General features: G+C 67.0%; 54 protein-coding genes and 1 pseudogene (2 of these 55 cut by a window edge). 31 read left to right on the top strand and 24 right to left on the bottom strand.

The window, feature by feature from the left end:
- Positions 1–1114: the 5' portion of an AraC family transcriptional regulator gene (locus AC10QF_RS05040; RefSeq protein ID WP_065196335.1), read on the bottom strand. It extends 380 nt beyond the left edge of the window; 1114 of the gene's 1494 nt are visible here — the first part of the coding sequence; the start codon lies at positions 1112–1114; its stop codon lies off the left edge, out of view.
- A 646-nt stretch (positions 1115–1760) separates the two neighbouring features.
- Here AC10QF_RS05040 and AC10QF_RS05035 point away from each other — a divergent pair.
- From AC10QF_RS05035 to AC10QF_RS04995, 9 genes are all read left to right on the top strand, one after another.
- Entirely contained in the window at positions 1761–2045 is a 285-nt protein-coding gene (locus tag AC10QF_RS05035; protein ID WP_081280865.1) for a CD225/dispanin family protein, read from the top strand.
- Positions 2046–2177: 132 nt separating this feature from the next.
- Entirely contained in the window at positions 2178–3317 is a 1140-nt protein-coding gene (locus tag AC10QF_RS05030) for an SPFH domain-containing protein (protein ID WP_065186440.1), read from the top strand.
- Between the two features lie 20 nt (positions 3318–3337).
- Positions 3338–4690 carry a TFIIB-type zinc ribbon-containing protein gene (locus AC10QF_RS05025; RefSeq protein WP_111176417.1) on the top strand — a complete coding sequence of 451 codons (1353 nt, stop codon included), beginning with the start codon at positions 3338–3340 and terminating at the stop codon, positions 4688–4690.
- The gene (locus AC10QF_RS05020) at positions 4687–4944 is read left to right on the top strand and encodes a hypothetical protein (RefSeq protein ID WP_111176418.1); all 258 of its coding nucleotides are present in this window, start codon (positions 4687–4689) and stop codon (positions 4942–4944) included. Before AC10QF_RS05025 ends, AC10QF_RS05020 begins: the two co-directional genes overlap by 4 nt.
- Before the next feature lie 189 nt (positions 4945–5133).
- Positions 5134–5718, top strand: a complete 585-nt coding sequence (locus AC10QF_RS05015) for an AprI/Inh family metalloprotease inhibitor (RefSeq protein ID WP_111176419.1) — start codon at positions 5134–5136, stop codon at positions 5716–5718.
- Between the two features lie 69 nt (positions 5719–5787).
- Entirely contained in the window at positions 5788–6747 is a 960-nt protein-coding gene (locus AC10QF_RS05010; RefSeq protein WP_111176420.1) for a cation diffusion facilitator family transporter, read from the top strand.
- Positions 6748–6819: 72 nt separating this feature from the next.
- Complete coding sequence (locus tag AC10QF_RS05005) at positions 6820–7455, top strand: DNA-3-methyladenine glycosylase (RefSeq protein ID WP_065177757.1); 636 nt, start codon at positions 6820–6822, stop codon at positions 7453–7455.
- Positions 7455–7649, top strand: coding sequence for a hypothetical protein (locus tag AC10QF_RS05000; protein ID WP_069138457.1), 195 nt, complete (start codon positions 7455–7457; stop codon positions 7647–7649). The genes AC10QF_RS05005 and AC10QF_RS05000 overlap by 1 nt, the downstream gene beginning before the upstream one ends.
- Before the next feature lie 120 nt (positions 7650–7769).
- Positions 7770–9488 carry a sensor domain-containing diguanylate cyclase gene (locus tag AC10QF_RS04995; RefSeq protein ID WP_111176421.1) on the top strand — a complete coding sequence of 573 codons (1719 nt, stop codon included), beginning with the start codon at positions 7770–7772 and terminating at the stop codon, positions 9486–9488.
- Here the strand turns inward: AC10QF_RS04995 and xth are convergent, their stop codons facing one another.
- Complete coding sequence (gene xth, locus AC10QF_RS04990) at positions 9489–10280, bottom strand: exodeoxyribonuclease III (RefSeq protein WP_111176422.1); 792 nt, start codon at positions 10278–10280, stop codon at positions 9489–9491.
- A 160-nt stretch (positions 10281–10440) separates the two neighbouring features.
- Here xth and AC10QF_RS04985 point away from each other — a divergent pair, with 160 nt between their 5' ends.
- Positions 10441–12027 (top strand): alpha-amylase family glycosyl hydrolase, encoded by a 1587-nt coding sequence (locus tag AC10QF_RS04985; protein ID WP_494541868.1) that lies wholly within the window; start codon positions 10441–10443, stop codon positions 12025–12027.
- On the opposite strand, the gene AC10QF_RS04980 is transcribed toward AC10QF_RS04985, so the two are convergent.
- Positions 11997–12983 (bottom strand): TIGR03885 family FMN-dependent LLM class oxidoreductase, encoded by a 987-nt coding sequence (locus tag AC10QF_RS04980; protein WP_494541867.1) that lies wholly within the window; start codon positions 12981–12983, stop codon positions 11997–11999. The two genes, AC10QF_RS04985 and AC10QF_RS04980, sit on opposite strands and share 31 nt — an antisense overlap.
- 59 nt (positions 12984–13042) lie before the next feature.
- Here AC10QF_RS04980 and AC10QF_RS04975 point away from each other — a divergent pair, with 59 nt between their 5' ends.
- The 3 genes from AC10QF_RS04975 (at position 13043) to AC10QF_RS04965 (ending at position 14993) form a co-directional block, all read left to right on the top strand.
- On the top strand, positions 13043–13426 hold the full coding sequence (locus AC10QF_RS04975; RefSeq protein WP_494541866.1) for a sensory rhodopsin transducer: 384 nt from the start codon (positions 13043–13045) through the stop codon (positions 13424–13426).
- 100 nt (positions 13427–13526) lie between these two features.
- Entirely contained in the window at positions 13527–14393 is an 867-nt protein-coding gene (locus tag AC10QF_RS04970; protein ID WP_494541865.1) for a glucose 1-dehydrogenase, read from the top strand.
- Positions 14394–14399: 6 nt separating this feature from the next.
- Positions 14400–14993 (top strand): mechanosensitive ion channel domain-containing protein, encoded by a 594-nt coding sequence (locus tag AC10QF_RS04965; protein WP_111176427.1) that lies wholly within the window; start codon positions 14400–14402, stop codon positions 14991–14993.
- A gap of 248 nt (positions 14994–15241) precedes the next feature.
- Here the strand turns inward: AC10QF_RS04965 and AC10QF_RS04960 are convergent, their stop codons facing one another.
- A complete protein-coding gene (locus AC10QF_RS04960) occupies positions 15242–16354 on the bottom strand; it encodes a DNA glycosylase AlkZ-like family protein (protein ID WP_494541864.1) in 1113 nt (370 codons plus the stop codon).
- Positions 16355–16366: 12 nt separating this feature from the next.
- Complete coding sequence (locus tag AC10QF_RS04955) at positions 16367–16969, bottom strand: TetR/AcrR family transcriptional regulator (protein WP_494541863.1); 603 nt, start codon at positions 16967–16969, stop codon at positions 16367–16369.
- Positions 16970–17210: 241 nt separating this feature from the next.
- Here AC10QF_RS04955 and AC10QF_RS04950 point away from each other — a divergent pair, with 241 nt between their 5' ends.
- A complete protein-coding gene (locus tag AC10QF_RS04950; protein ID WP_494541862.1) occupies positions 17211–19406 on the top strand; it encodes a TonB-dependent receptor in 2196 nt (731 codons plus the stop codon).
- Between the two features lie 256 nt (positions 19407–19662).
- Here AC10QF_RS04950 and AC10QF_RS04945 read toward each other — a convergent pair whose 3' ends face one another.
- Both AC10QF_RS04945 and AC10QF_RS04940 read right to left on the bottom strand, forming a co-directional pair.
- On the bottom strand, positions 19663–20019 hold the full coding sequence (locus tag AC10QF_RS04945) for a hypothetical protein (protein ID WP_197598973.1): 357 nt from the start codon (positions 20017–20019) through the stop codon (positions 19663–19665).
- A 458-nt stretch (positions 20020–20477) separates the two neighbouring features.
- The gene (locus AC10QF_RS04940; protein ID WP_447901605.1) at positions 20478–21143 is read right to left on the bottom strand and encodes a TraX family protein; all 666 of its coding nucleotides are present in this window, start codon (positions 21141–21143) and stop codon (positions 20478–20480) included.
- A 114-nt stretch (positions 21144–21257) separates the two neighbouring features.
- On the opposite strand from AC10QF_RS04940, the gene pip reads away from it, so the two are divergent.
- The 8 genes from pip (at position 21258) to AC10QF_RS04900 (ending at position 29373) form a co-directional block, all read left to right on the top strand.
- Positions 21258–22205 carry a prolyl aminopeptidase gene (gene pip, locus AC10QF_RS04935; protein WP_494541861.1) on the top strand — a complete coding sequence of 316 codons (948 nt, stop codon included), beginning with the start codon at positions 21258–21260 and terminating at the stop codon, positions 22203–22205.
- Positions 22206–22411: 206 nt separating this feature from the next.
- Positions 22412–22711, top strand: coding sequence for an EF-hand domain-containing protein (locus tag AC10QF_RS04930; protein ID WP_494541860.1), 300 nt, complete (start codon positions 22412–22414; stop codon positions 22709–22711).
- Positions 22712–23004: 293 nt separating this feature from the next.
- Positions 23005–23304 (top strand): hypothetical protein, encoded by a 300-nt coding sequence (locus AC10QF_RS04925; RefSeq protein ID WP_135967160.1) that lies wholly within the window; start codon positions 23005–23007, stop codon positions 23302–23304.
- A gap of 63 nt (positions 23305–23367) precedes the next feature.
- On the top strand, positions 23368–26127 hold the full coding sequence (mgtA, locus tag AC10QF_RS04920; protein ID WP_494541859.1) for a magnesium-translocating P-type ATPase: 2760 nt from the start codon (positions 23368–23370) through the stop codon (positions 26125–26127).
- Between the two features lie 31 nt (positions 26128–26158).
- Positions 26159–26896: an MgtC/SapB family protein gene (locus AC10QF_RS04915; RefSeq protein WP_065177730.1), complete on the top strand. Its 738-nt coding sequence runs from the start codon at positions 26159–26161 to the stop codon at positions 26894–26896.
- 239 nt (positions 26897–27135) lie between these two features.
- Positions 27136–28191 carry a sensor histidine kinase gene (locus AC10QF_RS04910; protein WP_164092826.1) on the top strand — a complete coding sequence of 352 codons (1056 nt, stop codon included), beginning with the start codon at positions 27136–27138 and terminating at the stop codon, positions 28189–28191.
- On the top strand, positions 28184–28825 hold the full coding sequence (locus AC10QF_RS04905) for a response regulator transcription factor (protein WP_070489584.1): 642 nt from the start codon (positions 28184–28186) through the stop codon (positions 28823–28825). Before AC10QF_RS04910 ends, AC10QF_RS04905 begins: the two co-directional genes overlap by 8 nt.
- Positions 28822–29373 (top strand): DUF1697 domain-containing protein, encoded by a 552-nt coding sequence (locus tag AC10QF_RS04900; protein ID WP_494541858.1) that lies wholly within the window; start codon positions 28822–28824, stop codon positions 29371–29373. Before AC10QF_RS04905 ends, AC10QF_RS04900 begins: the two co-directional genes overlap by 4 nt.
- A gap of 69 nt (positions 29374–29442) precedes the next feature.
- Here AC10QF_RS04900 and AC10QF_RS04895 read toward each other — a convergent pair whose 3' ends face one another.
- Positions 29443–30615: a low temperature requirement protein A gene (locus AC10QF_RS04895; protein ID WP_171956473.1), complete on the bottom strand. Its 1173-nt coding sequence runs from the start codon at positions 30613–30615 to the stop codon at positions 29443–29445.
- A 9-nt stretch (positions 30616–30624) separates the two neighbouring features.
- Positions 30625–30891 (bottom strand): hypothetical protein, encoded by a 267-nt coding sequence (locus AC10QF_RS04890; protein ID WP_005416705.1) that lies wholly within the window; start codon positions 30889–30891, stop codon positions 30625–30627.
- Positions 30892–31094: 203 nt separating this feature from the next.
- Between AC10QF_RS04890 and blaL1 the strand changes: the two genes are divergently transcribed.
- Entirely contained in the window at positions 31095–31964 is an 870-nt protein-coding gene (gene blaL1 / locus AC10QF_RS04885; protein ID WP_111129328.1) for a L1 family subclass B3 metallo-beta-lactamase, read from the top strand.
- 116 nt (positions 31965–32080) lie between these two features.
- Here blaL1 and AC10QF_RS04880 read toward each other — a convergent pair whose 3' ends face one another.
- Together AC10QF_RS04880 and AC10QF_RS04875 are read right to left on the bottom strand one after the other, a co-directional pair.
- Positions 32081–32620 (bottom strand): DUF411 domain-containing protein, encoded by a 540-nt coding sequence (locus AC10QF_RS04880; protein ID WP_081275831.1) that lies wholly within the window; start codon positions 32618–32620, stop codon positions 32081–32083.
- Between the two features lie 481 nt (positions 32621–33101).
- On the bottom strand, positions 33102–35387 hold the full coding sequence (locus AC10QF_RS04875) for an FdhF/YdeP family oxidoreductase (RefSeq protein WP_494541857.1): 2286 nt from the start codon (positions 35385–35387) through the stop codon (positions 33102–33104).
- Between the two features lie 244 nt (positions 35388–35631).
- On the opposite strand from AC10QF_RS04875, the gene fdhD reads away from it, so the two are divergent.
- Positions 35632–36480 carry a formate dehydrogenase accessory sulfurtransferase FdhD gene (fdhD, locus tag AC10QF_RS04870; RefSeq protein ID WP_069138435.1) on the top strand — a complete coding sequence of 283 codons (849 nt, stop codon included), beginning with the start codon at positions 35632–35634 and terminating at the stop codon, positions 36478–36480.
- A 38-nt stretch (positions 36481–36518) separates the two neighbouring features.
- Here the strand turns inward: fdhD and AC10QF_RS04865 are convergent, their stop codons facing one another.
- Positions 36519–37055: a carboxymuconolactone decarboxylase family protein gene (locus tag AC10QF_RS04865; RefSeq protein ID WP_494541856.1), complete on the bottom strand. Its 537-nt coding sequence runs from the start codon at positions 37053–37055 to the stop codon at positions 36519–36521.
- A 106-nt stretch (positions 37056–37161) separates the two neighbouring features.
- On the opposite strand from AC10QF_RS04865, the gene AC10QF_RS04860 reads away from it, so the two are divergent.
- Positions 37162–38040: an AraC family transcriptional regulator gene (locus AC10QF_RS04860; RefSeq protein ID WP_494541855.1), complete on the top strand. Its 879-nt coding sequence runs from the start codon at positions 37162–37164 to the stop codon at positions 38038–38040.
- Positions 38041–38224: 184 nt separating this feature from the next.
- Here AC10QF_RS04860 and AC10QF_RS04855 read toward each other — a convergent pair whose 3' ends face one another.
- The 8 genes from AC10QF_RS04855 to AC10QF_RS04820 all read right to left on the bottom strand — a co-directional run bounded on the left by AC10QF_RS04855 (position 38225) and on the right by AC10QF_RS04820 (position 44882).
- The gene (locus AC10QF_RS04855) at positions 38225–38782 is read right to left on the bottom strand and encodes a TetR/AcrR family transcriptional regulator (RefSeq protein WP_494541854.1); all 558 of its coding nucleotides are present in this window, start codon (positions 38780–38782) and stop codon (positions 38225–38227) included.
- A 4-nt stretch (positions 38783–38786) separates the two neighbouring features.
- Entirely contained in the window at positions 38787–40319 is a 1533-nt protein-coding gene (locus AC10QF_RS04850) for an MFS transporter (RefSeq protein WP_494541853.1), read from the bottom strand.
- A 181-nt stretch (positions 40320–40500) separates the two neighbouring features.
- The gene (locus tag AC10QF_RS04845; RefSeq protein WP_494541852.1) at positions 40501–41247 is read right to left on the bottom strand and encodes a hypothetical protein; all 747 of its coding nucleotides are present in this window, start codon (positions 41245–41247) and stop codon (positions 40501–40503) included.
- A complete protein-coding gene (locus AC10QF_RS04840) occupies positions 41247–41867 on the bottom strand; it encodes a DUF3299 domain-containing protein (RefSeq protein WP_032954192.1) in 621 nt (206 codons plus the stop codon). The genes AC10QF_RS04845 and AC10QF_RS04840 overlap by 1 nt, the downstream gene beginning before the upstream one ends.
- Positions 41857–42408, bottom strand: a complete 552-nt coding sequence (locus AC10QF_RS04835; protein WP_005416718.1) for a DUF3299 domain-containing protein — start codon at positions 42406–42408, stop codon at positions 41857–41859. The genes AC10QF_RS04840 and AC10QF_RS04835 overlap by 11 nt, the downstream gene beginning before the upstream one ends.
- Before the next feature lie 2 nt (positions 42409–42410).
- The gene (locus tag AC10QF_RS04830; protein ID WP_494541851.1) at positions 42411–43664 is read right to left on the bottom strand and encodes an ABC transporter permease; all 1254 of its coding nucleotides are present in this window, start codon (positions 43662–43664) and stop codon (positions 42411–42413) included.
- Entirely contained in the window at positions 43657–44352 is a 696-nt protein-coding gene (locus AC10QF_RS04825) for an ABC transporter ATP-binding protein (RefSeq protein ID WP_494541850.1), read from the bottom strand. Before AC10QF_RS04825 ends, AC10QF_RS04830 begins: the two co-directional genes overlap by 8 nt.
- Positions 44349–44882, bottom strand: coding sequence for a ZrgA family zinc uptake protein (locus AC10QF_RS04820; protein WP_095377519.1), 534 nt, complete (start codon positions 44880–44882; stop codon positions 44349–44351). Before AC10QF_RS04820 ends, AC10QF_RS04825 begins: the two co-directional genes overlap by 4 nt.
- 32 nt (positions 44883–44914) lie before the next feature.
- Here AC10QF_RS04820 and AC10QF_RS04815 point away from each other — a divergent pair, with 32 nt between their 5' ends.
- Positions 44915–45388, top strand: a complete 474-nt coding sequence (locus tag AC10QF_RS04815) for a MerC domain-containing protein (protein ID WP_494541849.1) — start codon at positions 44915–44917, stop codon at positions 45386–45388.
- 153 nt (positions 45389–45541) lie between these two features.
- Here the strand turns inward: AC10QF_RS04815 and AC10QF_RS04810 are convergent, their stop codons facing one another.
- Positions 45542–46444 (bottom strand): LysR substrate-binding domain-containing protein, encoded by a 903-nt coding sequence (locus tag AC10QF_RS04810; protein WP_494541848.1) that lies wholly within the window; start codon positions 46442–46444, stop codon positions 45542–45544.
- Positions 46445–46562: 118 nt separating this feature from the next.
- Here AC10QF_RS04810 and dkgB point away from each other — a divergent pair, with 118 nt between their 5' ends.
- The 4 genes from dkgB to AC10QF_RS04790 are packed head-to-tail and all read left to right on the top strand — an operon-like array spanning position 46563 to position 49630.
- Positions 46563–47366 (top strand): 2,5-didehydrogluconate reductase DkgB, encoded by an 804-nt coding sequence (gene dkgB / locus AC10QF_RS04805; RefSeq protein ID WP_095377517.1) that lies wholly within the window; start codon positions 46563–46565, stop codon positions 47364–47366.
- An 11-nt stretch (positions 47367–47377) separates the two neighbouring features.
- Entirely contained in the window at positions 47378–48352 is a 975-nt protein-coding gene (locus AC10QF_RS04800) for a TIGR03571 family LLM class oxidoreductase (RefSeq protein ID WP_494541847.1), read from the top strand.
- Positions 48353–48371: 19 nt separating this feature from the next.
- On the top strand, positions 48372–49310 hold the full coding sequence (locus AC10QF_RS04795; RefSeq protein ID WP_111176457.1) for a cyclase family protein: 939 nt from the start codon (positions 48372–48374) through the stop codon (positions 49308–49310).
- Positions 49307–49630 (top strand): MoaF-related domain-containing protein, encoded by a 324-nt coding sequence (locus AC10QF_RS04790; protein ID WP_069138424.1) that lies wholly within the window; start codon positions 49307–49309, stop codon positions 49628–49630. The genes AC10QF_RS04795 and AC10QF_RS04790 overlap by 4 nt, the downstream gene beginning before the upstream one ends.
- Before the next feature lie 19 nt (positions 49631–49649).
- Here AC10QF_RS04790 and AC10QF_RS04785 read toward each other — a convergent pair whose 3' ends face one another.
- Positions 49650–50603 carry a LysR family transcriptional regulator gene (locus AC10QF_RS04785; RefSeq protein ID WP_494541846.1) on the bottom strand — a complete coding sequence of 318 codons (954 nt, stop codon included), beginning with the start codon at positions 50601–50603 and terminating at the stop codon, positions 49650–49652.
- A gap of 106 nt (positions 50604–50709) precedes the next feature.
- Here AC10QF_RS04785 and AC10QF_RS04780 point away from each other — a divergent pair, with 106 nt between their 5' ends.
- Positions 50710–51453, top strand: a complete 744-nt coding sequence (locus AC10QF_RS04780; RefSeq protein WP_494541845.1) for an SDR family oxidoreductase — start codon at positions 50710–50712, stop codon at positions 51451–51453.
- A gap of 165 nt (positions 51454–51618) precedes the next feature.
- Here AC10QF_RS04780 and AC10QF_RS04775 read toward each other — a convergent pair.
- Together AC10QF_RS04775 and AC10QF_RS04770 are read right to left on the bottom strand one after the other, a co-directional pair.
- Positions 51619–54695, bottom strand: a pseudogene (locus AC10QF_RS04775) (efflux RND transporter permease subunit).
- Positions 54692–55118, bottom strand: the 3' portion of a protein-coding gene (locus AC10QF_RS04770; protein WP_494541844.1) for an efflux RND transporter periplasmic adaptor subunit. Its footprint extends 746 nt past the window's final position; the window shows 427 of its 1173 coding nt (coding positions 747–1173); the start codon falls outside the window, past its right edge; it ends in the stop codon at positions 54692–54694. Before AC10QF_RS04770 ends, AC10QF_RS04775 begins: the two are co-directional and overlap by 4 nt.

Here is a 55118-nt window from a genome sequence, read left to right as displayed (position 1 = left end):
TCTCCTCAAGCGTGGGCAGCCGTTGCGGCGCGCACCCGGCACCGCTGGCGACGTGGCCTGCTGCCAGATCCGGCGCGTGGCGTGCAAGATCCTCGCGGCGGATGCATCGGCCACCGGTCATCACCGCCAGCCGTACCACCACCCGCTCCATTTCCAATAGATTGCCGGGCCAGTCATGCGCGCACAGGGCTTCCAGCACATCGTCGCCCAGCACGTGGGGATTGAATCCATGCAGCTCAAGCGAACGCGCCGCCAGCGCACCGATGTCCTCCACCCGTTCGCGCAGCGGTGGAATATCCACTGTCAGGAACTCCAGCCCGGCCAGCAGGGCGCGCGAGAACTGCTTCTCTCTCACGCGTTGTTCCAGGTCCGCGCTGGTCGAAGCGATCACCCGTATCGGGCCGGCCGCCAGCGCTTCAGCATGGGCAGCAGGCAGCCCACGCATGCGATGTGACAGCTGGCCCTGCAGCGGCACCGGCAGTTCGTCGACTTCGTGGAAGTACAGCGTCCCGCCCTGTGCGCGCGCGAACCAGTCGCTGGCTTCGCCCTGCGGGTGGACACAGTTCACTTCGACGAACGGGCCCTGCCTGCAAGGGCCGCCACTGTGCAGGGCAGCGGCCAGCTCCATCTTCTCGGTACCGAACTCGCCGCGCAGCAGGACCGGCAGCGGGCTGGCCGCCGCGCGCTCGACGAATTCATCCATCTGTTTCAACGCCTCGCCAGCGCCGACCAGCAGCAGCGGCCGGCTAAGCGCCTGTTCGGCCCAGTCCTTTGCCTCGTAGCGCTTGATCAGGTGCGCGCAGCGCTGGGCAAACTGCTCCCCCAGCGCCAGGGCACTGCCATCCAGCCGCCCCCCCTCACTTTCCAGGTGCAGTTCACCCAACAGCTCGCCGCCATAGCGGATGGGAACCCGCTGCAAGCAAACCTCTTCCGCATTCCCGGACGCCGCCGGCAACCCCGCTGCCGCCCCTGCCACCGCACCACGCAACCGCACTTGACCACCACGCATCACCTTGTGCCGGGACAGCTCCTTCACGAACGCGCCCAGCAGGTCGGGCAATGACGGATAGGGCCGATAAGCGCGCTGCAGCATCTCACTGACTTGCCTGTGCATCGAAACTCCCCTTTGGAATGGCGACCCGATGCATCTGCAACGGGCGATCTCGCGATGCAGGCCCTCCGGCATCATCGCGGGATGCTGCGACGTCCACGCCGCATGCCGTGCCCGCTGGTCGAACCGCTGTTGCCGTGCACGCTTTCCGCTCCCGCGGTGCCGGGAACTGCCATCGCTGCTGGAGGTCGGCAACGCGGACGTCGTCCAGGCCTGGGTCGTGCGCCACAGGGCGGCACTGCCTGTGACGCGGCGCTCCCTGTGTTCCGGCCATCGCGTCCCTGGATTATGGAGAGCGAGTTTCCAGAAAATAAGCATGATAATGACGTGAATATCCGCGCCGGATATTTGTCGCCCACGTTTCCGTGCGCCGCTCGCCGCTCGCCGCAAAGCAGGTGAAGGCAAGCCGCCGAAATCCCATCCACGCTGATGATCAGCGCGTCTGCCCGAACCAGAGGCGGGCACGTGTTGCGCCGCCATGACGGCTACACCGCCTGCTCGCCCAGCCCCGCAGGCCACCGCGCATGCCTGCCGCGTCGCCGCCCCCGATCAATGACCATTCGACCAGCAGAAGATTGCGCACCACGCACGGGTGGCATGCCTTCCGCTGCGATTGGCCTGTCGGCATACTCGCGCTCCCGACCGCAGCATGATCAAGGAGATCGACCGCATGGACCGCACCCCGCCACCCGTGCCCCCCAGGAACTACCTGATGTGGGCCATCCTGAGCATCATCGCCGGCTTCTGGCCGTTCGGCATCGTCGCCACCGTCTACGCCAACCGCAGCACGTCACTGGTCGCCAGCGGCCAGATCGGCGCGGCCACCGAGGCTTCGCGCAAGGCCCTGCGCTGGATGATCGCCTCCTTCGTCACCTTGCCACTGTGCCTGGCACTGATGATCGGCTATGCCCTGATCGCGCGCGGCATGGCCTGATCGCCTGCTGCCGCCGTCGCGCCATGATGAATGGGAGGCGCGCGCGGCGGTGGCGGCGGCCCATGCCGCTCCTCTATAGTCAGTCCAGCTCGGCAGGCATGGTGCCTGCCCTCGAATCACAGGGAGTTGGACATGGGTCTGGTACAGGCGGTGAAGGGTGCAGTCGGTGGTGTGCTGGCCGACCAGTGGAAGGACTTCTACACCGTGCCCACAGGCCTGCCCTCGACGGCGGCCCTGTTCGCCGCGGTGCCGCGCGGCACCAACGCCGGCCGCGGCTCCAACACCAGTGGCTCGTCCAACATCATCACCAACGGCTCGAAGATCATCGTGCCGGAGGGCTACGGCCTGCTGCTGTTCCAGGACGGCGCGATCACCGCGTTCGTCGCCGAACCGGGCGGCTACGAGTGGCGTTCGGACGATCCCAACTCGCAGTCGATCTTCGCCGGCGACGGTCTGGTCAGCACCTTCATCAAGCAGAGCTGGGAACGCTTCAAGTTCGGCGGCCAGCCCGGTTCGCAGCAGGCGGCTTATTTCGTCTCGCTGAAGGAGCTGCCGGACAACCGCTTCGGTACCCAGTCGGAAATCTACTGGGACGATGGTTTCCTCAATACCCAGGTGGGCGCGGTCACGCGCGGCTCGTACACGCTGAAGATCGTCGACCCGATCCTGTTCGTGAAGAACTTCGTGCCGGCCAGCTACCTGCAGCCGGGCCAGGTGTTCGACTTCACCGACCTGGACAACGCCGCCGCCAGCCAGCTGTTCAATGAAGTGGTCGGTTCGCTGGCACCGGCCTTCAGCCTGTACACGAACGATCCGGGCAAGGGCAACCGCATCACCAAGCTGCAGCAGGACTCGCTGGGCTTTGCACAGAGCCTGTCGGCCGCCGTCGAGCAGGGCTACCAGTGGAAGTCCGATCGCGGCCTGGCCATCGTCAAGACCGCCATTGTCTCGATCGAGTACGACGCCAACACCCGCGAACTGCTGAAGACCGTCCAGCGCGCAGATGCGCTGTCCGGCTCGCGCGGTAATTCCAACCTGCAGGCGAGCGTCGCCCAGGGCATCCAGTCGGCCGGCGAGAACGGCGGTGCGGCTGGCCTGGTCGGTGTCGGCATGGCCTCGGGCATGTTCGGTGTCGGCGGCATGCAGCAGCCGGTCACGCCGGCTGCCGACGATCCGGTGGCCAAGCTGAAGAAGGCCAAGGAAATGCTGGACCTGGGCCTGATCACCCAGGGCGACTATGACGCCCTGAAAGCCAAGGCGCTGGGCCTGTAACAGCAGGACGCGCAACCCACATGTCCGATCCCAGAAACGGCCCACCGCCGCTGCCCGGATCCGCGCCCGCGACGCCGCCGCCCTTGCCGGCGGCCTCGTTGGATGGGCCCGGTTCGCCGCAGGACGTCCCTCCCCTGCCCGGCAGCTTCCCGCTGGACACCTCGAAACTGCCACAGGCCATCCGCGATGAAGTGGGAGCCCCCGATCCTGTGGCCATCGATACCTCGGCCAGCGAGCTGAAGGACGGCCTCAACCGCTGCCCGAAGTGCGGCGCCACCGACATCCGGCCCAAGGCCGGCACCGATATCCTGGTCTGCCTGTACTGCCGTCACGAATGGCATGGCGCGCGCGTCGAGGAGGAATTCGGGCTGGGCGAGGCCATCGACCAGCTGCGCGGTACGGTCGTCGCCTCCGGCGCGCGTGACATCGACGCCGACACCTCGGCGCTGATGACGTTCAAGTGCACGGGCTGCGGTGCCGAAGTCACGGTCAATACCGAAAGCACGATGACGGCGCGCTGCCACTGGTGCCGCCACGTCTTCGGCGTCAACGAACAGATCAGCAATGGTGCGGTGCCCGATGCGGTGCTGCCCTTCCACATCAAGAAGCATGATGCGGTCGCGCGCATCCGCCAGTTCGTCGACAAGCGCCGCATGTTCGCGCTGAAGGCGTTCAAGGAGCAGTTCACCCCGGAAAATGTGGTGGGCGTGTTCCTGCCCTACATGATCGTGGACAGCAATGCCAGCGCGGCCGTGGCCGGCAAGGGCGAGATCCAGACCCGGCAATACACGGTCGGCAGCGAGAAGAACAAACGCACCCTGTACGACGCAGATGTCTACCAGGTCGAACGCCAGGTGGATTTCACGGTTGATGACCTGCCCCTGGAATCCTCGGCCGAGCGCGGCAATCTGGATACCCGCGCCAACACCAACAACATCATCAACACCATCTTGCCGTTCGACACCAAGAACGCGGTGAAATGGAACGCCTCATACCTGGCCGGCTTCACCTCTGAGAAGCGCAACCTCGACGTGGAGAAGCTGCGGCCGCGGCTGGAAGACCAGCTGCTGTCGATCGCCCGCGCGCAGGTGGAAGGTTCGGTGAGGCGCTACAACCGTGGCGTGCGTTGGGAACAGGAGCAGCTGGAGGTGCATGGAACGCGCTGGGTGTCGATGTACCTGCCGGTGTGGCTGTACTCGTATCACCAGCCCGGAAAGAACGGCGGCATGCTGCACTACATCGCAGTGAACGGCCGTACCGGCGAAACCATGGGCAGCGTGCCCGTGCAGCAATGGAAGATGCTGCTGGCGGCCCTGGCCACCGGCACCGTCATTGAAGCCCTCGCAATTGCCTTCCTGGTGGCATCGACATGAGCGACGACAGTGGCCTCTGGCTGTTGGCGGCAGGTCCGGCCGGCGCAACCGCGCTGTACTGGGCGCTGTACCGCTATTACCGCAACACCGACAAATCGCACTCCTTCGAACACGAGACCGCCATCGAAGCCAAGCCGGTCACCGGCTCGGACCAGCAGGTCGGCCGGATCACCGGCACCGAGGACAAGCGTATCCGCGGTGACAACGTGTATGAGTACCGGAAACGGGTGGCAAGGGTGAAGCCGGATCAGTAGCGCCAGGCCCTGCCTGGCTGCGGGTAGTGCCGGCCGCTGGCCGGCATTCCTTCGGTTTCTGGGCGCCAAGTGGGAGCCGGCCAGCGGCCGGCACTACCCTTCGCTGGGCTGCGCCAGCGCACACCCTCACACCGTCTCCCGCCCCACCGGTTCGATACTCGCGCGATCCACCCTTCCGAGGATCCTGCGATGGCTGCCCTGCTTGCCCGTAGCTGCCTGTCGGCGCTGTACTTCCTGGCCCTGCCCGCCCTGGCTCAGGACGCCTCGTTCGGCTTCGGCGAACAGACCACCCACACCGACCAGACCACGCAATCCAGCAGCACCCAAACCCAGAGCAGTGGCGCGGTGACCACCCAGACCACCACCAGCGGCAGCTCGCAGTCCGGGTCACGCAGCGAAAGCAAAGAGATCGACGTGGGCTTCGGTTTCCACGACGACAACGACGACTGGGGCCACGACCGCCACCGTGGCGGCCGCGATGTGCGCGACAGCGATCTGTTCGGCAGCTGGACGCTGGGCCAGGAGAACGGCAACACCTGCTCCATCGAGCTGAAGAGTATCGAGTGGTTCGGCGGCTACAGTGCCTACGTGCCCGCCGGCTGCCCGGATGGCTTCTTCTCGGCCAACCGTTGGGTACTGTCGGGCAATCAGCTGCTGCTTACCGACACCAGCAACACCGTGTTCGGGCGCTTCCGCGCGTCAGGCGGTGGGCGCTGGACGGGCTACCGTGAATCGGATGGGGCGCGTTTGTACCTCAATCCCAAGGGGCATTGATCGCGCCGTGCACGCAATGGGCACGCGCTGATCGGGAAGATCAGGCGTCCGCCCCGCCCCGCCGCCGAAATGTCCGCTCCCACCGGTTCCCGTCTGGTCATCTATGCCGCCCTCGCGGGCAACCTGGCCATTGCCATCGCCAAGTTCATCGCAGCCGGCATCTCCGGCAGCTCGGCCATGCTCAGTGAGGGTGTGCATTCGCTGGTCGACACATTGAATGAACTCCTGCTGCTGTACGGGCTGCGCCGTGCCGGCAAGGCGCCGGACCCGGTGCATCCCTTCGGCTATGGCCGCGAGCTGTACTTCTGGAGCTTCATCGTCGCCCTGCTGGTGTTCGCTGCTGGCGCCGGCGTCTCGGCGTACGAGGGCATCCAGCACATCCGCCGGCCGGAGCCGGCCACCAACCATGCGTTGAGCTACAGCGTGCTGGGCATTTCCATCCTGTTCGAGGGTGCTTCCTGGTGGGTGGCGCTGCGCGAGTTCCGGCGTACCAAAGGCAAGCTTGGCTACTTCGAAGCCTTCCGCCGCAGCAAGGATCCTTCCACCTTCACCGTACTGCTGGAAGACAGCGCTGCATTGCTCGGGCTGGGCTTCGCGTTGATCGGGCTGGTGGCCGCGCAGGTGCTGGACATGCCGGTGCTTGATGGGGTCGCCTCCCTTTGCATCGCCGGCGTGCTGGCCGCAACCGCCTTCCTCCTGGCCCGTGAAACCAAGGGCCTGCTGGTCGGAGAGCCTGCACATCCGGCAGTAGCCGAGCGGATCATGGCGGTGGCCGAAACCGATCCGGATCTGCGTCGCGCGAACGGGGTGACCAGCATGCAGATGGGCCCGGAACAGGTGGTGGCCATGCTCAGCGCCGAGTTCGAGGACGATCGGCGGACCCCGCAGATCGAAGCCTGCATCACCCGCATCGAAATGGCGGTGAAGCGCGAGCATCCGGAACTGGTGGCACTGTTCATCAAGCCGCAGACGCCCGAGATCTATGCCTCCCGCCGCGCGGCACTGGCCGCTCCGCCTGCGCAGGAATGACACTGCGTCTGCGCCCGTTTCACCTGTTTGGTGCCACAGTGCCATCACCGTTTGCCCGAGCCTGCCTCTACCGTGCCGGATTGGTTGCCTGCCTCTCTTCAGATCCTCCCCCGCAGCTTCTACCGGCGCCCGCCCGTCGAGGTTGCGCCCGAGCTGCTCAACAAGCTCCTGGTCCGTGACGATGGCCGAGCCGGTCGCATTGTTGAAGTCGAAGCCTACGCGGGCAGTGTCGATCCGGCCGCACACTCCTATCGCGGTCAGACGCCGCGTACGGCCAGCATGTTCGGTGAGGCCGGCCACCTCTATGTCTACTTCACTTACGGCATGCACTGGGGCAGCAACGTGGTCTGCGGAGAGGTCGGTGAAGGCGTAGCGGTGCTGCTGCGGGCCATCGAGCCGCTGCTGGGCCTGGAGCGCATGCGCGAACTGCGCCCCGCTGCGCGCCGCGACCACGATCTGGCCAGCGGGCCCGGCAAGCTCTCGCAGGCCTTCGGGCTGGACCGCAGCTTCGACGGCGCCGACCTGGTGACCGGCAGCCACGGCGTCGTCATCGCCAGCGATGGGATGCCGCCGCCGGAGGATCCGGTGATCGGCCCCCGCATCGGCATCACGCGCGCTGTTGATTTCCCCTGGCGTTGGCACGTCCGTGATCATCGTCACGTATCGATACAGCCACGCCGTACTCTCTCCCCGGCGAGGAAACGATGATGACCCCGCTCGACAAACCGCTGCGACGCGAACTGGACATCGATGGCCAGCCCTACACTCTCATCGTGGACCCTGAAGGACTGAGGCTGGTTGAAAAGGGGCGCCGCAAGGGCATCACGCTGCGCTGGCAGGACCTGGTGTCCGGTGATGCCGCACTGGCCACCGCCTTGCAGGCATCGCTCCGGCAACGCTGAGCCGACGCGCGCGCCTCACGCCGGCATCACCCTGCCATGGCGATACATAACGCCGCATGCATTACCGTGGTCTCAGACAGCCGCCGCAACCGCCCTCGCCACCCAGCCCTGAAAAGCGCCATGGACGAAGCCGAACGACTGCTCGAAATCGAACGACTGCACCTGTTGGATACGCCCCCGGAGCCGGTGTTCGATGCCATCGTCGCCGCGGCCCGCGCCGCGACCGGCCTGACCATGGGCCTGATCAGCGTGGTGGCCGAAGACCGCCAGTGGTTCAAGGCCAACATCGGCCTTGAAGGCGTCAGCGAAACGGCCCGCGAAATTTCCTTCTGCACCCATGCCATACGCCAGGACGAGCTGTTCGAGATACCCGATGCGCGCCAGGACCCGCGTTTCTCCACCAATCCGCTGGTGACGGGTGGGCCTCGCATCCGGCACTACGCTGGCATCCCCCTGGGCTCGGCGCACGGGGCACGTATCGGCACGCTGTGCCTGCTCGATCCGATGCCCGGCGTGCTGTCTCCGTCCCAGCGCGAACTGATGGTGCACCTTGCCCGGGTCACCACCCAGGTGCTGGAGCAGCGCAGCACGCTGATGGCGCAGGTGGGCCAGGCCAAGGCGCTGCATCGCGAGCTCAAACGCAGCGAAGACTTCCTGGAGCGCACCAACCGGGCCGCCCGGGTGGGCGGCTGGGAGATGGACCTGGTCACCAACGAAGTGCGCTGGACCCGCGAGACCAAGCAGTTGCACGGCGTGCGCAGCAACTTTGAACCGACGCTCGACACCGCGCTGTCGTTCTATCGCGAAGACAGCCGCAACATCATCCGGGCAGCAGTGCAGCGTTGCATCGACGAAGGCACGTCCTGGGAAGTGCAGCTGCCGATGACCACGGCCGACGGGCGCGCGATCTGGACCCGCGTGGTCGGCAGCCGGCAACAGGTCGACGGCCACCCGCGCCTGGTCGGGGCGATCCAGGACATCACGGACGAACGAGCCGCGCTGGACGCGCTGGAAGCGAGCGAAACCCGTTACCGGCGACTGTTCCACTACAGCCTGGGCCTGATCTGCACGCACACGCTGGACGGCACATTGACCTCGGTGAATCCGGCGGCCGTGCAATCGCTGGGTTTCGAGGAAAGCCAGATGATCGGGCGCAGCCTGTGTGACCTGATGCCGCCGGAAAAACGCGCGGGCTTCAAGGCCTACCTCGCTCGGATCCAGGCAAACCACACCGATGCTGGCGTGATCGAGCTGATTGCCGCCGACGGTACGCGCCACTACTGGGCGTACCACAACGTGCTCGACAGCGAGGCCAGCCCGCCCTACGTGCTGGGACATGCACAGGACGTCACCGCGCTGCGGATGCAGGAGCAGCAGCTGCGCGAAATGTCCTTCAAGGATCCGCTCACCCAGTGCTACAACCGGCGCTACCTGCACCGGCTGGATGAACTGATTGACGAGCGCTGGGCCTGCGTGATGTTCGACCTGGACCACTTCAAGCACATCAACGACACCCAGGGCCACCGGCGTGGCGACGCCGTCCTGGTTGAGTTCGCCACGTTCCTGCGCTCACCGCTGGGCAAAGATGAGACGGTGGTGCGACTGGGCGGCGACGAATTCATGGTGGTACTGGTCGCGCCTGCGGACGGCCGGTTGAGCGAACTGGAGCATTGGTACCAGGACCACGCCGCGCTCGCGCCCAGCGCGTTCTCGATGGGTGCGGCCATCAACACGCCCGGCGAGCCGGTGGCCGACACCATCCAGAAAGCGGACAGCCGCCTGTACCGCACCCGTGCACGGGTACGCCGCGAGCGACGCGAGGACCCAGCCGCGCGTTGATCACGCGCTTACCGTCACCCAGGCCGGCGCGTGGTCGCTGGCCTTTTCCTGCAGGCGTACCCAGCGGTCGACGCCAGCGTCCTTCAGTCGCTCCGCCAGTACGGGGTTCAACAGCAGATGATCGATGCGTAACCCACGGTCGCGCTCGGCATGCTGGCGGAAATAATCCCAGAAGGTGTAGATCGTGGCGTCGCCGTGCACCTTCCGCAACGCATCGGTCCAGCCCTGCGCCAGCAGTCGTTCAAAGGCCTCGCGCACCTCTGGCTGGAACAGCGCATCGCGGCGCCAGGCCTTGGGGTCGTAGACGTCGGCTTCGGTGGGAATCACGTTGAAATCACCCAGCAGCAGCGCCGGGTGCGGCAGCTCGACAAGGCTGCGCGCATGCCGGATCAGGCGCGCCATCCAGCGCAGCTTGTAGTCGAACCTGGGCCCGGGCTGCGGGTTGCCGTTGGGCAGGTAGAGGGCACCCACGATGACCCCGTGCGCCGCCGCCTCCAGGTAGCGGCTCTGGGTATCCTTGGGCTCGCCCGGCAATCGGCGGCGGCTCTCAACCGGCGTGGTCCCTCGTGCCAGCAGCGCCACGCCGTTCCACCGCGCCTCGCCCTGCCAGAGCGCGCCGTAGCCCGCCTCTTCCAGCGCCGCAGCCGGAAACGCGGCGTCGGTCGCCTTCAGTTCCTGCAGGGCAACCACGTCCGGCGATTCCCTGTGCAGCCAGTCCAACAGCTGCGGCAGGCGTGTGCCGATGCCGTTGACGTTGAACGTGGCAATGCGAAGCGTCTTGCGACGGGCCATGCAGGAAGCCTCCTCGGCGCATCGAGTGGGTGTTCACTGTGCGCGCCCAGGCATGCAGGGACCGTGGATGCCGCGTCATGATGCGGTGCCATCCGTTTCACGGACTGCTGCCATTTCGCACAGCAGGCTGATTACCCGTAAACGGTACTGGAGAAGCCCAATGGCGGTGCGTCCGCTGCGCGCGATCTACCAGGTTGACCCCTACCTGTTCCGCGACAGCAATGGGCGCGGCTGGGGCACGCTGGATGGCATCACCGAAAAGCTGGACTACCTGCACTGGCTCGGCATCAGCCACCTGTGGCTGCTGCCGTTCTACTGCAACGCCGGCCGTGACGGTGGCTACGATGTCACCGATCACTACCGCATCGATCCACGCCTCGGTGACGAGGCGGCGTTCCAGCGCCTGGTCGACGCTGCCGAGGCACGCGGTATCGGTATCATCGTCGAACTGGTGATGCAGCACACGGCCAGCGCCCACCCGTGGTTCGTCGCCGCGCAGCGGGGCGACCCGGCATGGCGCCGCTGGTACCTGTGGAGCGACCACGTGCCCGACGACGGCCTGCAGCCGATGTTCCCGCCGATCGAGGCGTCTGCCTGGACATGGGACGCCGAGGCCGGCGCGTTCAACCGGCATATGTTCTACCGGCACGAGCCAGACCTGGAGCTGGCCCATGCGCCAGTACGCGACGAACTGCTGCGGGTGATGACGTTCTGGCTGCAGCGCGGCGTGGCCGGCTTCCGCGTGGACGCGGTGCCGTACATGGTCGAGCGCGCGCGACACGCCGACCCCCGCGACGACGGGCTGTGGCTGCTGGAAGCGATGCGCGCCACGGCAGACGCACAGCAGCCAGGGCTGCCGTTGATCGGCGAAGCGGATGTCCGCGCGTCCCGCTACGGTGACTTCCTGTGCCAGGGGCGGCGGCTTTCGCACCTGCTCGACTTCCATCTGAACAATCATTTCTTCCTGGCCCTGGCGCGCGGCGACGCCAGCGAAGTGGCCCGGGTCATGGCCGAATACGGACCGCAGGCGCCGCCGCACACCCGCATCGCCTGGCTGCGCAACAATGATGAGCTTGACCTGGAGCAGCTGCGGCCCGACGAACGCGAAGCGGTGATGGAGTGCTTCGCGCCCGAACCTGGCATGCGCATCTATGGCCGCGGCATCCGCCGCCGGCTGGCGCCCATGCTGGACGGCGACACCGCGTGGCAGGCCATGGCCTGGGCCGCACTGCTGTCGCTGGGTCAGGTGCCGGTGATCCGGTATGGCGAGGAAATCGGCCTCGGCGACTGCCTGGAACTGCCCGAGCGCAACGCCGTGCGCATGCCGATGCACTGGCACGACCGCCCAGGGGCGGGGTTTACCGATCAGCCACGGCATGCGTGGCGCGTGCCTCCGGCAGACGGCCCCTACGGTTACCGCACGGTGAACGTCGAGGCGCAACGCGCGACGCCGGGCTCACTGTTGCTGCGGGTGCGCGAGCTGCTGCAGCAACGCAATGCCCATCCCGTACTGCAGCAGGGGCCACACACGCTCGACCCACCCTCACCCGCGCTGCTGATGCTCCGCTACGGTGAGGCACCCCGCCAAGCGCTTGCACTGATCAACTTCGGCGACAACCCGGTTGGGGTGGACGTACCCCTGCACGGCCCGCTGAACACGCTGGTGTGCCACGGCGCCAGGCTGCAGGATCGCCGCTGCTACCTGCAGGGCCATGGCTATGCGTGGCTGGCTGCCGAGGGTGCCTGAGTGCTCAGCGCAGGCAGTACGTGTTCGGCGAAATCATCGATGAAGCGTTCCTGCTCGCGGTTCACGTTGTGCAGGTAGATGCGATCGAACCCCAGTCCCTGCAGCTCCTGCAGCCAGGCCCGGTGCTGGCCAAGATCCGCCGAGACATGCACGTGCTGGCGCACCACCTCGGCGCTGACCGATCGGGCGTGTGCTTCGAACTGTTCGGGCTGGTCCAGGCCTTCGGCCAGTTCCGGCGGCAGCACGTTGGCGCTCCATTGCTCCATCGCACCTTCCAGCGCCGCCTGTTCGGCGCGCGCGTAGGAGAGCTTGGCCTGCAGGTACATCGGCTTGCCCCCGCCACCGCCGTCCTCGAACGCCGCCACCACACGCCGCAACTGCGCAAGTGGCTGGCTGATGGTGATCAGGCCATCGGCCCAGCCCCCCATCCAGCGTGCGGTTTCCTCGGTGACGGCTGCACCCAGCAGCGGCAGGGGAAGGGCCGGTCGGCTGTACAGTCGCGCCTGGCGCACCTGAAAGCCACCGCTGTGGTCGACCCGCTCGCCTCCCCACAGTCGCCGCATCACTTCGGCCGCATCGCGCAGTGCCTTCTGGCGCTCCCGCTTGGCTGGCCACGGCTGGCCAGTAACGCGCTCATTCAGCGCCTCGCCGGTACCCAGCGCCAGCCAGATCCGGCCCGGCGCCAACTGCTCCAGCGTCGCCGCTGCCTGTGCCACCAAGGCCGGGTGCTGCCGCAGCATCGGGCAGGTCACCATGCCCAGGGTCAACGCGCTCTGCACCGCCAGCGCGCCGGCCCATACCCAACTGTGGCCGGACTGCCCTTGTGCAGCCGTCCACGGGTGGAAATGGTCCGAGCACATCAGGGCCTCGAATCCCGCCTGTTCGGCGCGCAGCGCCAGGCCCAGCAAGGTGGCGGGCGGGAACTGCTCATGCGATGCGTGGTAGCCGATAGTCATCACGGATTCCGTGCGGGGACTGGACACGATGGCAACACCCCTCCAGCTAAAACGGCGTCATGGAAACGAACACTTCCTGCATCGGGCATCGACGCTGGGCTATCGCCGAAGGCTACATTCCAGCCTGGAGCAACGGCCCGACACCGGAGATGGAGAGTCACGAAACCTGCTGTGTGCTCAATGCCGGCAGCGAGGAAGCGCATGTCACCCTGACCCTCTACTTCGAGGACCGCGATCCGGTGGGCCCCTACCGGATCACGGTGCCGGCGCGGCGCACCTGCCATCTGCGCTTCAACGATCTGCAGGATCCGGCACCTGTGCCGCGCGGCACGGGCTTCGCCACCCTCGTCGAATCCGACCAGCCGATCATCGTGCAGCACACGCGGCTGGATTCACGGCAACGGGCCAACAGCATCATGACCACCATCGCGCATCCATTGTGAAGCCGCGCGCGCAGGCGTCCACGCTGCAACGACACCGCGCCCTCCAGCCGTTTACCCGCCTGGAGGCAGACTGGCGCCGGTTTCCTTTCGGAGAGTGACGATGGCCCTGCCCGACTACCCACGCCCGCCCTTCCCGGCCCAGCAGCAACCCTTCCCCGGCAAGACTGCGCAGATGCAGCCCCGGCCGGACCATGGCGAGGACAGTTATCGCGGGCATGGCCTCCTGCAGGGCAAGAAGGCACTGATCACCGGCGGTGACAGCGGTATCGGCGCGGCGGTGGCGATCGCTTTCGCGCGCGAAGGCGCCGACGTTGCCATCGCATTCCTCGATGGCGAGCAGGACGACGCCCGCCATGTGCAGCAGCAGATCGAACAGGCCGGGCGCAAAGCCGTGCTGGTACCGTGTGACATCAGTGACCCGGCACAGGCGCGCTCGCTCGTAGATCGCGTAGCCAGCGAGCTGGACGGTCTCGACATTCTGGTGAACAACGCGGCCTACCAGCGCTACTACGAGCACTTCGACGACATCACCCTGGACGACTGGAAGCGGACGTTCGATACCAACGTGCATGCCGTGTTCAATCTGACCCGGCTGTGCGTACCGCACCTGCGCGGTGGCGGTGCGATCATCAACACCGCATCGGTCAACTCCAAGCGGCCGACGCCGAACATCCTTCCCTATTCTGCAACCAAAGGTGCCGTCGCCAATCTGACGCTGGGGCTGGCCGGCCTGCTGGCCGAGCATCAGATCCGCGTCAATGCCGTGCTGCCCGGCCCGATCTGGACGCCGTTCATTCCTGCAGGCATGGCCGCCGAAGAGGTCGAACAGTTCGGCGCACAGACGCCGTTCGGCCGCCCCGGACAGCCGGCCGAGCTGGCCTCGGCCTATGTGATGCTGGCTTCGGACAGCGCCAGCTACACCTCCGGTGCGCTGCTGACCATCTCCGGCGGCGCGGCAACACTGTGACCCCTCATGGCCGGACTGCCCGCCTGGATTGAGGACTGGCTGACCGTAGTTGTGCCGGTGGCCGAGGTGCTCGCCATCCTCGGCGTCGCATGGGTGATGGTGCGTGCCCTGGCGTGGCTGCTGGTGCAGGCGCGGCAGCGCGGCAGGCTGGCACCAGAGCTTCATGTGGGCCTGCGCCGCGGCGGTGCCCTGCTGCTGTATCTGGCGGCTGCGCTGCTGATACTGGAGCGACTGGGCGTGTCGCGCTCGGTGCTGTGGACCGCGCTGACCGGGTTCATGGCGGTCGGTGCGGTGGCGTTCTTTGCTGCATGGAGCGTGTTGTCCAACCTGTTCTGTTCATTCCTGATCGTCTCCACGCGCCCGTTCCGCATCAATGACACCATCGAGGTGCTGGAAAGCGTGGACAAGCCGGGCTTGTGCGGTCAGGTGGTTGACATCAACCTGATCTACACCACGCTGAGTGATCGTGGCGAAGGCGCGCGCGGTTGCCTGCTGCGCGTGCCCAACTCGCTGTTCTTCCAGCGCATCACCCGGCACTGGGGTGACGGCGGCTATTCCCAGCTACCGGGAAGCGTACCAATCAAAGGCAAGGTGCGCTGAGTAGCTGTAAAGCCGAGCGCATGCTCGGCTTGCTGCGCGCAGCGCTCGGTACGGCGCGACCTGAACGGAGTGCAGCCGAGCGTGGGCTCGGCTCTACAGGTGCACAGCGGGCGGCCCTATTCCGCCGTCAATGCCTGGATAGGGTCCAGCTGTGCAGCACTGTGTGCCGGGAAGCAGCCGAAGCCCAGCTCGATCACAGACCAACACACCAACGCGGCACCAGATAGATACCCATGCGCCGCTTGGCGCTACAGAAACTCCGCCATGCGCTGCAGTTCGTCTTCAAGCGCGCCACCAAACACCTTGTCGCGGGCCAGCGACTTGCCGGCATAACCCACGTTCGGCACCAACTCACCCTCGCGCACGCTGAGATTGGCCCAGCCCACCACCTGGTCGTGCCACAACACCGGCATTGCGTAGTACCCATACTGGCGCTTTGGCGCAGGCGTGTAGGCCTCGAACTTGTAGACCCAATTCCACAACAGCTCGAAACGGCGGCGGTCCCACACCACCGGGTCGAACGGCGCCAGCAGGCGCACCTGTTCGTCCGGTGCATAGCGGCGCGAACGCGGATTCTCGTCCGCCGGCCAGTACCAGGTGGTGCCCTCCAGCGTGCAGCTGGCCAGCTGCTGCTTGGCCAGCGCCAATGCCTTGCGGGTCTGCTCGGCCAGATGCGGTGCACCATAGCCCAGCAGGCGCACCAGATAGGTCAGGCTGGCCGATGGCAGCGGCGCGTACTTGCGCACCACCAGATCGATCAGGGCGGCCGCGCGTTCGACCTGCGACTGCTCGCTGGCATCCGCCTCGGCATGCTCGGCCACGGCGTAGATGCGCGTGCCGTTGTCACGCCGCGCCACGCGCAGCAGACCACGGTAGTGCATGCCATCCAGCAGATGCGTGCTGGCATTGCTGGTGCCACCCCAGTAATTGGTCACCCGCCCATGCGCGAACGCCTGGTCCACCTCGCGCGGGTGCACGCTGCCGCGCTCGCGCACGAACGCCAGCACGTCGGCGGCGCGGCGATGGGTCTCGGCGTCCCATTCGCGCTTGGACACGCGTGGGTGCATCAACGCCAGATGCTCGCGCGGCAGGAAGCCGTAGTTCACCAGGCAGTCCTCTTCCACCGGCAGGCGCGCATAACGACGTTCAAGATCACCTGCGCGGTAGTCCTTCACCCGGTGCCGCAGGGTCAGATCCTGCGCGCGTGCCGGTGCCCGGATCGGGTCGGCCTGCACGAAGCCCAGCTTCCGGATCGCGGTCAGCAGCGTGGTCGGCTTGAACAGGGTGCGCGCCACCGCATAGCGGCGCAGGTCTTCAAGGGTGGGCGTGGCTGGCATGGCCGCATTGTAGATCCACGCCATGCGTGGATGGCATTACGGTGATCCGTCCGCGTCCTCCGCATCCAACAACTGCAACGACCCGATCACCAGCGCCCGCATGCCCTGCTTGAACTCGGTGATCACCTGACCTTCTTCGTCGTCCGCAATCGCGTAGATGGTGTCGGCACCGGCGATGCAGTAGAACGCGATCGTGGCCAGCAGCCAGCGTGCCTTGTCCATCGGCAGGCCGAACACTTCGGCCACGTGCGCCTGGTGCGAGGCAATCTTTTCCAGCATCGGCGCGGTCGCCACCGTGCGCCGCAGCAGGTATGGCGGCAACCCGGGATGCCCCTTCACCACCTCGCACAACGATTCCACGAACACCATCAGATAGCCCTGCAGGCCGCCCGCCGCATCGGCCGACGCGCGCGGGATCTGCCAGCGCCGGAACACTGCCTCCGCCACCAGCCGCTTCAACGCCTCCAAATTGGCCACGCGCTTGTACAGCGCGGCCTGGGTCACCGCCAGTTCGGCGGCCACGTTGGCCATGGTCAGGTTGGGCAGACCCAGGCGGATGCCAATGTCGGCCAGGCGCTCGGGGGTGATGGTCGGTGGACGGCCGCGAGGCGGCACCTTGGTTTCGCGTCGCGTGTTCATACCCTGCCGAGGGTGCCAGCAAAGGGACCCTCTTGTCCGCTTCGGTCTATTTAGTTTAATTTACTCAACTAATTCGGAATGCGTCTGGTTCGCACTCATGGCGCCGCCCGGATCGAGCCCCGTGGCTCACTTTCCGCCAGGTCCCCACCCAGCCAACAACCCTGCGCTGCGCCCCTCTTCCCGTGCGTGCCGATGGCCGCGCGCGAGGCGCGCTCGCCCTCGCGATTCACAGGACCCTGGCATGACCGTGTACCCCTTCTCCTCTCCACAAACCCGAGCTGCCGCCGCGTCCTGCAGCCAGCCACTCCCACACGGCCTGGCGCGGCGCTACCGGGCCTCGGCGCTCGCGCTTGGCCTGATGGCATCGTGCGCCGCGCTGGCCGAAACCGCGCCGTCCACCCTGCCCTCGGTGCAGGTGCAGGAACAGCGCCGCGTGACCGGCGACTATGCCGGCGGTCAGGTGGCCGCCGGCGGCCGTATCGGCCTGCTCGGCGACAAGGATTTCATGGACACGCCTTTCAGTACGGTCAGCTATACCGAGTCCTTCATCCGCGACCGCCAGGCCAAGGACCTGACCGACGTCATTGCCGCCACCGACCCCACGGTGTTCAGCAACGGCGTCACCGGCGCATGGAGCGAGAACTACGCAATCCGCGGCTTCGCCTCCAGCACCAGCGACACCACCTTCAACGGCCTCAGCGGCATGGCGCCGTACTACCGCACCTCGCCGGAGATGTTCGAGCGCATCGAAGTGCTGAAGGGTCCGTCCGCCCTGCTCAATGGCATGCCGCCCGGCGGCTCGGTGGGCGGCGCGGTGAACCTGGTGCCCAAGCGCGCGGGGGAGCTGCCGTTGCTGCAGGTCAGCACCAACTTCGCCTCCGATGCGCAGTTCGGCACCCATGTGGATATGGGCCGTCGCCTCGGCGCCGACAAACAGTTCGGCATCCGCTTCAACGGCGCGTACCGTGATGGCGATGGCGCGGTCGGCAAGCAGCGCAAGAAGGTGCAGCTCGGTTCGCTGGCACTGGACTGGCGCGGCGAGCGTACGCGGCTGTCGGCCGATCTGTACAGCGCCGATGACGGTGTTGATGGCCCCGCACGTGGCGTCGGCCTGGCGCCCGGCGTCGCCATTCCGCGGCCGCCGCGTGGCGATACGCTGATCAACCCGGACTGGGCCTACGTGGACAGCCAGGACAAGGGCGCGATGCTGCGCGGCGAACTGGACATCAACGATAGCCTGATGGCCTACCTGGCCTACGGCACCAGCAGGACCGACTACCGCTACAACGGTTCGATCAGCGCGCAGATCCTCAACCCGGCCGGTGACTTCACCACGGTGATCGGCCAGCTCGCCTTCGATATCAGGAAGCAGTCCGGCGATGCCGGCCTGCGCGGTTCGTTCCATACCGGCAGCGTCGGTCACCAATGGGCCGCCAACGTGACCCACTATCGGCATACCCAGAACGACTACGGCCGCCGCAGCGTGCCGGGCTGGGACTGGACCACCAACCTGTACAACCCGGTGTGGGGCCCGGCCGCGCCGTTCGTAGCGCCACACATCTCGCATACCGAACTGCGGCTGGACAGCATCGGTGTTGCCGATACCCTGTCCTTCGCCGATGACCGCGTGCAGCTGACGCTGGGCGTGCGCCGCCAGCAGGTGGTCAGTGAGACCTTCAATGTCGCCAGCGGTGCGCGCACCTCGCGCTACGACGAGAGCGCCACCACCCCGGCAGCGGCGCTGCTGGTGAAGGCGACCAACAAGGTCTCCCTCTATACCAACTACATCGAAGGCCTCAGCCAGGGCGCCACCGCGCCGATGACCGCCGCCAATGCCGGTGATGTGTTCGCGCCGTTCCGCACCAAGCAGAAGGAGCTGGGCCTGAAGCTGGATCTGGGCCGCTTCGCGCACACCTTCAGCCTGTATGAAATCAGGCGACCCAGCAGCTACACCGACCCGGTCACGAATATCTTCTCGTTTGGCGGCGAACAGCGGAATCGTGGCGTGGAATGGGGCTTCTTCGGCGCGCCACTGGACGGCGTGCGCCTGCTCGGTGGCGTGGCCTATGTACAGCCGAAGCTGACCCGCACGGCCGGTGGCGTGAATGAAGGCCGCATGGCCACGGCAATTGCGCAGCGGCAGGCCAAGCTGGGCGTGGAGTGGGATGTGCCGGCCTTGCAGGGCCTGACCTTGACCGGCAATGCCACGGCGATGTCGAAGCAGTACATCAGTGCCGACAACAGCCTGTCGGTGCCGGGACGGACGTTGTTTGACGTGGGCGCGCGCTACAGCACCACACTGGCCGGCAGGCCGCTGGCGCTGCGCGCCACGGTGAACAACGTGACCAACAAGGCGTACTGGGGCATGCCGTTGCTGTCCAGTCTGGCGCTGGGAGCGCCGAGAACGGTGTTGTTGTCGGTGACGATGGATTTCTGAGCGGGCATGGACCCCTTGTAGAGCCGAGCCCATGCTCGGCTCCGTTTCGTCCGGTGAGCCGAGCGCAGGCTCGGCTCTACAGAGCGCGGGGCCATCCGCCAACGGCATCCAGGCAGGATGCGAATATCCTGTAGAGCCGAGCCCACGCTCGGCTGCGTTTTGCCCGATGAGCCGAGCCCACGCTCGGCTGCGTTTTGCCCGATGAGCCGAGCGCAGGCTCGGCTCTACACCAACAGCATCCACGCTCGTCGTAGGTCTACTCGGGGTGCAGACGAAAAATGGCGTGGTTGGTCAGCGCCAGCGCGGCCAGCTTCAGTCCTTCCATCACGCGGTCGCCCACGTAGTGTTCCGGGCCACCGTTCTGGCGGGCGCGCTCGGCGGCCAGCAGGATCTCGTTGACGATGCGCAGGCCGGCCAACGCACCATCGGCATCGGCCAATGCCATGCATCGGCCCGGCAGTTGATGGCGCTCGGGCCAGGGCCGGCCGTCAGAAGCCGCGCCCAGCCCGATGCGATGCAGCAGGGCCGTCAGGTTGTTGGGATCGGGCGGGATGTCGTGCCCCTCATCGGCATTGGCCGGGGCGCGCTGATGGGGGAACTCCGATGCGTTCATGGCAGGTCTCCGTGCAAGGCATGCGGGACCACCGCCCTTAACAAAGGCGGCGGACGGTACGTGTGTGGAAACCGGTAGCTAAGCGTCATTACCCGGTGGGTTCGCTTGCGCGCACCCCACGTACCGCCCGCCATAAAACGCGAACGGAATGCCAGCCGGCGCCGCGCAAGGCGACGCCGGCTGGCAAGCGTAAACAACGCATAGCTAAACGGGTTTCCACACCCGGCCACCCTTTTTCGGCGGCAATCCATCATGTGCACAGCGGGGTGGCAGGCGCCAACAACCCAAGTGCAAAGACAGCAACGTTCACGCAGTGGCAGCATTGTCGCATATCGACAATCGCGCCGAAAATTCAATAACTTGCACCATGCCGATGGCGGCACGCTTCACCCGCATCGGCACCGCGCATTCCTTGACCGCATCCGGCATTCAAGACATGCCACATGCCAGTTCCGACATTACACAGGCAGATGGGCAACCAACGCCAGCACCGCCAGATGCCCCACGTAATACCCGTAGAACGCCCACCGCCAGCGCGGCAGTGGCCATGTCACCCGCGCGGCCAGCAGCACCACCGGCACGGCCAGCAATGCCCAGCCGTTGTGGTTCGCCCAGCACACCGCTGCGAGCCCGACCAGCAGCAGCCACCACGCGCGATGCCGGAACGCGATCCATCCCAGCAGCACGCAGCCGACACCCGCCCACTGGTAATCCACGAACATCGGCAGCACGCCGGCAGCCAGCAACAGCAGAACGGGCCGATGGTTCGCCAGCGCATGAACGGCCACGACCGCCAAAGTGAAGGTAAGCAGGATGTTGAGCGGCAGCCAGGAACCAAACGCGAATGCGTGCAATGGCTGCGCGATCAGCCCCCACAACGCGAGCCGGCGTATCGATTTGCGCAGGTCGGCCCCGGGCTGGGCCAGGTTGCAGGCCATCACCAGCGCGAACAGCGGGAAGGCAATGCGCCCCAGTTCGCTGACCACCGGTACGTAGCCGCCAAAGACCACCTTGGCCACGTGATCACCGGTCATGGCCAGCAGTGCGATCCACTTCAGCAGCTCGCGCGCGCCGCTGCAGAGGGTGAAGTTGAAGGTTGACGTCCCGGTCGTGGTCGCTTGCATCGCGGAAGCTTATGCGCATCGGCCAGCCCATTTCCAGCGCCGCGCAGGAGCCCGTCGCTGCAGCCCGCAGGTGGCGGCGCTATGCTGGCCGCCCCAGCTTGTGAGACACCTGCCATGCGTACCCTGTACCCCGCCATCGAACCCTACCGCGAGTTCACCCTGCCGGTGAGCGATCTGCACACGCTGCACATCGAAGAGTGCGGCACGCCAGAGGGCATTCCGGTGGTGTACCTGCACGGCGGCCCAGGCGCGGGCATCTCGCCCACCCACCGCCGATTCTTCGATCCGGCACGCTACCGCATTGTGTTGATCGACCAGCGTGGCAGCGGCCGCTCCACCCCGTTCGGCGAGCTGCGCGACAACACCACGCAGGACCTGGTGGCCGACATCGAGAAGGTGCGTGAGCACCTGGGCATCGAGCGTTGGCTGGTCTATGGCGGCTCGTGGGGGTCGACCCTGTCACTGGCCTACGCACAGGCGCATCCCGAGCGCGCCACCGGCCTGATCGTGCGCGGCGTATTCCTCGGCCGCGAAATGGAAAACCGCTGGTTCGCCGAAGCCAACGGCGGTGCGCGCTGGATCTTCCCGGAGCGCTGGGACCGCTATGAGGCCTACATTCCGGAAGCCGAGCGCGGCGACATGATCGCAGCCTACTGGAGCCGCCTGGACAGCCCGGATGTGGCGATCCGGATCGAAGCCGCGCAGGCCTGGCTGGGCTGGGAGGACAACGCGGCCACCCTGCAGCACGACGTGGATACGCAATCCACCGACGACCCGCTGGACACATTGGCCAAGGCCCGCATCGAGGCGCACTACTTCCGCAACGGCATCTTCCTGGAACCCAACCAGCTGCTGCGCGATATCGATCGCATCCGCCACCTGCCCTGCGTGATCGTGCAGGGGCGCTACGACATCATCTGCCCGCCGCGCAGTGCGTGGAATCTGGCTAAGGCCTGGCCGGAAGCGCGGCTGGAGATGGTGACCTCCGGCCACAGCGCGAACGAGCCGGCCACGGTGGATGCGCTGGTGCGGGCGACGGACGCCTTTGCCGACCGTTTCTGAGCAGATGGTGGTGCCGGCCGCTGGTCGGCATCCCACCGTTCGAGGGTAGCGTCGACTCCGCGCAATCGCTGCTGCGCGGCCAGGTGAATGGCGATCCACCGGCAACGGTCCACGGCCCCATTCTTCGCAGCCCGCTTACAGCTCCGCGCAGAAGATCCGGCGGTGACCACCGCACCGGTGGTTCGCCCTCTCTTCAGGAGCACGCCATGATCGCTTGTCGCTACCTTCCCATTGCACTCTCGCTTTGTGCGGCCCTGCTGCTGGGTGCCTGTTCCAGGACCCAGGAGGCGAGCAGGGCCACCACCGCCGAGGACGTCACCGAAGTGAAGTTGATACCGCCGTACGAGTCGCTGGACAGGGACAAGGACGGCATCGTCACCCTGGCGGAAGTCGATGCGGTAGCACCGGACTGGGCCGAACGGCTGCATGCCTGCGATACCGACCGTGACAAGACGTTGACCCGTGGCGAGTACGACGTGTGCAAGCAGACCAGCGCTTCGCATTGATCCATCACTGAACCCTCGATTGGCGCTGTGCATGCCCGGCTATACCAAGGTATAGCCGGGCTAACCCACGAGTCTCTAGGCCTGTCCCATTCAGGGGCGGACAATAGCACCACTGGCCAGGGCAACCCTGGCTGGCACCTTTCCCTCATGGAGACGCAGATGGACCCCGACCCTGCCGGGTGCGCCGCACCCCGGATCACCGCTTGTTGCCTGTTCCTGGCGCCTGCCCGCCGGTCCCTGCCTGCCTGAGTGACGGGGGACCGCCAGGCGCCGCCTGCCTGGAGATCGCCCCCATGTCCTACAAGATCCTCTACATCACCCTGCGCCGCCTGATCGGCGAGCGCGATGTTGCCGCCCTGCGCAGCCAGCTGCTGCAATACGGCCCGGTCATGTTTGCCCGTTCGCTGTCGCTCGGTTCGCCACGCGTGGTGGCCGACGCGCTGTCGCTGCTGCCGATCAGCGAGCGCATCAATGTGCTGCGCCACCTGCCCTATCCCCTGCGCGATGCGATGAAGCCACTGTGCATCGGTGGCAGCCAGCGGCTGCACATGCAGCCATGGTCACCGGCGGTGCTGGCGATGCGCCACGCCTGATCTGTCTCACCCATTCCGTTCGTGTTCCGGCCGCGGCCGGCTCTGACATTCGAGGAGCGTCCCATGAGCCTGCTCAACGCCTGGTTCAATGCCTTCCTGCGCAGCCGCCGCGCAGGCAACCTGTTCCGCCGCCGCGCAATGCCCGAAGCCGGGTTTGGTCCGGGCAGCGCCGAAGCAGCGCCGTTCGCGCTCACCACCGGCCTGGTCACCCTCGCCCAGCAGGACGAAGCCGAGCTGCTGGCCACGCTGGGCTCGCATGCCGATGGCCTCAGTCCGCATGAGGCCGAGGAGCGACTGGCCACGCTCGGCCCCAACGAGGTGGATCACGAGAAGCCGCTGCCGTGGTGGCGTCACCTGTGGCAGTGCTACCGCAATCCGTTCAACCTGCTGCTGACCGTGCTGGCCGCGGTGTCCTGGCTGACCGAGGACATCAAGGCGACGATCGTCATCGGTGCGATGGTGCTGCTGTCCACGCTGATCCGCTTCGTGCAGGAGGGCCGTTCGAACCGAGCGGCCGAGCGGCTGAAGGCACTGGTCGGCAACACTGCGCGCGTGCTGCGCCGCAATCCCGGCACCGAGGCTGCGGATGTGGCAGACCAGTACTTCGGCGCGCGCCTGCACAGCCGTCGCCCGGCACGCCTGCTGGACCTGCCGATCCGTGAACTGGTGCCCGGCGACCACATCGTGCTGTCGGCAGGCGACATGATTCCGGCCGATTGCCGCGTGCTGAACGCCAAGGACCTGTTCGTGGCGCAGGCGGCGATGACCGGCGAGTCGCTGCCGGTGGAGAAATTCGCGCACCCGGGCGATGGCCTGGCCGGCCTGCTGGAACAGCACAACCTGCTGTTCATGGGTACCAACGTGGTGTCCGGTACGGCCACCGCCATTGTGCTGGCCACCGGTAACCGCACCTACTTCGGCACCCTGGCCCAGCGCAGCACCGCCATCGACCGTGCGCCCACCGCATTCCAGGCCGGCGTCAACAGTGTCAGCTGGCTGCTGATCCGCTTCGCGCTGGTGATGGTGCCGTTCGTGCTGCTGATCAACGGCTGGACCAAGGGCGACTGGACCGAGGCGTTCCTGTTCGCGCTGTCGGTGGCGGTGGGCCTGACGCCGGAAATGCTGCCGATGATCGTCACTTCCACCCTGGCCAAGGGCGCGGTGCTGCTGTCGCGGCGCAAGGTGATCGTCAAGCGCCTGGATGCCATCCAGAACTTCGGCGCGATGGAAGTGCTGTGCACCGACAAGACCGGCACGCTCACCCAGGACAGGATCGCGCTGGAGCGCCACACCGATGTGTTCGGCCACGATTCGGAAGACGTACTGAAGTTCGCTTACCTCAACAGTCACTTCCAGACCGGGCTGATCAACCTGCTGGACCGTGCGGTACTGGAGCACGTGGAGCTGCAGAGTTCGCTGCGGCTGTCGCAGGACTACCACAAGGTGGATGAGATCCCGTTCGACTTCGAGCGCCGCCGCATGTCGGTGGTGGTCTCCGAGCGCGAGGACCACCACGAGCTGATCTGCAAGGGGGCGGTAGAAGAGATGCTGGCAGTCTGCAGCACCGTGCGTGAAAACGGCCAGGACATGCCGCTGGACGAGCGTCGCCTGGCGCGGGTGCGGCAGACCACCGAGGAACTGAACGAACAGGGCCTGCGCGTGGTGGCGGTAGCGATGAAGGAGACCGCGGCCAGCCGGACCACCTATTCGCAGGCCGACGAATGTAGCCTGACCCTGATCGGCTACGTGGCGTTCCTCGACCCGCCGAAGGAATCGGCCGCGCAGGCGCTGCAGGCGCTTGCCGCGCATGGCGTGGAGGTCAAGGTCTTCACCGGCGACAACGAACTGGTGACCGCGCGTGTCTGCGCACAGGTGGGGCTGGACGCCGACACCATCCTGACCGGGCCGCAGATCGAGCGCATGGATGACGGCGCGCTGTCGCGGGCGCTGCACCACCATCGCGTGTTCGCCCGGCTGACGCCGCTGCACAAGGAGCGCCTGGTGCGCGAACTGCGCGCACAGGGCAAGGTGGTCGGCTTCCTCGGCGACGGCATCAACGATGCACCGGCGCTGCGCGCAGCCGATATCGGCATCAGCGTGGACAGTGCGGTGGACATCGCCAAGGAGGCGGCCGACATCATCCTGCTGGAAAAGAACCTGATGGTGCTGGAGGAAGGCGTCATCCAGGGCCGGCGCACGTTCAACAACATGCTGAAGTACATCCGCATGACCGCCAGCTCCAACTTCGGCAATGTGTTCTCGGTGCTGGTGGCGTCGGCCTTCCTGCCGTTCCTGCCGATGCTGCCGCTGCAGCTGCTGGTGCAGAACCTGCTGTACGACATCTCGCAGATCGCCATTCCGTTCGACAACGTGGACGAGGAGCTGGTGCGAAAGCCGCTGAAGTGGAACCCGGCGGACATCGGCCGCTTCATGGTGTTCTTCGGGCCGATCAGCTCGATCTTCGACCTGACCTGCTTCGCGCTGATGTGGTACGTGTTCGATGCGCGCACGCCGGCCGACCAGGGCCTGTTCCAGTCCGGCTGGTTCGTGGTCGGCCTACTGACCCAGACGCTGATCGTGCACATGATCCGCACGCCGAAGCTGCCGTTCCTGCAGAGCATCGCGGCGCCGCCACTGCTGCTGATGACCGGCCTGATCATGGCCATTGGCGTGGCCCTGCCGATGAGCCCGCTGGCCGGCTACTTCAAGCTGCAGGCGCTGCCGGCTGGCTACTGGCCGTTCCTGGTGGCGATCCTGTTCGGCTACGCGGGGCTGACCACTGCGCTGAAGCGGTTCTACATCCGTCGTTACGGCTGGCAGTAAGCGCCCGCCGCTTTGTCCAGGGAGAAACACAATGGACATCAATCCGAACCTGCCGGCGTTCGACGCCGGTGCCACGCTCAGCTCGCTGATCAGCCTGTCAGTGGCGTTCGTGCTGGGCACGGTCATCGGCCTGGAACGCCAGCTGCGGCAACGCACCGCCGGCCTGCGTACCAACACGCTGGTGGCGGTGGGTGCGGCGGTGTTCGTCGATCTGGCCGTGCGCTTCCATGACCTGTACGGCGGCCCGCCGTCACCGCTGCATGTGGTTGCGTATGTGATCTCCGGCGTCGGCTTCCTTGGTGCCGGCGCGATCATGAAGGACGGCGCGCAGGTGTCCGGCCTGAACACCGCCGCCACCCTGTGGGGATCGGCGGCGGTGGGAGCATGTGCCGGTATCAAGCTGCTGCCCGAAGCAGTGCTCGCCGCGGTGTTCGTGCTGGCCGCCAACACCCTGCTGCGGCCGGTGGTGAACCGCATCCAGCGGCAGCCGCTGCCGGAAGCGTTCAGCGAGGCAACCTATGCGATCAACGTGGTCTGCCAGCGCGAGCAGCAGGCCGAGGTACTGGACCAGCTGTTGCTGCTGCTTGAGCAGGCGCAGTACCCGGTGCGCGCGGTGGACCAGCGCCCGTTCGGCGAGCGCGACGTGGAAATCGAAGCGGTGCTGTATGCCACCACGGTGGACGCCGGCGAACTGGACGCGGTACTGGCGACGCTGGCGACCACGCCCGGCGTGCTGCAGGGGTTCTGGAACGCCAGCCTGGAGGAGTAGTGCCGGCCGCTGGCCGGCAACCTCATGATCTCCGGACGCCCCGTGCATCGCCTCGGCATGCCCACCGCTGGGGGTAGTGCCGGCCGCTGGCCGGCAACCCAGTGATCTCCGGAAGCACCGTGCAGATGCCGGCCAGCGGCCGGCACTACCAGGCATCGCTTTGACCGGTGCCGACCAAGGCCGGCATCCACCGATGGCGGCTTTGCTATCCTTTCACCCCACGCCAGGGAGCCTCCCCGATGCCATCGCTGTCGCCCCGCCGCCCACTGGTGCTGCTGGTCCTGATCGTTGTGATGGCGGCGATCTTCCTGATCGACACCGTCACCGATTACGCGGTTGCCGCCGCCTGCTTCTACGCGGCGGTCATCCTGGCCGCATCGCGCGTGCTGGGCGCACGCGGGTTGATCACGCTTGCCCTGGCCTGCATCGCGCTGACCGGGCTGAGCTTCTTCCTGACCCGCTTCGGCACCTACCGCATCGGCCTGGTCAATTCGGTCATCGGCATGCTGGTGATCGGCATCACCACCTACCTCGCGCTGAATATGGAAGCGGCCAAGGCCGCCGTGCAGGAAGCACAGGGCCGCCTGCTGCGGGTAGCGCGCGCCTCCACCGTGGGCGAGCTCACCACCTCCATCGCGCATGAAGTGAACCAGCCGCTGGCGGCCATCGCCAGCAGCGCCGAAGCCTGCCAGCGCTGGCTCGCGCAGGACCCACCGAACGTGGACAAGGCACGGCAGACCGTGGCCCGCATCCTGGCCGATGCGCATCGCGCCGGCGACGTGATCGCCCGCATCCGCGGCCTGACCCAGGGCGCGGCACCGCAGCGACGCGCCTTCGATCTGAACCAGGCGGTGGAGGAAATGCTGGCGCTGTCGCGCAGCGAGCTGGACCGGCATGGCGTGGCCGTGGCGCTGCTGCTGGACGCCGAACTGCCACCGGTGCAGGCCGACCGCGTGCAGGTGCAGCAGGTGATCGGCAACCTGATCCTCAATGCGGTGGACGCGATGGAGACCGTGCCCACCGCCGACCGGCGCTTGTCCCTGCTGACCCGGCGCGACGGCCAGCGGGTCAGCCTCAGCGTCCGTGATCGCGGTGTCGGCCTGCCCGCCGACCATCCCGAACGCGTCTTCGATGCCTTCTGGACCACCAAGTCGCACGGTCTGGGGCTGGGTCTCAGCCTGAGCCGCTCGATGATCGAAGCCAACGACGGCCAGATCCGTGCCGAACGACCGGCAGGCGGCGGTGCCTGCTTTGTGTTCGACCTGCCCATTGCCACGGACGCCCACCATGCGTAAGCCCACTGCCGCCAACCCCGATCCGGCACCCATCGTCTATGTGGTCGACGACGATCCGTCGGTGCGCGCGGCACTGGAAGACCTGCTGGCCTCGATGGGCCTGCAGGTGCGGGCCTTCGCCTCCACCCAGGCCTTCCTCGAACACGCGCTGGAAGACGCACCGGCATGTCTCGTGCTGGACGTGCGCATGCCCGGCCAGAGCGGTCTTGAATTCCATCGCACGATGAGCAGCCACGGCCTGCAGCTGCCGGTGGTGTTCATCACCGGCCACGGCGACATCGCGATGGGCGTCAACGCGATCAAGGACGGCGCCATCGAATTCCTCACCAAGCCCTTCCGTGACCAGGAACTGCTTGATGCCATCCACAAGGGCATCGAGATCGACCGCCAGCGCCGCCGCGAGGGCGAGGCACTCGGCGCGCTGCAGCTGCGCTGGGACACCCTCAATGCCGGCGAGCGCGAGGTGGTCGATGGCGTGGTGCGCGGCCGCCTCAACAAGCAGATCGCCGGCGATCTGGGCGTCAGCGAGATCACGGTGAAGGTGCGCCGTGCGCAGGTGATGCGCAAGATGGGCGCACGCACCCTGGTTGACCTGGTGCGCATGTACGACCGCCTGCAGGCGGGTACGCCATGAACGTCCACGTCGCGCTGCTGCGTGCGGTCAACGTCGGCGGCACCGGCAAGCTGCCGATGCACGAACTGGTGGCGATGTGCGAGGACGCAGGCTTCGCCGATGTCCGCACCTACATCGCCAGCGGCAATGTGGTGTTCCGCAGCGGGCTTGATGAATCCACCGTACGGGAGGCCCTCGCCCAACGGCTGCAGGCGTACGCCGGCAAGCCGGTGGGCGTGCTGGTGCGCTCGGCCAACGAGATCGCCGGCGTGGTGGCACGCAACCCGTTTGCGCAGGCCGCCGGCAACCGTGTGGTCGCGCTGTTCCTCGACGGCAGCCTGCCTGCCGATCCGCTGGACGGCGTGACCGGCCGGCGCGACGAACAGCTCGCACTCGGCACGCGCGAGATCTTCATCCACTACGGTGCCGGCATGGCCGACTCGCGCTTGCGGGTGCCCTATGCCCAGCACGGCACCGCCCGCAATATGAACACAATCGGCAAGCTTGCAGTGATGGCCGCAGCGCTTACCTCGCCTGCCAGCAATCCGCGTGCTGGCCGGAGGCGGTAGCGTCGACCTTCAGGCACTGCGCCGCGCTCGCGCTCCGTGAAGGCTGAAGCAGTGGGCGGACCCAACGGATCACGCCCGCTGCAAGCGGCGCTTCAATCGCGTATCCAGCAGCCCCACGCCCAGCAGCACCAGGCTGGTCAGCCATCCGGCGGCCAGCAGATGCACGTGCGGTAGCATCAGCCCCAGCACAAGCAGCGCCACCGCGCCCAGCAGATGCGAGCGCGGCGCGTGCCCATAGACCACGCGCTTGTACAGGGCACTGCCCAGCAGATAGATCAGCGGGCCTGCCACCATCACGGTCACGTAAACCGGGGTGACGGCCACCCCCGGATGGTCCATGACCAGATCATTGCCCACCGCCGTGGCGATGATGCCGGCGATCAGCAATGCATGCACGTAGTGGAAGTTGGCGCCCATCCGCCCGGGGTCTTCGGCGTGGGTGATGGCCTCTGTGGCATCGCGGCTGGAGATGCCGAAGTACAGCCACCACATGGCAATCGTGCCGGCGAAGGTGGCCAACACCGCTGAAACCACTTCCAGGCTCCAATGCTCGACGTCGCTGAGCACGCCCCCGGTTGCCAGCAACGTCTCGCCCAGTGCGACGATGACGAACAGCTGGCAGCGTTCGGCCAGGTGTCCGCCCTCGATGGTCCAGTCGCGGGTGTGCGAACGGCCCATGCCCGGGAACGCGAAGCCGAACATCGGCGAGATGTATTCGCAGGCCACCGCCACCGCCCACAATGCCAGGCGGAGGTTGCCCTCGGCCGCCGCGCCGGCCAGCCAGAAGCAGGCCGACACGCTGACCCAGGCCAGCATGCGGCGGAAGTTCGGTGCCAACGGATGGCTCCGGCCGACCTCCAGCAGCACGAACGCGGTGCGTCCGACCTGCATCGTGGCGTACGCCCCGGCGAAGATCCACGCACGATCGGCAAACGCCTCGGGAATGGACGAGGACATCAACAACGCCAGCAGCATGGTGGCGAACAGCAGGCCGCGGATGCGCGGCACCTCCGGGTCGAACCAGTTGCTGACCCAGCACGCGTACTGCCAGCCGAGCCAGACCGCGAACCACAGCACCAGCGTCTGCAGTACACCGGCCAGGTCCAGGTGGTGCAGCAGATGGTGGCTGAGCTGGGTGACCGCGAATACGTAGACCAGATCGAAGAACAGTTCTTCGTAGGTCACGCGGGCATGGTGGCCGTCGCGGTGGCGCAGCGCGGGCAAGCGCAGTCGGGTACGCATGGAACTCCTTCAGCGCGCCAGGCGCCAGTACAGGAAACCGGCCAGCAACGCCGGCGCGGCAAACACCAGCAACAGGATCGGCAACTCCTCGCGTACCGCGTAACCGGCCTTGCTGACCCCCACCCACATGTTGGCCACGGCCACCAGCAGCCAGGTAGCGATGAAGGCGATCAGCGCCGTGGGCAGCTGCGAGGTGCCCACGCTCCAGAGACGGCCAAACAGCAGGAACACGCCCAGCAGGAGCACGCCCCCGAGCATCACCATGAGCACATGCATGGTCCACCTCCTTGAGCCTGGGAACAGGCTAGCCCCGGCCGATTGTGCGCAACAGCCCGTGGAGATGGATTCACAGTCCAGAGCAAGCGAACAATCCCGGCATCGGCTGCGGCGAACCTTATGGCAGCCATGAGTTATTCGCGAAACGGGCCGTCTAGGGTACGTGCTAGCTTCATCCGACCCTATCCAGACCCCTCTCCGCCATGCGCCGTTGCCTGACGACCCTTGCCCTGACTGCCACACTTGCCTTTGATGCCACTGCCGCCGACACACCGCTGCCACAGCTGCAGGCCTACACCGTAGACCCATCCTGGCTGCAGCCGATGGCGCCGCTGCAGATCGCCGACCATACCTGGCAGATCGGCACTGAGGACCTGACCGCGCTACTGGTGCAGACCGCCGACGGCGCGGTGCTGCTCGACGGCGGCATGCCGCAGATGGCCAGCCACCTCATCAGCAACATGAAGGTGCGCGACGTGGCGCCGCAGGACCTGCGCTTGATCCTGCTCAGCCATGCGCATGCCGACCATGCGGGCCCGGTGGCAGAACTGAAGCGCCGTACCGGTGCGATGGTGGCAGCCAACGCCGAATCAGCGGTGCTGCTGGCGCGCGGCGGCAGCAACGACCTGCACTTTGGCGACAGCATCACCTTTCCGCCGGCCAGCACCGACCGCATCATCATGGATGGCGAAGTGGTCACGGTGGGTGGCATCGCGTTCACCGCACACTTCATGCCGGGGCACACCCCGGGCAGCACCGCCTGGACCTGGACCGATACCCGCGATGGCAAGCCGGTGCGCATCGCCTACGCCGACAGCCTGAGTGCGCCGGGCTACCAGCTGCAGGGCAACGCCCGCTATCCCCACCTGGTCGAGGACTACCGGCGCAGCTTCGCTACGGTGCGCGGCCTGCCCTGCGACCTGTTGCTGACCCCGCATCCGGGCGCCAGCAACTGGAACTATGCCGCTGGCAGCAAGGCCAGCGACAAGGCACTGAACTGCAAGGCCTACGCGGATGCGGCCGAGAAGAAGTTCGACGCGCAGTTGGCCAAGGAAACGGCCGCAGCACGCTGATCCCGTAGAGCCGAGCCCATGCTCGGCTTGCCGGCCAAACACAGCCGAGCGTGGGCTCGGCTCTACACAGGATGCGTCGAAGAGTGCCGGTCAGAACGACCGGCACCCGCCGTCCATCAGCCACCCTGTCCGTGCTGGGCGAACGGCTCGGTGCTGCCGTCGGTGCGCACCAGCTCGACGGTGTACGGCTGCACGTAGCCATCCGGCATTTCCATGCCCGGCGAACCGGCCGGCATGCCGGGCAGCACCAGCCCGCGCGCGGCCGGGCGTTCGGCCAGCAGGCGCTTGATGTCCTCGGCCGGAACGTGGCCCTCGACCACATACCCGCCGATCTCGGCGGTATGGCAGGACGCCTTGCCGACCGGCACGCCCAGGCGAACCTTGATCGGGTTCATGTCGTCGGTGTCATGCACCTCCACCTGGAAGCCGGCGGCCTTCAGGTGGTCGACCCAGATGCCACAGCAGCCGCAGCTGGCGGTCTTGTGCACGATGGCCACCGGCAAGGCCGGATCGACCTTGGCCGGGCTGGCCTGGATCGGTGCCACCGGTGCTGCGCTGGCGATCGGTGCGGCGGCGGATTCTTCGGCGGCACGTGCACAGGCGGTCGTGGCCAACACGGTACCCAGCAGCAGGCCGAGGGAGAGAGTACGGTTCATTGCGTGATTCCTTTGCAGAGGCGGGCAACGCGGCCCGTCGCCCGCGCATCGAAGGCACAGGCAGAGTCGAGAAAAGTCGAGCAACTACGGCAGGCGCTTGAGGCCTGCAGGGAATCACGCGATAGGGGGCCGCAACGGGTCCGGCATCGGCGGCGGTGCGCGTTGCCGGGTACTGGCGGCTACAGGCGCCTCGCGCCACGGCGAGGCCGGCATTCCGCTCAACGTGGCCAGCATGCCAAGGCAGGCCGGCGGGCATTCACACTCACCACTCTGGCAGGCCGCCGGGGCCGCATCATCGCAGCAGCCGGCTGCCGCCATCGCGGCCGAGTGCGGTGCAGCGCAGTGATCCTGGTTGGCGGACCCGCTGTACGAAGATGAGGCAAGCGCGAGCGCCGGTGCATTCAGCACCAGGGCGACAAGCAGTATCCATCGCAGCAGCAGGCCAGGCAGGTTCACCCGCCGATGATAGCCGATGCGCGTGTCACGCAATCGCCGCCGCCATTGCACTCATCCGCACCGGAATCGACTTGGCAGCGGGCGTGCCGCTGATCCGGTCGTAGTAGTCCAGCGGCAACAACGGGTTCAGTTCCGGGTAGTAACCGGCCAGCGCGCCGCGCGGCATTGGGTAGTCCAGTACGGTCAGGCCCTCGATGCGCCGCTGCACGCCATCGCGGCTGATCGTCTCCAGGCTGACCAGCGCCTCCTTCTCCAGACCGCGCGCCAGCCGGTCCTCGATGTTCATGAACAGCACCATGCGATCGTTGTACACGCCGCGATAGCGATCGTTGTAGCTGTAGATGGTGGTGTTGTACTGGTCGTGCGAGCGCACGGTGGCCAACCGCAACATGTTCGGATCGTGCACCGGATCGTCCACGTCCAGACCGGGCATCACCAGGATGTTGGCCTTGCCATTGGGCGTGGGCCACACGCGGCGGCGCGGCGGAATGTCCAGATGGAAACCGTGCGGCTGCTGGATGCGCTCGTTGAAGCCGGTGTAGATCTCCGGGTACACGGCAGCGATCAGTTCGCGAATAGGTGCATAGTCGTGCATGCAGCGCGCCCAGTCGACCTTGCTGTGCGGCAGCGCAGCCATCGCCATGCGGCAGACGATCTCGACCTCGGGCAGCACCTCCGTGCTGACCGGTTCGAGCACGCCGCGCGAGGCGGTCACGTTCGACATCGCGTCTTCGATGGTGACGAACTGCTCGCCGGCCGGCGTGACGATGCGCTCCGAGCGCGCCACTACCGGCAGGATCAGCGCATCGCGGCCATGAACCAGATGACCTCGATTGAGCTTGGTGGCGATGCCCACGGTCAGGTCCAGCCCACGCATCGCTTCATACGCGCGAGGCGTATCGGGCACCGCATGGATGAAGTTGCCCCCCAGGCCGATGAACACCTTGGCGCTGCCGTCCAGCATCGCCTCGATGGACTCGACCACATGGTGGCCATGCTCACGCGGCGGATCGAAGCCGAACACCTGCTGCACGCGGTCCAGGTAGGCCGGCTTGGGCTTCTCGTCGATGCCGACGGTGCGGTCGCCCTGCACATTGGAATGACCACGGATCGGCCCTATGCCAGCACCGGGCTTGCCGAAGTTGCCACGCAGCATCAGCAGGTTGGCGACCTGCTGCAGCAGGCGCGAACCGTACTGATGCTGGGTCAGGCCCATGCCGTAGCAGATCACAGTGGCCTTGGAGCGGATGTAGATCTCCGCACAGCGGCGTATCTGCGCCTGCGAGATGCCGGACACCTGCACGATCTGGTCCCAGTCCTGCGCCAGCACATCCTCGCGCAGCGCCTCCAGGCCCACTGTGTGTTCTGACAGGAAATCATGGTCGAGCACGCGCTCGCCCTGCGCCTCGCGCTCGAACATCACCTTCATCATGCCCTTGATCAGGGCCAGGTCGCCGCCGATGCGGATGTGCACGAACTCGCTGGTGATCTCGGTCGAGCCGAACGTGGCCATCTGCACCACGTCCTGCGGCTCGGCAAAGCGGATCAGCGCGCGCTCGGGCATCGGATTGACCGCCACGATCGGGATGCCGCGTTTGCGCGCATCGACCAGGTTGCTCATCATCCGCGGTGAATTGGTGCCGGTGTTCTGGCCGATCACGAAGATCGCCTCGGCGTGCTCGAAATCCTGCAGCACGATGGTGCCCTTGCCCACCCCGATGGCCGGCGGCAGCCCGCGGCTGGTCGGCTCGTGGCACATGTTCGAGCAGTCCGGGAAATTGTTGGTACCAAACTCGCGCACGAAGATCGAATACAGGAACGCCGCTTCGTTGGGCGTGCGCCCGGAGGTGTAGAACTCGGCCTGGTGTGGGCTGTCCAGCGCCTGCAGGTGGCGACCGATCAGTGCAAAGGCATCGTCCCAGCTGCACGGCACGTAGTGGTCGGTGGCTGCGTCGTAGCGCATCGGCTCGGTCAGCCGGCCCTGCATCTCCAACCAGTAGTCGGTCTGCGCCATCAGCTCCGTGACGGTGTGCCGGGCGAACAACTCGCGGCCGGCCCGGAACTCCGTAGCCTCCCAGGCCAGTGCCTTCGCGCCGTTCTCGCAGAACTCCAGCTTCCTGCGTTCGTCGGCATCGGGGAACGCACAGCTGGGGCACTTGAAGCCACCGGGCTGGTTCATCGCCAGCAGCGCCTTCGACCCCTTGCCGATCACACTCTGCTGCAGCAGCACCTTGGCGGTGGCACCGGCGGCACCCCAGCCGCCGGCAGGCTGGTTGTAGGGCTTGTAACGCGGCGGTTTCTGCTCGGACATGTTCGGGAACCTTACGGAAGGAACGCAGCAACAATCGGCACAACGCGGTCCGGCGGCGCAGTCAATGGCACGACCAGCCGCACAGTCAAGCACGGCCTGCGCGGCTTCGCCAGAGGGTACAGGCGGTTTTCAGCACAACCTGCCATGGCAGCGGTTACAGCCGCGTCTGCGCGCGACCACTGCGCTATCCTCGAAACCGCAGGCGGTGGCCCGCCCGCGTTTCTCCCTTGTCCGGACGCGCTGCATGCCTGATTCGATCCCGCCGCACACCCCACCTGCCGGCACCGCCCAACGCCCGCTGCAGCGCTGGCGCAACGAGGGGCAACAGCAGCAGGTCGATGTGGTGGCCGAAGAAGTGCCGGTGGCGCTGCGCTACAACGGCGCCGCCTTTGCGGTGATGATGGCCACACCGTGCGACCTGGAAGACTTCGCGCTCGGCTTCTCGCTCAGCGAAGGCCTGATCGACACCCCCTCGCAGCTGCTGTCGATCGAGATCCGCCCGCAGCTGGAAGGCATCGAATTACAGATGACCGTGGCTGAGGAGGCACCCGGTGCCGACCTGGACCCGTCCAATGGACGCCTGCTGCCCGGTCGTGGTGGCTGTGGCCTGTGCGGCACGCGCCAGCTGGAAGAAGTGCTGCGCCCACTGCCGCAGATCCGCGAGCGACGCAGCTACTCGCCCGCCGCTCTGCAGCGCGCGCTGGCCACGCTGACGCAGCACCAGCCGATGAATGCGGCAAGCGGCTCCACCCACGCCGCGGCCTGGGCCGATGCCAGTGGACGCATCGGCTGGGTGCGGGAGGATGTCGGACGCCACAATGCACTGGACAAGCTGATCGGTGCGCTGCACCACAACGAACACGCCATCGAAGGCGGCCTGCTGGTGATTTCCAGCCGGGCCAGCTACGAAATGGTCAGCAAGGCGGTGCGCGCCGGTGCCAGCGTACTGGCTGCAGTGTCGGCACCGACCGCGCTGGCGATCGACCTGGCCCGCAGTGCCGGCCTGTGCCTGGTCGGGTTCGCGCGGGAGAGCGGGTTCAATGTGTATACCCATCCGGACCGGCTGCAGGCGGACGACGGCCACGCCTGCTGAAGATGGCCGGGAGCACAGCGCCCCCGGCCCGGTAGACCTCAGCGCAGCGCGACCTTCGGGAAGTCCACCGGCACGTCGAACGCTACGTTGACGTAGTTGGTGAACAGGTTGAGCGCCACATGGGCGAGGATCTCGACGATCTGCTCATCGTCAAAGCCGGCCGCACGCAGCGCCTGCACATCGCCCTCGGCGATCTGCGCACGCTGCTCGACCACTTTCAGCGCGAAATCCAGGGCGGCGGCAGTAGCCGGGTCACTGGACTGGCCGATCTGTGCGGCAGCCATCTGCTCGCTGCTGGCGCCGGCCCTGCGGCCCAGTGCCGTGTGCGCGGCCAGGCAGTACTCGCAGGCGTTGCGGTTGGCAATGGCTACGGCGATCTGCTCGCCCAGCAGCGGCGACAGGCGACCGCCACCCAGTGCGCCGAACGAGCCCCACATGCTCTGCAGGGCGGCTGGCGAGTTGGCCACGGCGCGGAACATGGCCGGGGTGGCGCCGAAGGCGGCGTGGACCTGGCCCAGCAGGGCCTGGCGGTCGGCGGTGGTGTTGGCGGCATCGATCAGGGGGACACGGGACACGGTGGATCTCCTTGGGAAAGCGCCCGGGATTGGACGACCCGCTCATCCTAGGTAGACTCGCCGGACGCATCAGTCGTAATTCGCCATACATGTTGTCCATACGTCCATGAGCATGCCCGCCGCCTCTGCGCCAGATCGACTCTCCTGCCTGCTGGAACGCTTCCGGGTGCAGGCGGCGCTGTTCCACAGTGGCCCGCTGTGCGGGCGCCATGTCTTCGAGCCGCAGCCCGGTCGTGCGTTCCTGCACATCCTGCGCCAGGGTGAAATGGAAGTCCGCCATCCCGACGGCGATAGCGCGCTGCCCCGGCTGAAGATCGACACACCCAGCCTGCTGCTGTACCCGCAGCCGCTGCACCATGTGTTCTTCAACGCGCCGCTGGATGGCCCGGATTTCACCTGCGCCACGCTGGATTTCGATGGCGGTGCGCGCAATCCGATCGTGCAGTCGCTGCCACCGGTGATGGTAGTGCCGCTGGCGGCCATCGGCGAACTGGATGACACCCTGCAGCTGCTGTTTGCCGAGGCCGATCGCCAGCGCTGCGGTTCACGGCTGCTGACCAATCGCCTGTTCGAGGTGGCGCTGATCCAGATCCTGCGCTGGGTGGTCGACCACCCGGATGCAGCGGGCGTCAGTCACGGACTGATGCGCGGGCTGTCCGACGCGAGGCTGGCACGCACGCTGGTGGCGATGCACCAGGCACCGCAGGACGAATGGACGCTGCCCCGGATGGCCGCGACCGCCGGCATGTCGCGCAGCGCATTCGCGGCAGTGTTCAAGGAGGTGATGCAGGCGACGCCGGCCGCTTATCTGCTGGACTGGCGGCTGAGCCTGGCCTGCGCGCAGCTGCGGGCCGGCGTGGCGGTCAAACAGGTAGCGGTCGAGGTGGGGTTTGCCGATACCGCGTCGTTGTCGAAGGCGTTCCGCAAGCGGTTGGGGGCGTCGCCCAGGGCCTGGTTGGCCGCGAGCGCCGCCCAGGCTGGGTAAAGGTGAGGGGGTAGAGTCGGCCGCTGGTCGACTATCGCGCGACGCGCGGGATGTTCGTTGTCCGACCGAAGGGCAGTCGACTAACGATCGACTCTACCGATGCGGCATTTTCGTGATCTGACCGAAGAGCAGCCGACCAGCGGTCGGCTCTACCACGGACGATGTCTGCGCGCCGACCGGCCGCTCAACTGGACGTGCCGTCAGACTTCGCCAGCAGCCCGGCGATGCGCTCGGCCACCTGGGCACGTACGCCTTCATCCAGCTGCCCTTCGTACATCGCCTCGTAGATCCACAGGCCGTCGGCCGCCAGGCGCGCCACGAAATTGTCGAGCGTCGTCGGATCCACATTCCCAGCCTCCGGCGCGGACGGTGCCCAGCGCTGAACCGCCGGGCCCCACGGGCGCTCATCGGCGTCCGGGTCGGCCGATTCGAGCATGAACATCAGCTCGGCACGGGTAGCGCTCTGCGCCGAGACGCGCACGAAGGTCTGGTAACGCTCCAGCGCCGAGGCTTCGTCCGCACGCTTGCCCAGCAGCGTTTCCATCGACGACTCCCAGGCCTGCACCAGGTGCTCGTCGATGCCGCGCAGCAGCGCCTCGCGCGACGGGAAGTGGTAGAGCAGGCCGCCACGGGTCAGCTTGGCCTCGGCCGCCACCGACTCGAAGGTCACCGCACGCACGCCGTCACGATTGATCACGTTGACGGCGGCGTCGAGGATGCGGTCGCGCTTGCTGGTTCTCATCGCGTCATTTTACGCGATCGGCCGCGCCCTCGCGGCTGCCGACGCGGCCGCGCAGCAGACGCGCCAGGATCGTCGCGCCCAGCGCCAACACCGCCGTGATCACCAGCAGCACGATCTGGTAGCCACGGTCATACGCCGCCGCAGCCAATGCGAACCACTCGCCCTGCCCGCTCGCGCGCGCGGCATGCAGCGCCTGGGTGAAACCCTCGCGGGCCAGCGCCGGCATATCGGCCGAGACCGGCAGGAACGCGCTGTACATCGCAGCGCTAAGACTGCCCAGCGTCGCCACCGCCAGCAGGCCACCGAACTCGTAGGACACCTCTTCCACCGACGAGGCCATGCCCGCACGATGCGCCGGCACGTTGTTGAGGATGGCCGTGGACGCCACCGAGATGGCCGAACCCATGCCAAAGCCCATGATCGCCATGCCCGCGACGACCCAACCAAGGCCGTGCGGGAAGCCGAACGCCACCACGCCGACGCCCAGCGCACCTGCGGCCAGGCCGCCGCAGATCAAAGGGCGCAGGCCCACTCGGTGCAGGATGCTGCCGCCCAGCAGCGCACTGGGCAGGCTGCCCAGCGCTGCCACTGACACCAGCAGGCCCGCCTGCAGCGGCGTAAAGCCCGCCACCAGCTGGAAGCGTTGGGTGGTGACCAGCTGCAGGCCGGCCATGGCGAACAGGGTGAACACTGCCGACAGCGTGCCGGCCAGGAACGCCGGGTTGCGGAAGATCGCGAAGTCCAGCAGCGGGTACGGCAACTGCTGCTGGCGGCGTGCGAACGCTGCGCCGCTGATGACGGCCAACAGCAGCGCGCCCGCGCCCAGGGCGTACGACGGCGGCGTCGCGATCAGCGACTTGATCGCCAGCACCAGGCCGGACAGTGCTGCCAATGCCAGCAGCGACGAAACCAGGTCCCACGGCCGCGAGGTGTCGCGCTGGCCTTCCGGTGCCAGCAGCAGCGTGGCCACGAAGGCGACCACCACCACCGGCACGTTGATCAGGAACACCGAGCCCCACCAGAAGTGCTGCAGCAGCCAGCCGCCAATGATCGGGCCGAGCGCCGCACCGACGATGGCCACCGAACCCCAGATCGCGATGGCGATGTTGCGTTCGCGCTCTTCGTGGAAGCTCAGGCCGATCAGCGCCAGCGTGGCCGGCATCATCGCGGCCGCGCCGACCGCCAGGAACGCGCGTGCGGCAATCAGCTGCGCTGCAGTGTCGGCGAACGCCGCCGCCAGCGAGGCCACGCCGAACACCACCAGGCCGATCAGGAACATGCGGCGGTGGCCGATGCGGTCGCCCAGCGTACCCGCACCCAGCAGCAGGCCGGCCATCACCAGCGGATAGGCGTTGATGATCCACAGCGCCTGGCCGGCACTGGCCGAGAGTTCTTCAGTCAGGGTGGGCAGTGCGGTGTAGAGCACGGAGTTGTCGAGCGTAACCAGCAACAGGCCAGCGGCGACGGTGAACAGCAGTGCCCAGCGACGGGCACGCGACAGGGCCGGCGCACCGGCCAGGGGCTGGGACAAAGCCATGGGAGAACCTGGTGAGGTGGAGTATGATCATAACTATACAGGATGTCCTGTATAGTTATGGCCTTCAAAGCCCACCGATTCAGCTTTTGTAGAGGCGGGCTTGCTCGACTGCGCCGCCAGCCAGGCATGGCCTGGCTCTACTGAAGCGGGCCAGGGGTGGCCTGGCACTGCGGGTAGACGCTCACCGGCAGTCTTCGGGCAGCGCGGCAACCGCCGACACCACCGCGCTCTGCATGCCCTGCCCCACGGCGGCGTCCAGCTCGCCGCCGATGCCACCGTGCTGGCGCCGCAGTTCGACCTCGCACAGGCCGCGCACCCCTGCACGGGCATTCGCGCGCAGGCTGCTGCACCGCCAATCGGTACCGCCCAATGGCAACACCGAATACACCACGCTGTTGCAGGCGTTGCCGGCACGCTGCTGCAGCGACAGTCCACCAAAATCCCGCGGTTCGCTGCTGCGTTGCGGGTCGAAGTAGCTGTCCGGAAACGTGCGCGCATACTGTTCGATGTCCACGGCCATGCTGCGCCCACCGGCCAACGGCATCTGCAGCGGCTGCCCGCACGGCGTCGCATCGGCGCGATGCTGGATGTACTGGTAGATCGGCCGGTCCAGCGATGGGTCCTGCTGGGTCACCGCACTGACCGCCGCCAGCACCGGCAGCGAGGCACGATTGGCCATGCGTGCCAGCAGCCCGGCCTGCGCTGGCTGGCAGCGGTCGCGCAGGGTTGCAGCGAGCAGGAACAGTATGTCGTTGCGAAACGCGTGGTCATCGCCCAGGCGCTGTTCGATGCGTTGGCTGGCGTCGGAAGAAGGCGCCGGAAACGCGACCGCCGGTGGCGCGATGGGGGCGCGCTGCCGCTGCCACCACACCAGCAGCACGACTGCGCCCAGCAGCACCCCGGCAGCCATGATCCAGCGCCGCGGCATCAGTTGTGGATCGCCGTCAGCGTGGCCGCCGCAGCATCGTAGGACGCGCTGGCGATATCCGCGTCGAAACGCTTCACCTGCAGGCGGCCGGCAAGCCGGTACGGATCCCACAGATCGCCCAGCGCGATCGGCGTGGCCAGGGTCACGTGGATGATCTGGTTCGGTGGTGGTGGCGGCACGTGGATGCACGCGCCATAGAACGGTACGAACAGCAGTTCATCCACCAATCCAGCATCGTTGGTGCCGAGCGGCACCACGTAGCCATCCAGATCGACCGCGCGACCGTCGACGGCGTCGACCACGCGCGAGGAGCCGAACTGCTTCGCGCGGTCCGGGCTGGAATGGTCGATCTCCTGCCCCGGCGGCGTGCCGGAGCCGGTGTCGTCGATCAGTCCGCCCACGCCATCCATGCCACCGCGTGACAGGCCGATCTGCGGCGGCGGGCGCTGGTAGGTGACTTCATCGGGCCGCAACGCATCCCAACGGTTGATCGCGGCAGCGTCCGTAGCGACTGCAGCCGGTGTGTCCTTCGGCGTGACCGCCACGGCATCGCCGCCCGGCGACGTACAGCCCGCCAGCCACAGGCATCCCAGCACCAGCAACAAGGGGCTACGGTTCATAAGGCCTCAGCTGTGCATCGCGCATGGTGTAGGCGGAGCCGGCCAGATCGTCATCCAGCCGTTCGGCACGCAGGGTGCCGGCCAGGAAGAATGGTGAGTACATGTCCGGCATCGCGATCGGGCGCGGCAGCACCACGTGCACGATCTGGTTCGGTGGTGGTGGTGGCACGTGGATGCAGGCGCCGTAGTACGGCACGAACAGGAATTCAGTCAGCCGCCCGTCCTGCGCGTTGGCCAGCGGTACCACGTAACCCGGCAGGCGAACCGGTCGCTGCAGCACCGTATCCACCGTACGGAACGTACCGAACTGCGGCATGCGCCGGTTGCCGTTGTGCTCGACCTCCGGGCCCTCGCCCCGCTCCAGCGCGGCCAGCTCGTCCTTCGGCATCATCTGCAACCAGTCCAGTTCCTGCTCTGCCGCATCCGCAGCGTCAGCGCGGTCGACAACCGGCGAGGGTGGCAAGGCCTGCACACCGGTATCCACCGGCCGCTCGCAGGCGGCCAGGGCCAACACCATCGGCAGCGACAGCATCCAGCGCATGCTCAGCCTCCCGGCGACAGGCCATCGGCCAGCGTGCGCCGGTAGGCCAGCAACGCCGGCACCAGCCCGGCCACAGCGCTGATCGCCAGCACGCCTGCCACCCAGGCCAGCTCGCGGCCGTCCGGCCAGACATGGGTAATCGACAGGCCAAAGTTGGCCAGCGCCCAGCCGCGCCCGGCCATGCTGGCGGCAACCAGAAGCACCAGCGCCAGCGAGCAGGCCACCGCGCTGGTCGCCACCGTCTCCACCACCAGCAGGGCAGCGATGTAACCCGGCCGTGCCCCGGTGGCACGCAGGATCGCCATCTCGCGCCGCCGCTCCTGCAGGGTCGAGACCAGCAGCGCCACCAGCGAGACCATGCCGAGTGCCACCACCATCGCGCTGATCAGCTGCAGCGCCCGTTCGGCCATGCCCAGCGACTGCCACAACTGCTGCAGCGTGACGCCGGGCAGGATCGCCAGCATCGCCTCGTCCGGATACTCGTTGATCCTGCGCTGCACCGAAAACGTGGCAATGCGCGAGTTCAGGCCGAGCATGAAGGCGGTGATGCTGGTCGGGGTCAGATCCAGATGACGCGCCCGCTCGGCGCTGACGCTCTGGCTGCGCAGCTGCACGCCCGAACGCCAGTCGACATGGATCGCTTCGATCGCCGCCAGCGAGACCAGCAGCGACGAGTCCACCGGCGTGCCGGTGCGCTGCAGGATGCCGGCAACACGGAACGGCTTGTCGGCATGCGTGGCCAGGGTCACCGCACCGGTACCGTGCGCCAGCACGATCTCATCGCCGAGGACGACCTTCTGTGCCTGCGCCACCTCGGCACCGATCACCACGTCATACAGGTCATCGAACGGCCGTCCATTGGCGAACGCAAGCGCATGCCCGGCGCCATAGCGGTAATGCTCGAAATAGCCATCGCTGGTACCGACCACGCGGTAGCCGCGCCAGGAATCGCCCAGCGACAACGGCACCGCCCACTTCACCTGCGGTAGCGCGGACAGCTCCTGATACGACTGCCAGGACACGTTGTTGGTCGGGTCGCCGATATGGAACACCGAGTACAGCAGCAGGTTCACCGGCCCCGAACGCGCACCGACGATCAGGTCGGTGCCCGACACCGTGCTGGCGAAGCCTTCGTGTGCCTGCATGCGCACGCGTTCGACACCCAGCAGCAGCACCATGCTGAGAGTGATGACCAGCACGGTCAGGCCCACGCTCAACGCACGGCTGCGCAGACTGGCCCAGGCAAGCTCAAGCATGGCCGGCACCTGCCTGGTTGATCTGCGACAGAGCAATCGTGCGGTCGAACAACCGCTCCAGGCTGTCGTCATGGCTGACCACCAGCACTGTGGTGCCGGCCGCCTGGCACTGCGCCGACATCAGCTGCAGGAACGCGGTGGCCGCGTCGCGGTCAAGCGCCGAGGTGGGCTCATCTGCCAGCAGCAACGCCGGGCGGCCGATCAGGGCGCGTGCCGCCGCCACGCGCTGCTGCTGGCCGACGCTGAGCGTGCCTGCGCGCCGCTGCATCAGCGCCGGGTCCAGCTGCAGGGCCTGCAGCAGGCGGGCGATCTCGGCATCCAACGCGCCACTGATGCGTGCGCTGCGCAGGCGCGAGAAGCGCAGGCCCAGCGCGATGTTGTCGCGCACGGTGAGGAACGGCAGCAGGTTGAACTGCTGGAAGATCACACCCAGGTGGTCGGCGCGGAAGCGGTCCCGCGCGGCACCACGCATCGCCTGCAGCGCGTGACCGGCGACCTCGATGCGGCCCTTGCAGGGCTGCAGCACGCCCGCGAGCAGGCCCAGCAGCGTGCTCTTGCCACCGCCACTGATCCCGCGCAGCAGCACGCTGCTGCCCTGCTCGATCCACAGCCGCGGCACGTCCAGCACCAGCTGCCGGCCATAGCCGAACTGCACGCCATCCAGCGCGATCACCGGTCGCATGCTCACGGAGCCAGCACCACGCGCAGGTTGTCCGGGGTCAGCACGCTGCGGTTCTGGCCATGGGCGGTGGCGCTGTTGACGATTACTTCGTGCAGGCCCGGGAACAATGCGGGCAGGCGCACGACAATGGCCCGCAGCTCGGCAGGCTTGGCGCAGTGGTACTGCAGCGTTGCGCTGAACCCCGCGTGCCGATGCTGACCTGATGGCGGTGCGGCAGCCGTCGCATCGAATCCCTCGGCCTTGGCATCGTTGCCTGAAAGGCGGCAGCCCGCGGCGGTAGGCAAGGTGACCCAGCTGCCGCCCTGCAGCAGCGCAGTCGCACGCGCCAGCGCGGACTGCTCGGCCGCATTGGCCGGCGGCCGCTCGAAATCAAGGATGCCGATACCGGGGGCCTGCAGGGCGAATTCCAGCGTCTGCTGGTCAAGCGCAACATCGACGCTGGCCTGGCCGTGCACGTGCGGTGCGTGCTGGCGGATATCGTGGGCCTGCGCGGCGCTGGCGGCCAGCAGCAGGAAAAGAGCAGCAGAAAGCTTCATGGGGGACGCTCCAATTGTTACTATGTAACATTATGGACCACATCCCCACGACGCCCGCAAGGGCCCTGGCCCAGCCGCTAACTTCGGCACGCTGGCACCCCCGCTTCGATCTTGCCGGTGCCTGGCTGTCCCTGGCCTGCGCCGCCCATTGCATCGCCCTGCCCCTGCTGCTGGCCTTCGTGCCGGCAGCGATGATGGCGCTGCGTTCGTTCCAGCACCCCGGCCATGGCGCGATGACCGTGCTGCTGATGATGTCGCGCTGGGAATGGCTGTTCGCGCTGCTGGCCTCGTCGCTGGCCTTGGCGAGCACCTCGGCCGGGCTGCACCGGCACGGGCGCGGGCGGCCCCTGCGGCTGGCGTGCGTCGGCGCGATCCTTCTACTGTCAGCCTCGCTGTACCTGCCGCTGAAGGAATCACTGCTCTGGCATGGCGTCACCACCGCGTGCGGCGGCATGATGCTGGCGGCAGCACACATCGGCAATCGGCGGGCGCTGCACAACCGCTAACACCGGCTGCAGGTCGGTTGGAACACGCCATCCACGCATGGCGTGGATCTACTGAAACATGCAACACAGCCAACGGTAGTGTCGGCCGCTGGCCGGCAGCTGCGGTGATCCGTCAGGTGGGAAAAGCCGGCCAGCGGCCGGCTCTACCCCACCTTATTCGTCAAACGGACGCTGCCCCAGCGTCTGCGTCACATGGTCGACGAAGCAGGTGATGCGCGCAGCCAGCGCGGTGTTGCGGTAGTACACCGCGTTGATTGGCTGCCGCACCTCCTGCGTCTGCCTGGCCAACAGCTGCACCAGGCGGCCATCACGCCGATCCTGGCGGGTCAGGAAGTCGGACAGGCAGGCGATGCCCAGCCCGGCCACCGCCATCTGCCGCAGCGTCTCGCCGCTGGATGAAGCGATCGCCGGCTCGATCACGAAAGGGCCGCCATCGGCATCGTGTAGTGGCCATTCGTTCAACGAACTGGGCTGGGTAAAACCCAGCAGGTCGTGCTCGCGCAACTGCTCCACGCGCGTCGGCGTGCCGTGCCGTCGCAGGTACTCGGGGCTGGCCACCACGCGGATGCGGCTGTGACCGATCGGTCGCGCATGCAGGGTGGAATCGCGCAGCACGCCGATGCGGAACGCCACATCGGTGCGCTTTTCGATCAGGTCGGTGATGCCCTCGTTGGAATTCAACTCCAGCTCCACCTGCGGGTAGCGATCACGGAAGCCCTCCAGCAGCGGCACGATCACGTGCAGCATGAACGGCGTGGCCGCGTCCACGCGCAGGCGCCCGACCGGCTGCAGCCGCCGCGCCGCCATCTGTTCCTCTGCCTCGTCCACCGTGGCCAGGATCGTGCGCGCGTACTCCAGGAACGCCGCGCCCTCTTCGGTCAGTTCCAGCCGCCGCGTGGTCCGCCGCAGCAGCGTGGTCTGCAGCTTGTCCTCCAGCCGCGCCAAGGTGCGGCTGGTGGCGGAGATGGTCAGCTCCAGCTCTTCGGCCGCGGCCGTGATCGAACCGCTGTCGACCACGGCCACGAAGGCCTTCAGCTCATCCAGGGTGGTTTTCATTTTTTACCTCGGCGCAAAAGCATTTCCCGTATACACGGCTTAATCAACAAATGTAAAGCGCCCACACTTCGCCCTGTCCCGAGCCCACCGGCTCTCAACGAAGTCCCTGGAGTCCATCATGAGCGTTCCTTCCTTTGGCGTCGGCACCTTCCGCCTGACCGGCCAGACCGTCATCGATTCGGTGCGCAACGCCCTCGACGTCGGCTACCGTGCGGTCGATACCGCGCAGATATACGGCAACGAAGCCGAGGTCGGCCAGGCCATCGCCGAATCCGGCGTGCCACGCGACCAGCTGTTTCTGACCACCAAGATCTGGGTGGACAACTACGCCGCCGACAAGCTGATCCCGAGCCTGCGCGACAGCCTGGCCAAGCTGCGCACCGGGTACGTCGACCTGCTGCTGATCCACTGGCCGGCGCCGGGCAATGGCGTTGAACTGCGCGAGTACATGACCGCGCTGGCCGAAGCCAAATCGCTGGGCCTGACCCGTCAGATCGGTGTGTCCAACTTCAACATCGAACTGACCCGGCAGGCCATCGAGGTGGTCGGCGCCGGCGAGATCGCCACCAACCAGATCGAACTGAGCCCCTACCTGCAGAACCCGGCACTGACTGCCTTCCTGCAGGAACAAGGCATCACCGTCACCTCCTACATGACCCTGGCCTACGGCAAGGTGCTGAAGGACCCGGTGCTGGCCGCCATCGCCGACAAGCACCAGGCCACCGTGGCCCAGGTCGCGCTGGCGTGGGCCCTGCAGCGGGGTTACTCGGTCATCCCGTCCTCGACCAAGCGCGAGAACCTGGCCAGCAACCTGCTCGCCCAGGACCTGCACCTGGATGCCGATGACATGGCCGCGATCGCCGCGCTTGACCGCAACGGCCGCGAAGTCGATCCGCCGGGCCTGGCCCCGGCCTGGGACTGAGGCGCCTCGCCATGGGTAGTGCGTTGACGCGGCTGCAGGCCGGTGGCTTCAGCATCGGCGTCGAAGCACCGCTGGACAATGACTGGACGCCGCTGGGCGAACAGGCACGACGCGCCGCGCGACGCCTGCCCGGCGAACCGGACCTGCAGCGCCATGCGGAGCTGGCACGGTTGGCCGACCGCCTTGGCTTCCGTGCGCTGTGGGTACGCGACGTGCCCGTGTACGACCCGGCCTTCGGCGATGCGGCGCAGGTATTCGAGGTGTTCAGTTACCTCGGCTACCTGGCCGGCATCACCGAGCACATCCTGCTGGGCACCGGTGCGGTGGTGTTGCCGATCCGCGAGCCGTTGCTGACCCTGAAGTCAGCGTGCAGCGTGCAGCGGCTGAGCGGTGACCGCCTGCTGCTGGGCGTAGCCAGTGGCGACCGCCCGGTGGAGTACCCGCTGTTCGGCCGCGACTTCGACAGCCGTGGCCGCCGCTTCCGCGAGCACATCGCACTGCTGCGCGAAGGCGCCGCCGCGCACCTGCCGCAGGGCCTGGACGTGCTGCCCGCGGATGGCCCGGCCCTGCCGCTGTTCGTGGCCGGCCTGGCCCAGCAGCAACCGGCATGGATCGGCCAGCACATGGATGGCTGCCTGGCCTACCCGGGCACGCCGCAGGACCATGCGCAGCGCGTGGCGGCCTGGCGCGCCGTGGCCGGCAACAAGCCGTATGCCAGCTTCATCCACCTGGACCTGGTGGCCGATGCTGATGCCCCCTTGCAGCGCTGGCGCTTCGGCCTGCGCGGCGGCCGCAACGCCCTGCTGGCCGAGCTGCACGCCATGCAGGCGGCCGGTGTCGACCACATCGGCCTGCAGTTCCGCCGCAACGAACGGCCGTTGGCCGAAACCTTCCACGAAATCGCCGAGTACGTGCTGCCGCACTTCCCGGCCCATGCCGGCGCCGCTGCGCCGCATGCCCCGCTTACCGCCCCCGCGACGGCCTGACAGTTACCGGAGCTTTGCCATGAAGATGAAGACCCTGGCCGCGCTTGCGCTGGCCACCCTGCCGCTGTCCTTCCAGGCCACCGCCGAGGACTGGTATCCCTCCGCCTACGGCGCCGACGACGAGATCGGCGCGGCCAACCTGCTGACCGCGGACGTGGTCAAGCACGCGGTATCGCTGGTCAGGACCGGCAAGACCTATCCGCTGGCGGTGCCGGTGGACAAGAACCTGCCCGCGTTCCGCCACCGCAGCTTCCGCCTGTACAACGTTCAGGTCGGCCAGCAGGCCGGCAAATCGCTGGGCCCCAACAGGTTCACCTTCAACGATGAACTGGTGAACGCCTGGACCGGCGTTGGCACCCAGCTCAACGGTATCGGCCATATCGGCATCGACAACGTCTACTACAACGGCAACAAGGCCGCCGACTTCGTCACCGTGGACGGTGTGCGCAAGCTCGGCGTCGAGAAGGTGCCGCCAATGGTCACCCGCGGCGTCGTGCTGGACATGACCGCGTACTACGGCAAGGCGATCGTGCCCGGTGGCACCGAGTTCACCGTGGCCGACATCCAGGCCGTGCTGAAGAAGCAGGGCCTGAGCCTGCGCAAGGGCGACGTGGTGCTGTTCAACACCGGCTGGCTGGAACTGATCGGCAAGGACGACAAACAGTTCCTGGAAGTGGAACCGGGCATCGGCATGGAGGCGGCGAAGTGGCTGGCCGACCAGGGCATCGTCGCCTTCGGTGGCGACACCTGGGCCTCGGAGGTCTACCCGAACCCGGACGGTGCCGAGGAGTTTCCGATCAACCAGTACATGCTGGCCAAGCGCGGCATCTACAACCTGGAGCTGATCGACAGCCGGGCGCTGGTGCGCGACAAGGCCTGGGAATTCCTGTTCGTGCTCGGCCAGCCGCTGTACGTCGGCTCGACCCAGGTGAACATCAACCCGGTGGCGATCCGATGAACACCGCCGCTGACCTTCCCGTGTTCGCCGGCCGCCGCTTCCGCGTCAGCTATGACGGCCTGGCCGCCGACAATGTCTACAGCGCCGATGGCCGCCACGTGCAGTACGCCATCGTCTCCGGCGCCTACGCCGGTGCGCAGGGCGAAGCCGCCTGCGAGTGGCAGCGGATCAGCGACGGGGTCTATGCCATTTCGTGGCAGGAAGCCGATGGCGCTACGGTCGTGCATGTCGACGATTTCGTGGGCGGGCGTTCGCTGGCCTGGTTCACCGCCACCGATGGCAGCTTCCATCGCATGCAGGGGCCGCTGGCAGCGCTGTGATGCCGGCCAGCGGCCGGCACTACCCCCTGCGGTCGGACAGCTTCGCGTGCTGCGTCGGTAGTGCCGGCCGCTGGCCGGCATCCTCGAACGAGTCGAACACTCCGGCCACCCAGTCGACGAACACCCGCAACCGGGGCGACGGCGTGCGATTGCGCGGGTAGACCAGGCTCAACGGACTCGGCGTCGGCGGCGCCTCCGGCAGCAGCTCCACCAGCTGCCGGCGCGCGATGTACGGGTCCATCCGGTAGCGAGGTGCCTGGATGATGCCCAGGCCTGCCAGCGCGGCACCGAGGAACGCATCCGCGCCGGACACACGCACCCGCGCCGGCAACGGCAGGTAGCGCACCTGCCCGCCCTGCTGGAACTCCAGCGGAATCAGCTGGCCGCTGGCGCTGGAGCGGTAGCCGACCATCTGGTGGCCGTCCTGCAGGGCATCGATGCTGCCCGGCACGCCCCTGGCCTGCACGTAGCCAGGCGAGGCGACCGTCACCTCGCGCAGCATCGTCAACCGCCGCGCCGCCAGATCGCTGTCGGCCAGCGTCCCGACCCGCAACGCCGCATCCACGCCTTCGCCCAGCAGGTCAACATAGCGGTCGCCTTCGCTGACCTCCAGTTCGATCTCGGGGTAGCGCTGCAGGAATTGCGGCAGGTGCGGGAACAGCAGGTGCCGGCCCAGCGTGCCATGCACTTCAATGCGCAACGGGCCGCGCGGCGGCGCGTCACGGAACGCGGCCTCCGCATCATCCATGTCGGCGATCAGGCGCAGGCAACGGCCATAGAAGGCCTCGCCTTCCAGCGTTGGCACCACCCGCCGCGTGGTCCGGTGCAGCAGGCGCACGCCCAGCCGCTGTTCCAGTGCCTTGATCGCGTCGGTCACCGTGGCCCGTGGCAGGCCGAGGTCTTCGGAGGCCCGGGTGAAGCTGCGGCGCTCGACGATACGGACGAAGGCGCGCATGGCCGTGAAGCGATCCATTGTTCGGTGATCCGGATGATGTTGGCGGATTATGCAGGATTATCCGAACGGGCAATGTCGCGAAGATAGTCCTGCGCCACTCCGGCGTGCCCCACTGGAAGCCACCATGACCCTCTCCCCCACCCGCCCTGTCGCTCTGGTCACCGGCGGCTCCCGTGGCATCGGCGCCGCCATTTCCCGCCGGCTCGCCGCCGATGGCCACGCTGTCGCCATCAACTATGCAGGGCGCCGCGACGACGCCGAAGCGCTGGCGGCCGAACTCAACGCAGCCGGTGCGCAGGCCATCGCGCTGCAGGCCGATGTCGCCGATCCGCAGGCAGTGCGGCAGCTGTTCGATGCCATCGAAGACCGCTTCGGCGGCATCGACGTGGTGGTCAACAGCGCGGGCGTACTGCAGCTGGCGCCGCTGGCCGACACAGACGACGCCCTGTTCGATCGGGTGATCGGCATCAACCTCAAGGGCGCCTTCAATGTGCTGCGCGAAAGTGCACGACGGGTGCGCGACGGCGGGCGCATCGTCACGCTGTCCACCAGCGTGGTCGGCATCCGGCTGGAGAACTACAGCGTGTACGCCGCCAGCAAGGCGGCGGTGGAGACCATGGGCGCGATCCTCAGCAAGGAGCTTCGCGGGCGCAACATCACCGTGAATGCAGTGGCCCCCGGCCCGACCGCCACCGACTTGTTCCTGGAGGGAAAATCGCCGGAACTGATCGAGCGGCTGGCGAGGATGAACCCGCTGGAGCGGCTGGGTACGCCGGAAGACATCGCCGGCGCGGTGGGGTTCCTGGCTGGCACGGATGGCGGGTGGATCAATGGCCAGGTGCTGCGCGCCAACGGCGGGATGGTCTAGGTCGCGCGGACGGCATCCACGCATGGCGTGGATCTGCTTGGGAACCCGTGGCGGTTGATCGAATCCACGCAGGACGCAAAGCCGGTGTAGAGCCGAGCCTGCGCTCGGCTGCTCTTCGCGCGAAGGCCAGAAGCAGCCGAGCGTGGGGTCGGCGCTACAGGCAGGTCAGGCGCCATGGGCCTCGCGACGCTGGTGTACCCAGTAGTACAGCGTAGGCAGCACCAGCAGGGTCAGCAGCATCGCCGACAGCAGGCCGCCGATCACCACCACCGCCAGCGGCTTCTGGGTCTCGGCACCGATCGCATGCGAGGTGGCCATCGGCAGCAGGCCGAACATCGCCAGTAGTGCGGTCATCAGCACCGTGCGCAGGCGCTGCAGCGAACCTTGCACCACCGCCTGCAGCAGGTCCATGCCCTGCTCGCGCAGCTGGGCGAAGCGACTGAGCATCACCACGCCGTTCAGAACTGCTTGCCCGAACAACGCGATGAAACCGATCGCCGCCGACACTGACAGCGGGATGCCAGTGAGCCATAGGGCGAGGATGCCGCCGATCATCGCCAGTGGCACGTTGGCCAGGATCAGCGCAGCGCTGCTGATGTCCTTGAAGGCATCGAACAGCAGCACGAAGATGATCAGCACCGACAGCGGAATCACCCAGCCCAGCCGCTTCATCGCACGCTGCTGGTTCTCGAACTCGCCGGACCACTCCAGCCGGTAGCCGTCCGGCAGCTGCACGCTGGCGTCCACGCGCTTGCGCATGTCGGCCACCACGCTGCCCATGTCGCGGCCGGCGATGAAGATGCTCACCGCCTTCACCCGCCGTGCGTTCTCACGCGAGATGTTGATCGCGCCACTGGCCATGCGGAAATCGGCGACGTCGGACAGCGTCACGGTGTGGCCATCGCCAATGCCCACCGGGACCGTGCGCAACCGTTGCAGGTCACGGTCGGCGTCGTCCAGGCGCAGCGTGATCGGGAACCTACGGTCACCTTCCCACAGTTCACCAACCTGGCGCCCGCCCAGTGCGGTCTCGATCACCTCGTCGATGTCGCGCACATTCAGTCCATAGCGTGCCGCACGATCGCGGTCGATCTCGATCTGCAGCTGCGGCAATGAGCCGTCACGATCAATGAAGCACTCTCTACGCCCTCCACGCCACGCACCTGCCCCAGGATCGCCTGCGCCTGCTGGTTGAGCACGTCCAGATCCGAGCCGCTGACCTTGATCACCACCTGGCCCTTGATCTGCGAGATGCTCTCCAGGATGTTGTCGCGCACCGGCTGCGAGATCGAGAACTCCGGTCCCGGAATGCGCTGCTCCAGCGTGCGCTGCAGATCGCTCACCAGCTGGCGCTTGTCCACGCCCTTCGGCCATTCCTTCTCAGGCTTCAACGCCACCAGCGCCTCGATCTGGTTGGCGCCCTTGGCATCGGAGCCGTCTTCCGGGCGTCCCAGCTTGGCCACCACCGTTGATACCTGCGGGAACGTGCCGACCAGCTCACGGATGCGCCGCGACTGCTGCTGCGCCTCGGCTAGGCTGGTGCTCGGGTCGAGCGTGGCGGTCAGCCAGATCGAGCCTTCGTCCAGCTCGGGCAGGAACTCCGATCCCAGCCGCGTGCCCAGTGCCAGCGTACCGACCAGCAGCACAACCGCAGTCAGCACCACCGCGCGCGGACGGGCAAGTGCGCGTTCCAGGATCGGCTTGTACCAGCCGGTCAGGTGGTCCATCAGCGGATTGCCATCGCGCATGCGGTCGCGGCGCAGCCACCAGTAGCAGAACAGTGGCACCACGGTCAGTGCGAGGATCAACGCACCGATCAACGCCGAGGTCACCGAGTACGCCATCGGTGCGAACATGCGGCCTTCCTGGCGCTGCAGGGTGAAGATCGGGATGTGTGCGGCGATGATGATCAGCATCGAGAAGAACGTCGGGCGCCCCACTTCGGAGGCTGCCGAGAGTACGGTAGAGAAGCGCGTCTTCCTGTCAGCGTTCGGCGGCAGCTTCGACAGTCGCGAGACGATGTGTTCGGTGACGATCACCGCGCCATCGATGATGATGCCGAAGTCCATCGCACCCAGCGACAGCAGGTTGGCCGGCACGCCCCACAGATGCAGGCCGAGGAAGGTCGACAGCAGGGCCAGCGGCATCATCGCCGCCACGATCAGCGCGGCCCGGGCGTTGTACAGGAACAGCCACAGCACCAGGAACACCAGCACTGCGCCTTCCAGCAGGTTGCGGAAGACCGTCTTCAGCGTAGTCGTGACCAGCCACGAGCGGTCGTAGAACGGCTCGATGCTGACCCCGGCCGGCAGCTGGTTGGCTTCGATCTCGGTGATGCGCGCATGCAGGGCGTCGAGCACGTCGGACGGGTTCTCGCCCTTGCGCATCAGCACCATGCCGAACACCGCATCGTCATTGTCATCCTGGCCGACCAGGCCCTGCCGCGGCAGGCCGGTATCGGCGATACCGGCAAGGTCGCGCACCAGGATTGGCGTGCCACCGCGCTGCGCCACCACCACGTTGCCAATGTCGGCCGGCGAACGCATCAGGCCCACACCACGGATCAGGAACTGCTGCTGGCCGCGTTCCACATAGCCGCCGCCCGCGTTCGAACTCCCCTTCTCCAGCGCCTCGGCGAACTCACCCAGGCTGATGCCGCGGTCACGCAGCTTGTCCAAATCCGGTTTGACCTGGAAGGTGCGCGCAAAGCCACCGAAGCTGATCACATCGGCCACTCCAGGAACGGTGCGCAGGCTACGCTCCATCGTCCATTCCTGCACGGTGCGCAGCTGGGTCGGGGTCAGGTGCGGGCCTTTCAGCACATAGCGGTAGATCTCGCCCACCGCCGAGCTCATCGCCTCCAGCTCCGGGGTCACCCCTTCCGGCAGCTCCACGCCCTGCAGGCGCTCCAGCACCTGCTGGCGTGCGAAGTAGTCATCGGCCTTGTCGTCGAAGGTCAGGATGATCATCGACAGGCCGAACTGCGTATGCGAGAACACCCGCACCGAATGCGGAATGCCGGACAGCGCCACTTCCAGCGGCATCGTCACCTCACGCTCCACCTCTTCGGCGGCACGGCCCGGGTGCAGCGACACCACCGTCACCTGGGTGTCGGACACATCCGGGAAGGCTTCCACCGGCAGCACGCGGAACGCGGCGATGCCAGCGCCGATGAACAGCAGCAGCGCCAGCATCACCATCAGCGGCTGGCGCAGGCAATAGGCAATCAGGCGATCGATCATGGGGCGGCGCGCCCCGTGCCGGTGCTGACGGCTGCCGGCGCGCTGTCCATCAGCTGTTGCAGCAGCAGGCCACCCTCGACGACCACTCTGCTGCCCGGCGCCAGGCCTTTACGCACCCACAGGCGGCCGTCACCCAGCTCCTCGGCGTGCACCGCGTGGCGCACGAAGCGGCCCTTGCCTTCCTCCACGAACACCACCTGCTTTCCGTCGATCAGCAACACCGCGGCGTCGGGCAGCGAGACACCGCCCTCGGACGGCAACGCCACCTGGGCGCGCACGTACTGCCCGGCCTTGAAGCCACGTGCGCGGTTGTCCAGCTCGGCACGCGCCTGCACCACCCGGCGTTCGCTGTCGATGAAGTCATCCACGTGCTGCAGGGTCGCCTGCAGCGGCTGTCCATCGGCGCCGGGCACGCTCACCTGC

This window comes from Stenotrophomonas maltophilia complex sp. Om-AH-Sm3 (assembly GCF_059337855.1).
The sequence above is the reverse complement of the archived record's forward strand: the minus strand, read 5'-3'. Positions and strand labels throughout refer to the sequence as shown.

Excerpts from the sequence above, each read along its gene's own strand:
- AC10QF_RS05035 (WP_081280865.1), top strand. The coding sequence starts at position 1,761 with ATGATCAAGGAGATCGACCGCATGGACCGCACCCCGCCACCCGTGCCC.
- AC10QF_RS05030 (WP_065186440.1), top strand. The coding sequence starts at position 2,178 with ATGGGTCTGGTACAGGCGGTGAAGGGTGCAGTCGGTGGTGTGCTGGCC.
- AC10QF_RS05025 (WP_111176417.1), top strand. The coding sequence starts at position 3,338 with ATGTCCGATCCCAGAAACGGCCCACCGCCGCTGCCCGGATCCGCGCCC.
- AC10QF_RS05020 (WP_111176418.1), top strand. The coding sequence starts at position 4,687 with ATGAGCGACGACAGTGGCCTCTGGCTGTTGGCGGCAGGTCCGGCCGGC.
- AC10QF_RS05015 (WP_111176419.1), top strand. The coding sequence starts at position 5,134 with ATGGCTGCCCTGCTTGCCCGTAGCTGCCTGTCGGCGCTGTACTTCCTG.
- AC10QF_RS05010 (WP_111176420.1), top strand. The coding sequence starts at position 5,788 with ATGTCCGCTCCCACCGGTTCCCGTCTGGTCATCTATGCCGCCCTCGCG.
- AC10QF_RS05000 (WP_069138457.1), top strand. The coding sequence starts at position 7,455 with ATGACCCCGCTCGACAAACCGCTGCGACGCGAACTGGACATCGATGGC.
- AC10QF_RS04995 (WP_111176421.1), top strand. The coding sequence starts at position 7,770 with ATGGACGAAGCCGAACGACTGCTCGAAATCGAACGACTGCACCTGTTG.
- xth (WP_111176422.1), bottom strand. The coding sequence starts at position 10,280 with ATGGCCCGTCGCAAGACGCTTCGCATTGCCACGTTCAACGTCAACGGC.
- AC10QF_RS04985 (WP_494541868.1), top strand. The coding sequence starts at position 10,441 with ATGGCGGTGCGTCCGCTGCGCGCGATCTACCAGGTTGACCCCTACCTG.
- AC10QF_RS04980 (WP_494541867.1), bottom strand. The coding sequence starts at position 12,983 with ATGACTATCGGCTACCACGCATCGCATGAGCAGTTCCCGCCCGCCACC.
- AC10QF_RS04975 (WP_494541866.1), top strand. The coding sequence starts at position 13,043 with ATGGAAACGAACACTTCCTGCATCGGGCATCGACGCTGGGCTATCGCC.
- AC10QF_RS04970 (WP_494541865.1), top strand. The coding sequence starts at position 13,527 with ATGGCCCTGCCCGACTACCCACGCCCGCCCTTCCCGGCCCAGCAGCAA.
- AC10QF_RS04965 (WP_111176427.1), top strand. The coding sequence starts at position 14,400 with ATGGCCGGACTGCCCGCCTGGATTGAGGACTGGCTGACCGTAGTTGTG.
- AC10QF_RS04960 (WP_494541864.1), bottom strand. The coding sequence starts at position 16,354 with ATGGCGTGGATCTACAATGCGGCCATGCCAGCCACGCCCACCCTTGAA.
- AC10QF_RS04955 (WP_494541863.1), bottom strand. The coding sequence starts at position 16,969 with ATGAACACGCGACGCGAAACCAAGGTGCCGCCTCGCGGCCGTCCACCG.
- AC10QF_RS04950 (WP_494541862.1), top strand. The coding sequence starts at position 17,211 with ATGACCGTGTACCCCTTCTCCTCTCCACAAACCCGAGCTGCCGCCGCG.
- AC10QF_RS04945 (WP_197598973.1), bottom strand. The coding sequence starts at position 20,019 with ATGAACGCATCGGAGTTCCCCCATCAGCGCGCCCCGGCCAATGCCGAT.
- AC10QF_RS04940 (WP_447901605.1), bottom strand. The coding sequence starts at position 21,143 with ATGCAAGCGACCACGACCGGGACGTCAACCTTCAACTTCACCCTCTGC.
- pip (WP_494541861.1), top strand. The coding sequence starts at position 21,258 with ATGCGTACCCTGTACCCCGCCATCGAACCCTACCGCGAGTTCACCCTG.
- AC10QF_RS04930 (WP_494541860.1), top strand. The coding sequence starts at position 22,412 with ATGATCGCTTGTCGCTACCTTCCCATTGCACTCTCGCTTTGTGCGGCC.
- AC10QF_RS04925 (WP_135967160.1), top strand. The coding sequence starts at position 23,005 with ATGTCCTACAAGATCCTCTACATCACCCTGCGCCGCCTGATCGGCGAG.
- mgtA (WP_494541859.1), top strand. The coding sequence starts at position 23,368 with ATGAGCCTGCTCAACGCCTGGTTCAATGCCTTCCTGCGCAGCCGCCGC.
- AC10QF_RS04915 (WP_065177730.1), top strand. The coding sequence starts at position 26,159 with ATGGACATCAATCCGAACCTGCCGGCGTTCGACGCCGGTGCCACGCTC.
- AC10QF_RS04910 (WP_164092826.1), top strand. The coding sequence starts at position 27,136 with ATGCCATCGCTGTCGCCCCGCCGCCCACTGGTGCTGCTGGTCCTGATC.
- AC10QF_RS04905 (WP_070489584.1), top strand. The coding sequence starts at position 28,184 with ATGCGTAAGCCCACTGCCGCCAACCCCGATCCGGCACCCATCGTCTAT.
- AC10QF_RS04900 (WP_494541858.1), top strand. The coding sequence starts at position 28,822 with ATGAACGTCCACGTCGCGCTGCTGCGTGCGGTCAACGTCGGCGGCACC.
- AC10QF_RS04895 (WP_171956473.1), bottom strand. The coding sequence starts at position 30,615 with ATGCGTACCCGACTGCGCTTGCCCGCGCTGCGCCACCGCGACGGCCAC.
- AC10QF_RS04890 (WP_005416705.1), bottom strand. The coding sequence starts at position 30,891 with ATGCATGTGCTCATGGTGATGCTCGGGGGCGTGCTCCTGCTGGGCGTG.
- blaL1 (WP_111129328.1), top strand. The coding sequence starts at position 31,095 with ATGCGCCGTTGCCTGACGACCCTTGCCCTGACTGCCACACTTGCCTTT.
- AC10QF_RS04880 (WP_081275831.1), bottom strand. The coding sequence starts at position 32,620 with ATGAACCGTACTCTCTCCCTCGGCCTGCTGCTGGGTACCGTGTTGGCC.
- AC10QF_RS04875 (WP_494541857.1), bottom strand. The coding sequence starts at position 35,387 with ATGTCCGAGCAGAAACCGCCGCGTTACAAGCCCTACAACCAGCCTGCC.
- fdhD (WP_069138435.1), top strand. The coding sequence starts at position 35,632 with ATGCCTGATTCGATCCCGCCGCACACCCCACCTGCCGGCACCGCCCAA.
- AC10QF_RS04860 (WP_494541855.1), top strand. The coding sequence starts at position 37,162 with ATGAGCATGCCCGCCGCCTCTGCGCCAGATCGACTCTCCTGCCTGCTG.
- AC10QF_RS04855 (WP_494541854.1), bottom strand. The coding sequence starts at position 38,782 with ATGAGAACCAGCAAGCGCGACCGCATCCTCGACGCCGCCGTCAACGTG.
- AC10QF_RS04850 (WP_494541853.1), bottom strand. The coding sequence starts at position 40,319 with ATGGCTTTGTCCCAGCCCCTGGCCGGTGCGCCGGCCCTGTCGCGTGCC.
- AC10QF_RS04845 (WP_494541852.1), bottom strand. The coding sequence starts at position 41,247 with ATGCCGCGGCGCTGGATCATGGCTGCCGGGGTGCTGCTGGGCGCAGTC.
- AC10QF_RS04840 (WP_032954192.1), bottom strand. The coding sequence starts at position 41,867 with ATGAACCGTAGCCCCTTGTTGCTGGTGCTGGGATGCCTGTGGCTGGCG.
- AC10QF_RS04835 (WP_005416718.1), bottom strand. The coding sequence starts at position 42,408 with ATGCGCTGGATGCTGTCGCTGCCGATGGTGTTGGCCCTGGCCGCCTGC.
- AC10QF_RS04830 (WP_494541851.1), bottom strand. The coding sequence starts at position 43,664 with ATGCTTGAGCTTGCCTGGGCCAGTCTGCGCAGCCGTGCGTTGAGCGTG.
- AC10QF_RS04820 (WP_095377519.1), bottom strand. The coding sequence starts at position 44,882 with ATGAAGCTTTCTGCTGCTCTTTTCCTGCTGCTGGCCGCCAGCGCCGCG.
- AC10QF_RS04815 (WP_494541849.1), top strand. The coding sequence starts at position 44,915 with ATGGACCACATCCCCACGACGCCCGCAAGGGCCCTGGCCCAGCCGCTA.
- AC10QF_RS04810 (WP_494541848.1), bottom strand. The coding sequence starts at position 46,444 with ATGAAAACCACCCTGGATGAGCTGAAGGCCTTCGTGGCCGTGGTCGAC.
- dkgB (WP_095377517.1), top strand. The coding sequence starts at position 46,563 with ATGAGCGTTCCTTCCTTTGGCGTCGGCACCTTCCGCCTGACCGGCCAG.
- AC10QF_RS04800 (WP_494541847.1), top strand. The coding sequence starts at position 47,378 with ATGGGTAGTGCGTTGACGCGGCTGCAGGCCGGTGGCTTCAGCATCGGC.
- AC10QF_RS04795 (WP_111176457.1), top strand. The coding sequence starts at position 48,372 with ATGAAGATGAAGACCCTGGCCGCGCTTGCGCTGGCCACCCTGCCGCTG.
- AC10QF_RS04790 (WP_069138424.1), top strand. The coding sequence starts at position 49,307 with ATGAACACCGCCGCTGACCTTCCCGTGTTCGCCGGCCGCCGCTTCCGC.
- AC10QF_RS04785 (WP_494541846.1), bottom strand. The coding sequence starts at position 50,603 with ATGGATCGCTTCACGGCCATGCGCGCCTTCGTCCGTATCGTCGAGCGC.
- AC10QF_RS04780 (WP_494541845.1), top strand. The coding sequence starts at position 50,710 with ATGACCCTCTCCCCCACCCGCCCTGTCGCTCTGGTCACCGGCGGCTCC.